Annotated in this window: 56 protein-coding genes and 1 pseudogene; 45 read left to right on the top strand and 12 right to left on the bottom strand. The window is 68.4% G+C overall.

Going from position 1 to position 57,671, the window contains the following annotated elements; all coding sequences use genetic code 11:
• Positions 1–439: 439 nt before the first annotated feature.
• Positions 440–1,012 (bottom strand): GNAT family N-acetyltransferase, encoded by a 573-nt coding sequence (locus I004_RS0103775; protein WP_028434391.1) that lies wholly within the window; start codon positions 1,010–1,012, stop codon positions 440–442.
• Between the two features lie 24 nt (positions 1,013–1,036).
• Positions 1,037–2,422 (bottom strand): NsdA family TPR-like regulatory protein, encoded by a 1,386-nt coding sequence (locus tag I004_RS0103770; RefSeq protein ID WP_486579717.1) that lies wholly within the window; start codon positions 2,420–2,422, stop codon positions 1,037–1,039.
• A gap of 261 nt (positions 2,423–2,683) precedes the next feature.
• Between I004_RS0103770 and I004_RS0103765 the strand changes: the two genes are divergently transcribed.
• The 22 genes from I004_RS0103765 to I004_RS0103665 all read left to right on the top strand — a co-directional run bounded on the left by I004_RS0103765 (position 2,684) and on the right by I004_RS0103665 (position 21,557).
• Entirely contained in the window at positions 2,684–2,977 is a 294-nt protein-coding gene (locus tag I004_RS0103765) for a hypothetical protein (protein ID WP_028434389.1), read from the top strand.
• A gap of 722 nt (positions 2,978–3,699) precedes the next feature.
• The gene (locus I004_RS0103755; protein WP_028434387.1) at positions 3,700–3,894 is read left to right on the top strand and encodes a hypothetical protein; all 195 of its coding nucleotides are present in this window, start codon (positions 3,700–3,702) and stop codon (positions 3,892–3,894) included.
• A gap of 207 nt (positions 3,895–4,101) precedes the next feature.
• Positions 4,102–5,808 carry an ATP-binding protein gene (locus I004_RS32005; RefSeq protein WP_051344651.1) on the top strand — a complete coding sequence of 569 codons (1,707 nt, stop codon included), beginning with the start codon at positions 4,102–4,104 and terminating at the stop codon, positions 5,806–5,808.
• A gap of 45 nt (positions 5,809–5,853) precedes the next feature.
• Positions 5,854–6,327, top strand: coding sequence for a roadblock/LC7 domain-containing protein (locus tag I004_RS0103745; protein ID WP_028434386.1), 474 nt, complete (start codon positions 5,854–5,856; stop codon positions 6,325–6,327).
• 1 nt (position 6,328) lies between these two features.
• Entirely contained in the window at positions 6,329–6,718 is a 390-nt protein-coding gene (locus tag I004_RS0103740) for a DUF742 domain-containing protein (RefSeq protein WP_037974636.1), read from the top strand.
• The gene (locus tag I004_RS0103735) at positions 6,708–7,307 is read left to right on the top strand and encodes an ATP/GTP-binding protein (RefSeq protein WP_028434384.1); all 600 of its coding nucleotides are present in this window, start codon (positions 6,708–6,710) and stop codon (positions 7,305–7,307) included. Before I004_RS0103740 ends, I004_RS0103735 begins: the two co-directional genes overlap by 11 nt.
• Positions 7,307–7,864 (top strand): GAF domain-containing protein, encoded by a 558-nt coding sequence (locus tag I004_RS0103730; RefSeq protein ID WP_028434383.1) that lies wholly within the window; start codon positions 7,307–7,309, stop codon positions 7,862–7,864. The genes I004_RS0103735 and I004_RS0103730 overlap by 1 nt, the downstream gene beginning before the upstream one ends.
• Positions 7,865–7,890: 26 nt before the next feature.
• Positions 7,891–9,102, top strand: coding sequence for an acyl-CoA dehydrogenase family protein (locus tag I004_RS0103725; RefSeq protein WP_028434382.1), 1,212 nt, complete (start codon positions 7,891–7,893; stop codon positions 9,100–9,102).
• A gap of 133 nt (positions 9,103–9,235) precedes the next feature.
• Positions 9,236–9,526 (top strand): histone-like nucleoid-structuring protein Lsr2, encoded by a 291-nt coding sequence (locus I004_RS32000; protein ID WP_037974634.1) that lies wholly within the window; start codon positions 9,236–9,238, stop codon positions 9,524–9,526.
• The gene (locus I004_RS0103715) at positions 9,523–10,356 is read left to right on the top strand and encodes an SAM-dependent methyltransferase (protein WP_028434381.1); all 834 of its coding nucleotides are present in this window, start codon (positions 9,523–9,525) and stop codon (positions 10,354–10,356) included. Before I004_RS32000 ends, I004_RS0103715 begins: the two co-directional genes overlap by 4 nt.
• Positions 10,357–10,618: 262 nt before the next feature.
• Complete coding sequence (locus I004_RS0103710; protein ID WP_028434380.1) at positions 10,619–11,566, top strand: endonuclease/exonuclease/phosphatase family protein; 948 nt, start codon at positions 10,619–10,621, stop codon at positions 11,564–11,566.
• Positions 11,563–11,844 (top strand): helix-turn-helix domain-containing protein, encoded by a 282-nt coding sequence (locus tag I004_RS39360; protein ID WP_158676992.1) that lies wholly within the window; start codon positions 11,563–11,565, stop codon positions 11,842–11,844. The genes I004_RS0103710 and I004_RS39360 overlap by 4 nt, the downstream gene beginning before the upstream one ends.
• Complete coding sequence (locus tag I004_RS0103705) at positions 11,841–12,749, top strand: endonuclease/exonuclease/phosphatase family protein (protein WP_028434379.1); 909 nt, start codon at positions 11,841–11,843, stop codon at positions 12,747–12,749. Before I004_RS39360 ends, I004_RS0103705 begins: the two co-directional genes overlap by 4 nt.
• Positions 12,750–12,997: 248 nt before the next feature.
• Positions 12,998–13,441, top strand: coding sequence for an NUDIX domain-containing protein (locus tag I004_RS0103700; RefSeq protein ID WP_028434378.1), 444 nt, complete (start codon positions 12,998–13,000; stop codon positions 13,439–13,441).
• A gap of 112 nt (positions 13,442–13,553) precedes the next feature.
• Positions 13,554–13,985 (top strand): hypothetical protein, encoded by a 432-nt coding sequence (locus tag I004_RS37385; RefSeq protein ID WP_051344650.1) that lies wholly within the window; start codon positions 13,554–13,556, stop codon positions 13,983–13,985.
• Positions 13,982–14,443 carry an NUDIX domain-containing protein gene (locus I004_RS0103690; protein WP_199779315.1) on the top strand — a complete coding sequence of 154 codons (462 nt, stop codon included), beginning with the start codon at positions 13,982–13,984 and terminating at the stop codon, positions 14,441–14,443. Before I004_RS37385 ends, I004_RS0103690 begins: the two co-directional genes overlap by 4 nt.
• Positions 14,444–14,538: 95 nt before the next feature.
• Positions 14,539–14,931, top strand: a complete 393-nt coding sequence (locus tag I004_RS0103685; RefSeq protein WP_028434376.1) for a hypothetical protein — start codon at positions 14,539–14,541, stop codon at positions 14,929–14,931.
• 2 nt (positions 14,932–14,933) lie between these two features.
• Positions 14,934–16,925 carry an ABC transporter ATP-binding protein gene (locus I004_RS31990; RefSeq protein ID WP_051344683.1) on the top strand — a complete coding sequence of 664 codons (1,992 nt, stop codon included), beginning with the start codon at positions 14,934–14,936 and terminating at the stop codon, positions 16,923–16,925.
• 139 nt (positions 16,926–17,064) lie between these two features.
• On the top strand, positions 17,065–17,736 hold the full coding sequence (locus I004_RS0103675; protein WP_486579716.1) for a 2'-5' RNA ligase family protein: 672 nt from the start codon (positions 17,065–17,067) through the stop codon (positions 17,734–17,736).
• Positions 17,737–18,087: 351 nt separating this feature from the next.
• Positions 18,088–18,402, top strand: coding sequence for a hypothetical protein (locus I004_RS0103670; protein ID WP_028434374.1), 315 nt, complete (start codon positions 18,088–18,090; stop codon positions 18,400–18,402).
• Positions 18,403–19,000: 598 nt separating this feature from the next.
• The gene (locus I004_RS39355) at positions 19,001–19,933 is read left to right on the top strand and encodes a hypothetical protein (protein WP_158676990.1); all 933 of its coding nucleotides are present in this window, start codon (positions 19,001–19,003) and stop codon (positions 19,931–19,933) included.
• Positions 19,934–20,078: 145 nt separating this feature from the next.
• Positions 20,079–21,557, top strand: a complete 1,479-nt coding sequence (locus I004_RS0103665) for a prenyltransferase/squalene oxidase repeat-containing protein (protein WP_486579715.1) — start codon at positions 20,079–20,081, stop codon at positions 21,555–21,557.
• 10 nt (positions 21,558–21,567) lie between these two features.
• On the opposite strand, the gene I004_RS37380 is transcribed toward I004_RS0103665, so the two are convergent.
• The gene (locus I004_RS37380) at positions 21,568–22,089 is read right to left on the bottom strand and encodes an NUDIX domain-containing protein (RefSeq protein WP_158676989.1); all 522 of its coding nucleotides are present in this window, start codon (positions 22,087–22,089) and stop codon (positions 21,568–21,570) included.
• Between the two features lie 215 nt (positions 22,090–22,304).
• Between I004_RS37380 and amcB the strand changes: the two genes are divergently transcribed.
• The 4 genes from amcB (at position 22,305) to I004_RS0103630 (ending at position 25,425) form a co-directional block, all read left to right on the top strand.
• Positions 22,305–23,456, top strand: a complete 1,152-nt coding sequence (gene amcB, locus I004_RS31980; RefSeq protein ID WP_051344682.1) for a cyclophane-forming radical SAM peptide maturase AmcB — start codon at positions 22,305–22,307, stop codon at positions 23,454–23,456.
• Positions 23,453–23,644: a multiple cyclophane-containing RiPP AmcA gene (gene amcA / locus I004_RS31975; RefSeq protein WP_037974633.1), complete on the top strand. Its 192-nt coding sequence runs from the start codon at positions 23,453–23,455 to the stop codon at positions 23,642–23,644. The genes amcB and amcA overlap by 4 nt, the downstream gene beginning before the upstream one ends.
• A gap of 77 nt (positions 23,645–23,721) precedes the next feature.
• Positions 23,722–24,405, top strand: coding sequence for a pentapeptide repeat-containing protein (locus tag I004_RS0103645; RefSeq protein ID WP_028434372.1), 684 nt, complete (start codon positions 23,722–23,724; stop codon positions 24,403–24,405).
• An 807-nt stretch (positions 24,406–25,212) separates the two neighbouring features.
• The gene (locus I004_RS0103630) at positions 25,213–25,425 is read left to right on the top strand and encodes a hypothetical protein (protein WP_028434369.1); all 213 of its coding nucleotides are present in this window, start codon (positions 25,213–25,215) and stop codon (positions 25,423–25,425) included.
• A gap of 288 nt (positions 25,426–25,713) precedes the next feature.
• Here the strand turns inward: I004_RS0103630 and I004_RS31970 are convergent, their stop codons facing one another.
• On the bottom strand, positions 25,714–26,412 hold the full coding sequence (locus I004_RS31970; RefSeq protein ID WP_486579714.1) for an MmyB family transcriptional regulator: 699 nt from the start codon (positions 26,410–26,412) through the stop codon (positions 25,714–25,716).
• A gap of 475 nt (positions 26,413–26,887) precedes the next feature.
• On the opposite strand from I004_RS31970, the gene I004_RS0103620 reads away from it, so the two are divergent.
• From I004_RS0103620 to I004_RS0103565, 12 genes and pseudogenes are all read left to right on the top strand, one after another.
• On the top strand, positions 26,888–28,627 hold the full coding sequence (locus I004_RS0103620) for a hypothetical protein (RefSeq protein WP_158676988.1): 1,740 nt from the start codon (positions 26,888–26,890) through the stop codon (positions 28,625–28,627).
• Between the two features lie 957 nt (positions 28,628–29,584).
• Positions 29,585–29,905 carry a transcriptional regulator gene (locus I004_RS0103615; RefSeq protein ID WP_486579713.1) on the top strand — a complete coding sequence of 107 codons (321 nt, stop codon included), beginning with the start codon at positions 29,585–29,587 and terminating at the stop codon, positions 29,903–29,905.
• Positions 29,905–31,026 (top strand): hypothetical protein, encoded by a 1,122-nt coding sequence (locus tag I004_RS38885; RefSeq protein WP_051344647.1) that lies wholly within the window; start codon positions 29,905–29,907, stop codon positions 31,024–31,026. Before I004_RS0103615 ends, I004_RS38885 begins: the two co-directional genes overlap by 1 nt.
• A complete protein-coding gene (locus tag I004_RS31960; RefSeq protein WP_037974631.1) occupies positions 31,023–31,781 on the top strand; it encodes an ATP-binding protein in 759 nt (252 codons plus the stop codon). The genes I004_RS38885 and I004_RS31960 overlap by 4 nt, the downstream gene beginning before the upstream one ends.
• Before the next feature lie 97 nt (positions 31,782–31,878).
• Entirely contained in the window at positions 31,879–32,541 is a 663-nt protein-coding gene (locus I004_RS0103600) for a WhiB family transcriptional regulator (RefSeq protein ID WP_028434366.1), read from the top strand.
• Between the two features lie 110 nt (positions 32,542–32,651).
• A pseudogene (locus I004_RS31955) lies at positions 32,652–32,967 on the top strand (DUF2637 domain-containing protein); the annotation flags it as partial.
• Between the two features lie 1,207 nt (positions 32,968–34,174).
• Positions 34,175–34,366 carry a hypothetical protein gene (locus I004_RS0103590; RefSeq protein ID WP_028434365.1) on the top strand — a complete coding sequence of 64 codons (192 nt, stop codon included), beginning with the start codon at positions 34,175–34,177 and terminating at the stop codon, positions 34,364–34,366.
• A gap of 67 nt (positions 34,367–34,433) precedes the next feature.
• Complete coding sequence (locus I004_RS0103585; RefSeq protein ID WP_037974629.1) at positions 34,434–34,667, top strand: hypothetical protein; 234 nt, start codon at positions 34,434–34,436, stop codon at positions 34,665–34,667.
• Positions 34,664–35,296, top strand: a complete 633-nt coding sequence (locus I004_RS40095; protein WP_486579712.1) for a hypothetical protein — start codon at positions 34,664–34,666, stop codon at positions 35,294–35,296. The genes I004_RS0103585 and I004_RS40095 overlap by 4 nt, the downstream gene beginning before the upstream one ends.
• Entirely contained in the window at positions 35,293–37,017 is a 1,725-nt protein-coding gene (locus I004_RS0103575; protein WP_028434362.1) for a relaxase/mobilization nuclease domain-containing protein, read from the top strand. The genes I004_RS40095 and I004_RS0103575 overlap by 4 nt, the downstream gene beginning before the upstream one ends.
• Before the next feature lie 121 nt (positions 37,018–37,138).
• A complete protein-coding gene (locus I004_RS40090; protein WP_486579711.1) occupies positions 37,139–37,540 on the top strand; it encodes a hypothetical protein in 402 nt (133 codons plus the stop codon).
• Positions 37,541–37,619: 79 nt separating this feature from the next.
• Complete coding sequence (locus I004_RS0103565) at positions 37,620–38,315, top strand: hypothetical protein (RefSeq protein WP_028434360.1); 696 nt, start codon at positions 37,620–37,622, stop codon at positions 38,313–38,315.
• A gap of 251 nt (positions 38,316–38,566) precedes the next feature.
• Here the strand turns inward: I004_RS0103565 and I004_RS0103560 are convergent, their stop codons facing one another.
• The 4 genes from I004_RS0103560 to I004_RS40085 all read right to left on the bottom strand — a co-directional run bounded on the left by I004_RS0103560 (position 38,567) and on the right by I004_RS40085 (position 42,291).
• On the bottom strand, positions 38,567–39,454 hold the full coding sequence (locus I004_RS0103560) for a hypothetical protein (protein ID WP_028434359.1): 888 nt from the start codon (positions 39,452–39,454) through the stop codon (positions 38,567–38,569).
• Between the two features lie 315 nt (positions 39,455–39,769).
• Positions 39,770–40,054 carry a hypothetical protein gene (locus I004_RS0103555; protein WP_028434358.1) on the bottom strand — a complete coding sequence of 95 codons (285 nt, stop codon included), beginning with the start codon at positions 40,052–40,054 and terminating at the stop codon, positions 39,770–39,772.
• Positions 40,055–40,245: 191 nt separating this feature from the next.
• On the bottom strand, positions 40,246–40,710 hold the full coding sequence (locus tag I004_RS0103550) for a hypothetical protein (RefSeq protein WP_028434357.1): 465 nt from the start codon (positions 40,708–40,710) through the stop codon (positions 40,246–40,248).
• 21 nt (positions 40,711–40,731) lie between these two features.
• Entirely contained in the window at positions 40,732–42,291 is a 1,560-nt protein-coding gene (locus I004_RS40085; protein ID WP_037974628.1) for a restriction endonuclease fold toxin-2 domain-containing protein, read from the bottom strand.
• Positions 42,292–42,676: 385 nt separating this feature from the next.
• On the opposite strand from I004_RS40085, the gene I004_RS0103540 reads away from it, so the two are divergent.
• The 6 genes from I004_RS0103540 to I004_RS31945 all read left to right on the top strand — a co-directional run bounded on the left by I004_RS0103540 (position 42,677) and on the right by I004_RS31945 (position 52,667).
• Positions 42,677–43,486, top strand: coding sequence for a hypothetical protein (locus I004_RS0103540; RefSeq protein WP_028434356.1), 810 nt, complete (start codon positions 42,677–42,679; stop codon positions 43,484–43,486).
• A gap of 262 nt (positions 43,487–43,748) precedes the next feature.
• Complete coding sequence (locus I004_RS0103535; protein ID WP_158676987.1) at positions 43,749–44,435, top strand: hypothetical protein; 687 nt, start codon at positions 43,749–43,751, stop codon at positions 44,433–44,435.
• Between the two features lie 5 nt (positions 44,436–44,440).
• The gene (locus I004_RS0103530; protein WP_078510763.1) at positions 44,441–45,985 is read left to right on the top strand and encodes a Y-family DNA polymerase; all 1,545 of its coding nucleotides are present in this window, start codon (positions 44,441–44,443) and stop codon (positions 45,983–45,985) included.
• Positions 45,978–49,121 (top strand): error-prone DNA polymerase, encoded by a 3,144-nt coding sequence (locus tag I004_RS0103525; protein ID WP_078510762.1) that lies wholly within the window; start codon positions 45,978–45,980, stop codon positions 49,119–49,121. Before I004_RS0103530 ends, I004_RS0103525 begins: the two co-directional genes overlap by 8 nt.
• Positions 49,122–49,267: 146 nt before the next feature.
• A complete protein-coding gene (locus I004_RS0103520) occupies positions 49,268–50,671 on the top strand; it encodes a hypothetical protein (RefSeq protein WP_051344646.1) in 1,404 nt (467 codons plus the stop codon).
• A 301-nt stretch (positions 50,672–50,972) separates the two neighbouring features.
• The gene (locus I004_RS31945) at positions 50,973–52,667 is read left to right on the top strand and encodes a hypothetical protein (RefSeq protein ID WP_158676986.1); all 1,695 of its coding nucleotides are present in this window, start codon (positions 50,973–50,975) and stop codon (positions 52,665–52,667) included.
• A gap of 106 nt (positions 52,668–52,773) precedes the next feature.
• On the opposite strand, the gene I004_RS0103510 is transcribed toward I004_RS31945, so the two are convergent.
• The 4 genes from I004_RS0103510 to I004_RS37370 form a co-directional block, all read right to left on the bottom strand.
• The gene (locus I004_RS0103510; protein ID WP_486579710.1) at positions 52,774–53,409 is read right to left on the bottom strand and encodes an SPDY domain-containing protein; all 636 of its coding nucleotides are present in this window, start codon (positions 53,407–53,409) and stop codon (positions 52,774–52,776) included.
• A 114-nt stretch (positions 53,410–53,523) separates the two neighbouring features.
• Positions 53,524–53,820 carry a hypothetical protein gene (locus I004_RS0103505; RefSeq protein ID WP_486579709.1) on the bottom strand — a complete coding sequence of 99 codons (297 nt, stop codon included), beginning with the start codon at positions 53,818–53,820 and terminating at the stop codon, positions 53,524–53,526.
• Between the two features lie 196 nt (positions 53,821–54,016).
• Entirely contained in the window at positions 54,017–54,376 is a 360-nt protein-coding gene (locus I004_RS0103500) for an SPDY domain-containing protein (RefSeq protein WP_028434349.1), read from the bottom strand.
• Positions 54,377–54,698: 322 nt separating this feature from the next.
• The gene (locus I004_RS37370; protein WP_158676985.1) at positions 54,699–56,468 is read right to left on the bottom strand and encodes an SIR2 family protein; all 1,770 of its coding nucleotides are present in this window, start codon (positions 56,466–56,468) and stop codon (positions 54,699–54,701) included.
• A gap of 216 nt (positions 56,469–56,684) precedes the next feature.
• On the opposite strand from I004_RS37370, the gene I004_RS0103490 reads away from it, so the two are divergent.
• Positions 56,685–57,491, top strand: a complete 807-nt coding sequence (locus I004_RS0103490; protein ID WP_028434348.1) for a hypothetical protein — start codon at positions 56,685–56,687, stop codon at positions 57,489–57,491.
• Positions 57,492–57,671 lie beyond the last annotated feature (180 nt).

Raw genomic sequence — 57,671 nt, 5'->3', positions numbered from 1 at the left:
CGGTGGTAGGTGCTGTCCTCAATTCCCAGCCCCTGCCACGGCCCGGTCCAGCAGATCACTCGAATGCCAGATCGCCTCAAGCGTCTGTGGTGTCCGCACTGCTTGACAGCCCGGCGCTGCGTGGAACCACCCGCTTAGGAATCGCTGCAGTCATGAATCGGGGGAACGGCGACAGTCTTCGAAACCTGCACGCCGCGATGTTCGACGGAGTTGGTGGCGCGCGGCCTGTCGAAGAGCATCACGCATCCATCAATGTTCCTGCTGACAATGCACAGGCGGTAGGTGACTTCTCAGGGCAGACTCAACCGGCTCCGAGAAGTGGCGTCATGCTGGTTGGGGAACGGCAATGACCACGGTCTCCGAGCTCGTGTGGCAGCCCCCCTCCTACCAGCGAGGCCGGACAGGGACGCTCTGTCACACGTATGACCATCGCGCTGGCTCAGTTCTCCTTATTTGCCGACGTCAAGGTGTCATTCCAATCGTCAGCCACGGCGGAGTATGTGATGGAGTCGCGCCAGGCGCCACGTACATGGACGTGGTGGCGGATGCGGCCTTCCTTGGTCATTCCCGCGCTGAGGAGGGTCTTCTCAGAGGCGATGTTCTTCGGGGCTCGTGCGGCCCATACCCGGTGCAGCTTCAACTCGTTGAGGCTGAGGCTGATCAGGGCGCGGGCGGTCTCTGTGCCGTAGCCGACTCCCCATGCCTCGGGGTGGAGAGCGAAGCCCATGGTTGCTGCTTGCTGGGCGTGTGGGTCCCGGGCGATGCGCCCGAAGCCGATCAGTGCTCCGTCGTCGGCTCGGCATGCGGCCAGGTTGTACTCGGTGCGGGGCTGGGCAGTCGCGGAGACCATCGCGCCGGCGATGAGGTGGGCGACTTGGTCGCGGGTGCGTGGTTCGAACGAGAGGTGTTCTGTGGCCTTGGGGCTGCCGTAGATGGCGTGGACGGCGTCTACGTCATCTACGGTCAGCTCTCTCAAGGCCAGACGCGAGCTGGCGTAGGTGACCGGATACATGGTCGGCGACTCTACCGAGGTGGCTCAGCGGGGAAGAGCGCGCACGGGGGTCGAGGCAAACGCTTCGATCTGGGCCCGCAGTTCTTTCGCCGGCGCCGCGCTGCGCAAGGTGCTCTGGCACAGGGCACGGTGAACGCGTTGGGCGCTGATGATGATGCCGTTGTTGTGTTGGTCCGGGGGAAGTTCGAGGACGGGACGAACTGCTTCGGCGGCTCCGTCGAGGTTGCCGGCGGCGATGCGGGCCATGGCCAGATTGGTCTGGGCTCCGGCTTCGTCTCCGAAGGCCCACTGCTCGGGCGGGGCCGACTTGTATGCGGCGACGGCTTCTTCGGCGTGTGCCTCGACGGAGGGGCTGGGTTCGGGCGAGAGGACGTCTGCTTCGGCGGCGTAGTAGAGGTGTCGGGGTCGGGGGAAGGTGAAGATGCCGCCGATCTCGTCGAGCTCGTCGAGCTCGGTGCGGTTCTCAGCTCGTTCTGCGCTGTCGTGGGCTGCTCGTACGGATTCGGTGTCGCCGAGGAGTGCGTGGGCGCGGCCTTCGAGGCTGGCGAGCCATGTGCTGACCGTGCCTGTGCCGCGCTGGGAAGAAGTGGCGCCGTTGGATGCGTAGTTGACGGCGTCCCCTGCGCGGCCGGCCCAGTAGGCGATGAGCGATTGCAGTCCGCGGACCCAGGCCCGCATGGCGTGGTGGTCTGCCTGGTCGGCGCAGATGTATGCGGCTCGGGCCTGGCGCATCGCGGAGTCGGGATCGCCCAGATCGTGGCTTGCCTTGGCGAGCATGCCGGAGGTCAGGGCAGCAACCAGATGCAGTTCGCGCGCCTGACCTGGCTTCATCCGTGCGCTTTCCAGGAGACGGAAGGTCAGGTCCTGGGTTTCGATGAGGTCATTCAGGATCGCAGTGAGGGGGACCGACGGATAGGCCCGTGCGATACGCCGTACTTCTTCACCCAGGTGCGTCATCGTCTCCTGGCCGAGCTGGCCAGTCTCCGCCGCCACTGCGAACCGAAGTGCCCGTTGTGCTGCCATTGCAGCCTGCCTTCCCATCTCGTGCACATCCGCACCGTGATTGGTACGGAGGCTTGTGAACTGCGCGCTGACGGCTGGAACGGCCTGCTCGGGCTCTCGCCCGGACCTCGCGGCCACTGGTCCGGCCTTCGCTTCGGTCACTTGGCCCATGAGTTCTTCCATGGAGTAGCCGAAGATGTGGGTCAGCACGAGCCGTGCGTCGGGAACTGGTGTGACCTGACCCGAACACCAACGCTCGTATGTGGCTGGCGAGAAGGACAGGGCCGCAAGGTGCGGGGCCTCCTGACTACGAGCCAACTCCCGGGCCGCGCTTTCGAAGCGGGCTCGGAAAGTTGCGTAGTTCTGCCAGTTCCTCTGAACAAGCAACTGTCGAAGCAGCGTTGGCATCGCATGTCCGTCCTGTGCGTTCAGCGCGTTGCGTTCGACGGTAGAGCCGACGCGCTGTCAGCGACAGGCCGCACGGGCCTCCCCGACCCAGATGAGGGTCACGTGAGGGTCCGATGGGGCCAGGACCACCTCGGTGCCCGAAAACGTGAGGGCCCGTTGACGGTAGCGATGAGGAGAGGCCGCCACGATCCTCGTAGCTCACATCGCAGACAGTGCCGGACTCATCACGCTGCACAGACGGAACTCCGCAAGGAGCCAGACATGACGCTTCACGAGATCACTTCTCTGTCGACCAATGACCAGACCGGACGTGCGGGCGCCAATCGCACGGCGCACGGTGGCTGCGGACGTGATCGCCGGGACAGCGAATTGACCAGGCTCGCTTCCATCCGTGCAGAGGTGACGGGCGAGAGCATCCAGAGGGCACGTGAAGTTCTGGCTGGTGCCGGCCGCACCCCGGACACGGAGTGTGCATCGCTCGATGAAGCACAAGGCTCGCAAGGCAGCTCCGAAGCGCACGTCGTCTACCTGTTCCCGGTGGGTGATGGGTCGTGATCGGAATCTTGAAAGCCCCGCCGAGGTCCTGGACTGGCCCGGGACCGGGCGGAAGGCCCCGTTCGCTGTGGAGGCGGGCGGGGTGTGAGGGCAGCCGCTTGAGCGCGCCAGGCGGCGCCTGTGTTCCCGCGGGTGTGATCAGCGCTGGTGCGCGGCGGGAGCCGGGTCGGGGTCGCTGCCCGTGCGGCGGCTCCGACCTTCACCAACGACCTCATCTTCTGGCGCCCGGCCGGATGCCGGCCGGGTCCTGCGCGGTGTGCGACGAGGCTCCGGAGGAACGTGCCGGCGCGAAGAACTCGACCTGTTACACGAGGAAAGCCGCTTCCCATGCACACGCCTACGCAGACTCACGAGCCGTCGGTCGCTCCGGCACCCTCCCAGCAAGATGCTTTGGCGGCGTTGGTTGTGGTTTTGCCGCTCGGCGTGGGAGCGCAGGCCCTGGAGCGCATGGCGGCGGACGGGCTGACGGTGGGGCCGGTGATGGCATGCGAGCGGCACCGCACGGTGCGCGTCCCCGTGCCAGCCTGTGCCGCCGATACACCGCTCACCCAGCATCTGGACCTGGCCTGGACGTTGGAGTGCCCGGAAGTGCCGGGGTGTCCCGCCCGGACCTGGTGGTGCCCTCCCCGCGTGGCAACGCAGGTGGGAGTGCTCACCGATCACGGCGGTCTGTGCGATTGCGTCCACCGTGTGAAGCGCCACGGGCAGCCCCGGGTGGTCTGATGGTGATCCAAATTCCGCTGGTTGTGCTGCTGTCGGCTGCGGTGGTGGTCCTGATGCGGACCTCGGGCTTGAGATTCGCTCACGCTCTGGCGTGTGTGCTTCTCGGCTTCTTCCTGGCCGGCTCCCGCGCGGGGCCCGGAACGGGTCAGTTCCTGGAATCGCTGGTGGAAGCGCTGGAGGGGATCCGCCTGTAGAGGCCAGCCGCCGGGGCGGGCAGCCACCTGTGGTTCCTGCGCCCCGTCCCCCGCGGGCGCGCCATGGGTGCGCCCCGGCGGTCCTTCACCGTTGCCACGCCCTGCCCCTGCCCGTTGTAACTCCTCATGTTCTGAAGGTCTTTATGAGTCTTTTTGCTGCTCACTGCGCGGCGCTGCCGGTCCAGACCGACACTGCCGGAGGCAGCGATGTCTGACCGCTCCCGAAGGCACCGCCACAACCAAACTGAAGGCGCGGGCCTGACAGCAGCCCTCGACGGTGCCGCCGAAGGCGACCTGCTGTCTCGTCTTCGTCTGCTTGCTGCGGGCCCGGCCGGGGCGGCGATGGCGCTGGTGGCTCTCGGCTGGCTGCTGCATGCCGGGGCCGGCCTGCCGCCGGTGTGGACGGTGACAGCAGCCGCTGTGGCGTGCGGGCTTGTCCTCTACCTCACCGACCGTCGAGCAGCCATGCTCGCTGGTGAGGCGCAGCGGCTTCGTGATTCCGACCGGCGTGCGGCCGCGGCCGAGTCGCAGCGGATGCGCGAGGACTATGACGCGCGGGTTCACGCCTGGCTCTCGCAATTCGAGTCCCTCCTTGCGACGGGCCGGGACGAGGTCGCCTGGACTCTGAAGCAGGTGGAGGCCGGCGAGCGCCCCACAGTCTCCGGTCCGTCCGGAGCTGGCCAACGGACGGGGAACGCGTTCCCGGACCTCGACCAACTGCTGCAGGGGTTCCGGCGCGAAGCGGTGCAGGCGGTGGTCGAGGCGGCCGGGCACCGGCCGCCGACAGTCGATGCGGAGAACGCCGAGGTGTTCGTCTACATCGCCCGGCGTCTGCATGTCCTGGTCAGCCGGGCGTTGGCAGCGCTGGAGGCGGTAGAGAAGGACACCGAGGACCCCGACCTTCTGCATGCGCTCTTCGGTATTGATCACTTGGTGACGCAGACGCGTCGCTCCGTGGAATCTTTGGCCGTCCTGGGCGGGGCGACACCACGCCGCGTGGCCCAGCCGCTGCCGTTGGCGGTGGTGCTGCGTCAGGCGGTCGCCGAGATCGAGGACTACGCCCGCGTCCGGGTGCCGCAGCCGGGGCAGGACGCCGCTGCGCTGGCGCTGCCCGGATATGCGGGGCCGGAGGTCATCCATCTACTGGCCGAACTGGTGGAGAACGGCACCAAGTTCAGCCCGGCGGACAAGCACGTGCTGGTGCGGGCCGAGACCGTACCTGCGGGGCTGGTCGTTGAGGTCGAGGACCGTGGCCTGCCGATGTCGCCGGAGAAGCTGGCGCAGATGAACAGCTTGCTGGCCGCGCCCGAGGATGTGGATCTGCGCGGACAGCTTCAGCAAGGGCACATCGGGCTGCTGGTGGTTGCCCGGCTTGCCCAGCGGCACGGGATCCGCATTGAGCTGCGCCCGAACATCCTCGGCGGGACACAGGCACTGGTGGTGGTGCCCCACTCCCTTCTCGTTCCTCCTCCTCCCCCGCGCACAGAGCCCGCGATGGCCGACGTCGCGGAGCCGGCACACAAGCCGGTGGCTCGTCCCTTGCCCCCGGAGACCCCCGCCCCCGCGGCAGATCGCTCACCACTTCACACGCCCATATCGGATTCCCACATCGTGGCGCCCTCTCTTACTGCCTTGCCACGCCGCATCAGCCACGCGGCCTCGCCGCAACCGCAGCAGGAATCGGCCTCCGCGTACTCCCGGGCGGAGGAGGCCCCAAGCGCTGACGCCCGACCGGCACTCCCCCGCCGCCCCAAGCACGAAGAAGCACCACCGCCGGGAGCCGCCCCAACTGCCGACCACGAGGCACCAGTCGGCGCCGCGACTGCCGGATTCATCGGGAGTTTCGTAGCCGGTGTCCGCCGCAACGCCGCCGAAGCCGACACCACCAACGACGGCGAGCAGGCGCCGGAGTGACGCCAGCCGCGCTCCTGTTCTTGCTCTTGACCTTGGAGATCGATCATGACGACGACTGACGCGACCTCACAGAACCCCGGTGAGGACCTCAGCTGGCTGCTGGAGCGGTGGCTGGAGAAGGTACCCGGTGCGGACAGCGCGATGCTGGCGTCGCGGGACGGCATGAGACTGGCCCTGGCCGGACTGACGGTGGATCAGGCCGACAACATGGCCGCCATCACCTCCGGTATCTACTCGCTGGGCAAAGGCGTCCGGAAGATCAAGGACCCGAACCGGCCCGGCGGCGTGCGGCAGGTTCTTGTCGAAGGCGACGAATGGCATCTGTTCGTCATGAGTGCCGGAGCGGGCCTGCCCCGGGGAGTGCCCGTGCCGGGGACGACCGACCCCGGCACCGTCAGCACGCTGCTCGGCGTTCTGACCCCGCAAGACGCCGACTTGGGCCTGGTCGGACACGAGATGGCCCAGCTTGCCTCCAGCGTCGCCGAATACCTGACCACCCCCACCCGCCGCGGGCAGTGACATGGGTCTTTGCGACGACGTGTGGAGCCACGAGGAAACGCAGGACGTCCGCCCCTACGCACTGACCGGCGGGCGGACCACGCCTCGGCACTCGCTGCGGCTGCTCTCCCAGCTCGTGGCGAGAGCCGAGGTGAGCCGGGCGGGCCTGGTACCGGAAGCGGAAGCCGCCCTGACGCTGTGCCAGGACCAGGCCCGCTCCGTCGCCGAGGTGGCCGGGCACCTCGGCCAGCCGGTCCTGGTCACCAAGATCATCCTCAGTGACCTGATCGACTCCGGCGCCCTGACCGTGCCCGTCGCCGACACACCTGATGCCCCTCACGCCGACACCCAGCTCCTGGAGGCAGTTCTTGCCGGGCTCCGCTACAAGTTTCCCGACGCCGATGCCGCCTGACCGCCGGGCGCCGCTGGCGCTGAAGATCGTGGTCGCGGGTGGCTTCGGGGTCGGCAAGACCACGCTGGTGGGCGCCGTCAGTGAGATTCCTCCGCTGTCGACCGAGGAGTTCCTGACCACCGCCAGCAGCGCGGCCGACAGCCTGGCCGGCGTGGAGGCGAAGACCACCACGACGGTGTCGATGGACTTCGGCCGCATCTCCCTCGATGCGCCGCAGCCGATGCGGCTGCACCTGTTCGGGACCCCCGGCCAGGACCGGTTCCTGTTCACCTGGGAGGACCTGGCGCACGGCGCGATCGGCGCCGTCATCCTCGCCGACACCCGCCGCCTGGCCGACAGCTTCACCGCGGTGGGCTACTTCCTGCGGCAGGGCCTGCCCTTCGTGGTGGCCGTCAACGAGTTCGACGACGCCTACCACTACACCCCCGACGAAGTCCGTGACGCCCTCGAATTACCGCAGCAGACACCGGTCCTGCTGTGCGACGCCCGCAAGGAACGCTCCGTCGTCGCCGTCCTCTTCGCCCTCGTCCGCCACGCCCTCACCTCCGCCGCGACCCGCCGACCCACCAACGCCCCGGGAGCACCCTGATGACCTTCGATGCCGATGCCGGTCTGCATCTGCCCACTCCTGACGCCGATCTCGCCGAGCGCCGACGTGTCCAGAACGCGCTGGGCCTGGGCAAGCCGGATCCTGAGTTCGATCAGTTCGCGAGGGAGCTGGCCCGCGACGCGGGCGTCCCGTACGCGATGGTCAACCTCTTCACCGCCGACGAACAGCACTTCGTCGGCCTGCACAGCGACGGCGGCGACCTGCCCGCCGTCGGGCGGACCATGCCCCGCGACCACGGCTACTGCCCCGAGGTCGTCGACCGCCGCAAGTCCCTGGTCCTGCCCGACGTCATGGCCCATCCACGCTTCGCCGGCAACACCGTCGTCGACAAGATCGGCATCCGCACCTACGCCGGCGCCCCGCTCATCGACCCGGCCACCGAGATCGTGCTGGGCACCGTGTGCTTCGTCGGGCTTGAGCAGCTGCCACGAGAGACCGGGCAAGCCTCGCTCGCCCTGATCAAGGACCGAGCGGACGCCCTCATGCAGCTGATCTACGAGCGTGCCGGCAACCCAGACGACCCACACCAAGGCTGACCCACAGCAGGAGAGAGGGAAGCGAGATGTCGGCCAGGTTCCTCACCCAAGAGCACGACCAACTACGCCAAGCCGTCCGGGAGTTCGCGGCAGCCGAAGTCGCCCCGCGCGTCGCGGATATGGAAGCGGCAGCCGAGGTCGAGCATGACCTGCCGACGCTGATCGCGAAGCAAGGCTGGATCGGCGCGACCATAGATCCCGCCTACGGCGGGATGGGGGCCGGCCACCTCGCCAAGACCCTGATCATCGAGGAACTCGCCCGTGTCAGTGGGGCGATGGGCGCCATGGTGCAGGCCTCCCAGCTCGGCGTCGCCAAGGTCATCCACTTCGGCAGCGACGGGCAGAAGAGCCAGTGGCTTCCGCGGTTCGCCGACGGGTCCTGCCTGCCGACCATCGCGGTGACCGAGCCCGGGTCCGGCGGCCACGTCCTGGGCATGGAGACCAAGGCGAAGCGCCGCGGCAAGCACTACGTCCTCAACGGCCGCAAAATCTACGTCGGCAACAGCCACATAGGCCACGTCCACGGCGTCGTCGCCCGCACCGGACAGGGCTCGAAAGGCCTCACGGCCTTCCTCGTCGAATCCGACACACCAGGCTTCTCCCTCACACCGCACCCACGGGCCATGGGCCTGCACGGCTTCAGCTTCGGCGAACTCGTCCTCGACCACTGCCTCGTACCGGCCGAGAACATGATCGGAGACGTCGGCGACGGCCTGGCCGTTGCCTACTCCTCCAGCGCCCTGTACGGCCGGCCCAACCTCACGGCCGTGTCCCTCGGCATCCACCAAGCGATCCTGGAGGAGACCGTCAGGTTCGCGAGTGACCGGCAGCGATACGGCAAGCCGCTCGCAGCCCTGACCAACATCCAGCTCAAGCTCGGCCAGATGCACTCCCGGCTGATGACGGCACGCCTGGCCGCATACCACGCGGTGCACCTCCTCGACCACGGCAATCCGTGCGACGCGGAGTTGATGAACGCCAAGCTCATCAACGTCGAATACGCCCTCGACTCCGCCCGCGAAGCCATGGAGATCCACGCCGCCAGCGGCCTGTTCACCGACCGCCCCATCGAGCGGTACCTGCGCGACGCCCACCACATCTACGCCCCCGCCGGCACCTCCGACATCCAGCGCCTACGCCTCGCCGAAATGGCACTGGGCACCGGCCGCGGCCAATGGTCCGAGCGCCTCGCACACCTGACCACCAGCCAACGAGCGGAAGCCGCCCTGGCCACCTGAGTCAACTGGCTGGCCCGAAGCAAGCCCCAAGCGGCCCTGCCGAACAGCGCAAAAGCACCACCGCAAGCACAAGGAGATCAACCCGCATGAGCAAGGGCCTGCCGTCCCGACGACACGGGGCGGGTGACGTGTCATGGCGATGGTCCTGATGCGCGTGGACGACCTCACCGAGGAACGGGCCGCCGAGACCGTCTTCCTCGAACTCGACGGACAGGCCTACGAAATAGACCTGACCGCAGACAACGCCGCCCGACTCCGCGCCCAGCTCCAGCCCTACATCCACGCCGCACGGCGCACCGGCTGGCACCTCCTTCCCCCGCGGTCTCTCGGCCCCTGGCACACCCACCCGCCCACGCCCGCCCTGGCAAGCAACGAACCTGCAGCACCGTGCGGCCCGCCCGCACTGGCCACGGAGACGCCATGACCGACAACCACCGCCGCCCATCAGCAGCCGACATCGACACCAGCCGACCGCACACGGCCCGCATGTACGACTACTACCTCGGCGGCAAAGACAACTTCCCGCCGGACGCAGAGGCAGCCGAACAGGTCCGCGCGCTATTCCCCGAGATCGGCACCGTCGCCCTGGAAAACCGGCGGTTCATGCACCGCGCCACGCGAACCCTGGCCTCCGAAGGCGGAGTTCGGCAGTTCGTCGACATCGGCACAGGCATTCCGACCGAGCCGAACCTGCACCAGGTCGCCCAACGCATGGCGCCCGAAGCCCGCGTCGTCTACGTCGACCACGACCCCCTCGTGCTCGACCACGCCGACGCCCTCATGCACAGCACCCTCGAAGGCCGCACCCGCTTCGTACTGGGCGACCTGCGCCACGACGCCATCCTCGACCACCCCGAACTGCGCGAGGTCATCAACCTCAATGAGCCGGTCGCCCTGTCCCTGGTCGCGCTGCTCCACTTCGTCCCCGACGCCGCCCGCCCGCACCAGATCGTGCGCGACCTGGTGGGCCGCCTGTGTTCCGGGAGCTTCCTCGTCCTCTCCCACGTCACCCACGACCCCGCAATCGTCGGCGAACAGGCGGCTCAGGCCTGGAAGGCGGTGCAGGAGATCTACCGCCGCGGCGGCACACCAGCCCAGGCGCGCACTGAGGCGGACATCCGGACGTTCTTCGACGGCCTGGACCTGATCGACCCGGGCTTGACCCTCACCCACCGATGGCGCCCGGGCCCAGAACACCACGGAATCACCGCCGCCGAGTCCTCCATGCTCGCCGCCGTGGCACACAAGCCCTGAGCCCTGTGGCCTGTGCCGCGCGGACACGCTCTCCGTCCCGCGGCAGCGGCCCCGGCCATACCGCCCGGCTTCTCAACTCAGCCCCCAGCACGAACCCCGCGAGCACGCGCCGGCGCCAGCCGCATAAGCACGAGCGCATCGCGGCTGGTGAGAGCAACGCAGCCAGGGATGCGCCAGCGACGCCGCCAGCCATCACCTCACACGAACAGCGCCCGCCCACTACAAGGACCCGCCCCCCGAGCACGGGCGAGAACGGGGAGACATGACGAACGATCCCGATGACACCTTCCGCGTGATCTCGTGGAACATCGAGCACAACGGCAGCGACCGCACCGGCGACCGGCACCGCTGGTATGCGGCCATGGAGATCCTCACCCGCCTCAAGCCGCACGTCGTGCTGCGTCAAGAACTCAGCGGAGCTGCACAGGCCGGCGGCCTCGCGCTGTGGGCGGAAGCACGACGGCTCGGTGGCGACGGGCCAGCGTTCATCCCGTATTTGGCTCCGGCAACGCCGGAGTCACCGAACCCGACCGGGGTCTACCTCGACCCGAGTCTGTGCGAGCCGACCGAATACTTCGAGCACGTCACCGGCATGTGGCACCCGATCTGCAATCCGGTCATCCGCATCAAGGGCGCCCCACGGAAACTCTCCCTGGCCTCCTTCCACTTGTGCTCCTATGACGGCGACGCACGGGCACGCGAGGCGCGTCGGCTCACCACCCTCGGCAAGCCCGGCATGGCCGCGATCATCGGTGGTGACTGCAACTCCTACGCCCACCGAGGCAGTGACGAGCTGCAACCGCTCCCCGACTGGAGCCAGGTCACCGACCGCTCCCACCTCCAGCACCGCACCATCGACCGCGGCGATCACCGGGGCTCCGACACCCGGCCGGACGAGATCCTCGCCGGCGAACACTACGGCCGCCCACCGGTCTTCAAGGAGTTGGGCCACTACGCCGCCACCGAACTCGGCCAGGACAAGGGCCAGGCGCTCGCGCCGACGGCTTCGCTACGGCGACGCGATCAGGGCCCCGCGCAGCGCATCGACCGCCTGTATGCCACACCCCAGATCGCCGACGCGCTTGTCCGCGTCGAGGTCGAGGCCGGCGGCGAGGTGCGCGAGGCCTCCGACCACGCACTGGTCATGGCCACCTTCAGCCTCCACCGGCTGCGGCGCGCCCTGTCCACCCAAGCCGAAAGCGCCGCATGAGCAAGGAACCAGGCACGACGCCATCACCCACAGCGGGGCGGCAACTTGACCTGCCATGCATTCCTCCGCGCCGGCAGCTGACCGGGCCGGAGCGCGACAGCCTGCGCCAGAGGATCGCGACCGCCTACCTCGATGACATGGCCACCATCGACGAGATCTGCCGCGCCACCAACCGGGCCTACGGAACGGTTCACCAGCTCCTCACCGAAGCCGAAGTGCCGCTGCGACCGGTCGGCCTCAAACACACGACAACGGATAGGAAGAGGAAGTCTGCATGAGTAGCCGCGAGATCACTGTCATCTGCTGGAACTTCGAAGACAACGGCGCCGGCAACGCGGACAAGCGGTGGCGGGCGAACGAGATCCTGGCCCTCCTCCAGCCGAACCTGCTGCTGCGTCAGGAGATGTGGGACGCGGACACCCACGGCAACAGCATCCTGCACGACCAGGCCAACCGCCTTGGCCTGAGCCCCTGGCTCGGCGAACGCTCCTGCACCGCGCTCCTCATCGACCCGCAACTCTTCGCCACCGACCGGGAGTGGCGAGAGGCAGGCCCGGCGTGGAAGCTGCCGCCCACCGGTCTCACACTCCGCTACCGTCCCGCCGGGCCTGCGGCGATGCCGCTGACGGTGGTCTCCTACCACCTGAACTACTGCTCTCCCAGCGGCCGGCTGGCGGAGGCGGAAGAACTGAGCGCCTGGGCGGACAAGAAGTGGACCACCACGGACGGCGCGACGGTGCGGATGCCCGCGCTGATGGGCGGAGACCACAACAGCTACCCCGTCCCCCGAGCAGACCGCGAACTGCCTCTGCCGCAGCTGGAGGCCATCGCCGACCTGCCCCACCGCCTCCACCGCTCCCACATCGGTCCGGACGGCACCCGTGTGATGGATACCCGCCCGGACGAGACACTGCGCACCGCCGGCCTGGAAGACCTCGCCTGGCACTGGGCCACCGCCGAGCACGGAGACCCGGCCGCCGTGACCCGCACGGTCAACGCGAGTCCCACACACGGACCGGACAGCCGCATCGACCGCCTCTACGCCACCGAGCAGCTCCTGCCCGCCCTGACGAAGGTCGACGTGATCGAAGTCGACCCGGAGATCTCCGACCACCACATCCTGCGCGCCGTCCTCGACGGCGACACCCTCGCCGACATCCTCAACACCCATGCCCGGACATGACGCCGACAGCGCCTCCCCCTTCTCGCGGCTCGACACCGCTGCGGGATCGCGCAATCCCCGTTCCAGGTGAAGGGCCACGACCGGGTGAAATCGCACACCGGCCGTCCTACCCGATCCCGCTAGGGCGGGCCCCGCAGTCCCCGACTCGAATCTGTGATCGAGAAATCGCCCCGCGATGCCCACTACCTGACCCGTGCGGGGGTCGTTGTCCGAGCATCCGTTCCCACCCCCAACCCCGAGGAGGCCCGATGGCTGCGCAACCGAGCGTGCTCGGCGCGCACTTGCTGTTCGAACACGAAGGGGCGGTGCTACTGGGCAAACGCGCTCCCGACGCAGTCTTCTCCCCCGACACCTGGCACCTGCCGGCCGGACACGTCGAGGCGGAGAGCGCCCGTGCCTGCGCGGTACGCGAAGCGGCAGAAGAACTCGCCCTGGAACTGCGCGAAGAGGACCTGCACCTGGTCCACGTGGTGGATCTGCTGGAACCCCGCGACGGCCGGCCGCGCGCCCAGCTGTTCTTCCGCGTCACCTCGTGGAAAGGCGAGCCGGTCAACAACGAGCCCGACAAGTGCACGGCCCTGGAGTGGTTTCCCCGCGCTCAACTGCCGCAGCAGCTTGTCGACTACACCCGCCAGGCCCTGGGCCACATCCACGCCGGCAGCCCCTACTCGCAGCAGGGGTGGACGGCATGAACGGCATGACCACCACGGAGGGCATCGCCTCCTCACCGGCGCCGCCGCCTGTTCCGCCCCGGGGGCAGCAGGCCCTGCAGAGTCCCGGCGGAGTCTGGTCGGAGGGCACGGGATGAGCGTCCGGAAGCCGAAGCTCATGTATCCGTTGCGGGCGCTCCTGCTGCTCGGGGGCGCTGGCGGATGCTACGCGGCGGCGACGCTGCTGGTCCTGGGGAATTCGCTGGCGGGAATCCCCGTACTCCTCATCTCCTGCGCGTTGTTGGTGGCGGGCGAGGTCTACAACCACCGCAGGCTGCGTCGTGACTGGTTCCACCGGAGGTTCCGCACGTACGAGCGCTTCCGCGCCGAGGTGGACCTCGCGGAGCTGCGGCGTGTGCGGGAGGAGAAAGGCGAAGCGTCGGTGGTGCGACATCTGAAGACCCTGTACCCGATGCTGCCGGTCCCTGAGTTGGTACGGCTGCTGAAGGAGGAGCCGGTCAGGAAACGACCCGCGAGCGTGCGGACCGCGGACGGCGAATGCTCGACCGGAAGGACACCCGAATGATGGCCGAGCGGCATACGCGCGTGGTCGACGTCTTCGTTCTCCTGCGCCGTGGAGACGGGCGGATCCTGCTGCTGCGGCGTGCCCCGGGGCTGTATGCGGGCGGGCTCCTGTGTCCTCCGTCGGGTCATCTGGAAGCCGGCGAGACCGTGATGGAGGGTGCGCTGCGGGAGGCCGCCGAAGAGGTAGGCGTGCACATCTCGCCTGCGGATGCGCGGTTTTGCCACCTCATCGATCACCGCAGTCCGGACGGCGGGCAACGGCTCGGCGTGGCCTTCGCCGTCGGCCGGTGGAGCGGCGAGATCCACAACCGCGAACCGGACAAGCACACCGAGCTGATTTGGGCAGACCCCGCCGACCCGCCTGAAGACTGCGTCCCCTACACCGCTGCCCTGCTGGCGGCCGTGACCGAAGACCAACTCTTCTCCGTGCACGGCTACACCCACCATGTCGTGAACTGACCACAGTCCGACCAACCCACTGGGGGAACATCGTGAACTCACATACACAAGGGGAGACTTCGGCCCCGGCCCACTTCCTCGTCAATGAACCGGCCGTGCTCAGCAGGCTTCACGACACCACCGGCACCGCCTACAGCAACATCGTGCCGCGCGCCCGCCTTCGGTTCACCGCTCCCGTCACCCGTATCGGCCCGGCCGCCCCCGGCCGCACCCTCACCCGGTCCCTGGGCACCCCTCAACAGGTCGCTGCATTACTGGACTTCGGCGAAGCAGGCCACATCCAGGCTGCGCAGTGCTGCCGGACCGGCACGGGCGGCGCCGCACGGCCGTCTCCGCCGTCACGCAGCCGGCGGACAACGGGCCGGGCTGTTAGACCGGCCCGCTCCGTCGGCCATGTCGCCGCCGAGGTCGCGAACAAGCGGTGGGGCATCTCCGCCGCGGAGCCAGGACCGGTCATGGAGATCCCGGTCGGAGGGATGGCCTGGTGAAGCTGCGCACGCGACAGTCCAAGAGGGACACCGGCGGGCAGGAGGTGCCGGTCTCGGCATCCGAGGAGCTGCTCTTCGGCGGGCCCCTGCAGTACGAGCGCGGCTTCGCCAATCACGAGGACGCCCTCCTGGACTTGAACTTTCCCGGCATGGTGCGCCGGCTGCCGCAGATGCTCGGCTCCGCCGTCCGCCTCGCGTGGCGCGCCGACCGCCGGGCCGCTCGGATCGTCGCGGCGGCCGAACTCGGCCAAGGCATCACCCACGCCGTGAATCTGCTGGCCATCAACCACGTCCTGACCGCCCTGCTGGCCTCCGCGCCCGTCACCGACAAGCTGCGCACAGCGCTTCCCGCCCTGATCGTCGTCGCCATCACGGCGGCGCTCACCGCGCTGCTGAGCGCCGCATCGACCTACGGCACCGGAAAGCTGGAACCGACCGTGGAACGGGTGGCCACCGAGGCCTTCCTCCGGCGGGCAGCGCGGGTGGAGCTGTCGGCGATCGAGGACGACGACTTCCACAAGCTGCTGGATTCGGCCCAGTTCGGCGCCGCCTCAGCCCGCCGCATGATCAAATACTCCACTGCGGTGATCAACGCGATGCTGGCGCTCATCGCCGCCGCCGGCGTGCTGACTGTGCTCCACCCGCTGCTCCTGCCCTTACTCGTGACGATGACCCTGCCCCAGGCGTGGGCCGCGCTGTCCCTCGCACGCCGCCGCTACAGCTCCTTCCACCGCTTCGTCCAACACCAGCGCGCCAGCCAGCAGTTCAGGAACCTGCTGACCAGCCCGGCTGCAGCCGGTGAGATCCGCATGCACGGCGTGGGCGACTTCCTCCTCGGCCACTTCCGCACCATGTCGCAGACCTACGAGGTCGAGCAGGCCCGGCTGGCACGACTGGCCGCCCGCACCGGGCTGATCGCCTCCGCCTGGACCGCCCTGGCCACCGCCGGCACCTACCTCACCCTGGGCGGACTGCTGTGGAGCGGAGCAATGGCACTGTCCGTCGCCGGCACCGCCGTCGTCGCGCTGCGCACCGGATCCTCCAACCTCGACTCACTGGTGATGCAGGTCAACTACCTCCACGAAGAAGCCCTCTTCGTCGCCGACCTGGACCGCCTCCACCACGAGGCCGGCCGCCGCGAAATCCCCACCGGCGGCAAGCCCCTGCCCGCCGCACCGGAACGCATCAGCCTCGAGCAGGTCTCGTTCACCTACCCCGGCAGTGACAGCCCCGCTCTGACCGACGTGACGCTGCACATCCCCACCGGCAGCATCGTCGCGCTGGTCGGGGAGAACGGCAGCGGCAAATCCACCCTGGTCAAGCTACTGGCCGGCCTCTACACCCCCACCTCCGGACGCATCCTGTGGGACGACACCGACGTCGCAGGAGCGGACCGGCACGAGCTCTTCTCCCGCATCGCCGCCGTATCCCAGGACTTCTACCGCTGGCCCTTCACCGCCCAGACCAACGTCGCCATCGGCCGCCCCGACGCCGAGGTGACCGACCACCGCCTGCAATCCGCCGCCACGCATTCCGGGGCCGATGAAGTGATCGCCGAACTGCCCCGAGGGTGGAAGACGCTGCTGGTACGCGGATTCAAGGGCGGACACGAGATCTCCGGCGGCATGTGGCAGAAACTCGGCATCGCACGCGCCCGCTACCGCCAGGCCCCCATCCTCATCGTCGACGAACCCACCGCCGCCCTCGACGCCCGCGCCGAACTGAAGGTCTTCGAGCAGATCCTCCGCTGGGCCGCCGACGGTCAGACGATCATCCTCATCACCCACCGCCTCGCCTCCGTACGCCACGCCGACCTCGTCCACGTCCTCGACCACGGCCGCCTCGCCGAATCCGGCACCCCCGACCAACTCCTCGCCCACGGCGGCATCTACCGGCAGCTCTACGACCTCCAAGCCGACCAGTTCCACACTCCGATCCCCCACCCAGGCCGGCCCGCCAAGACCCCCCGCGACCACCAGGACACCGCTCCGTGAACGAGCAGCTTCATCAGGCGCACTGACCATCCGACAGCCCTCCGCCCCTGCCGGCAGGGCTTGCGCCGAATCCGCATCGATTTCACTGAGCCACGCATGTGGTTCAGGCACCGACCACCACCGACAAGGAGAGCGCCGCGTGCGGAAGTTTTTGAACCCGAGCCGGCTGTGGAGCACGCCAGGCGGGCCGGAGGAGGACAGGATCAAACCGCACGTCCTATGGCTGCCGCAGGGCCAGCAGCACATCCTCGAATACTTCGATCGACTGCGCAGCATCGTCGCGGTGTACCCGGACGTCCTCACGCCGATCGCGGATGAAGACCTGCACATGACGATCCAGTCCATCCACCCGCGCAACAGTGCGGGCGATCGGATCGGCGAGGAGCAGCTCGCCGCCGCGGCCGTGGCCATCCAGCACGAGCTGAAGGACATCGCCCCGTTCGATATCCAGATAGGGCCGCCACGTGCGTCAGGGTCAGCCGCGGTCCTCGACGTCCTGCCAGAAGAGGCGACCGCGGAACTCAACAGGCGGGTTCGGGCCGGCGCTCTCGCAGCCGGAATGGAACTCCCAGCCTTCGAGCGGCACTTCTGGGGCCACATTTCCGCAGGGTATGGACTTCAGGACACCGACACCCCCGAACTGGCTGCCCGCTCCGACGCGTTCGCCTCCACCCTCGGCAAGGGCATGCGGCCCGGCAGCCGCGTCACAGCCACCCTCTCCACGGTCTGGCTGGTGTGGGAGCGCCAGGACGTACAGCGCAACACCTACACCTTCGAGCGCATCCACGAACTGCGACTCGGCGGAAGGTAGCCCAACGGGCCGGTCATCTACGGCATTGGCTCCGGCGGATTGCAGTCGACTGCGCAGGCTGGCCCGCCGCGACCCAGGCATACGCGCTGGCCCGGCACGTCATGGCGCTTGCACTGCCACGCAGTCCGCAGCTGTGGAAGCAGCTCCACCCGGCGGCAGGAGGCAGCACGGTCGACGCACACATGACCGCCGTGCTGATCGCACTGGCGATCCACGAGACCGGACGGCGCCACCAACGCCCCCTCCCTGCGGCGGCTGACGATCCGCGACCTCCTCAACCTGGCACTCGCGCCCGGCGCCGCCCCGGCCCTGCGCGATGCCCGGACGCTGACGCCCTACAACTCCGGTCGCATGATGTACGCCCTGAGGCGCCGGGACACCGCCCGGTTCAAGGCAGCCGACGCCGACCGGTATGACGAGTGGTGCCGCCTAGCCACCCATGCCCTGGACTGCACGCAGGAGACGGTGACGAACGACCCCGCGACGACGCTCCCCGGGCACGAGGTGCGGCTCTCACACGTCTCGGCGCTATGCCCGGGCGCCTGGCGGCCGGTCGAGTCCCTGCAGTGGCATCACACGATCGACAACGCATTCAACACACCCCCTCAGCGGATGAGACTCGCCGCTACCCGCTGGTGGGACCGGTGGATCCGCCGTATCAGGTGACTCCAGACCGTGGGCAAGGTGGACTTCGCACAGCTTCGCGGCAACCGCGGGCCCTGGGCCTTCTCGTCGCGGCTGCCCACCGGCCCCGCCACGACCGGCACCCGTGGTTTCGAGCAGCACGCTCAGGTCCCTGCCTTGACCCGGGCCACCGTGCCGGGCCGGGGACCAGACGACAATGCCGGGCTTCGGGTCACGGTGCCGCGAGCCGTCCACGGTGTCTGTTGTCGGTGACGCGTGGCATCGTGATGTGACTTGCAATTGATGGCAGTTGCGGGAGAAGACCCTCCTGGTCGGTGACCACAGCAGAATGGCCCACCTCGCTGGCCATATTGCCATGGGGAATTCTGGTTTGCTTTTCGTCTGGTATTGAAGGGGGAAAATGTCTGTGCCTGTCTGGGCTCGTGGAGTGTGGGACTGGCTGTGTTTCCGCATACCGGAGGCGAAGAGACGCGCCAAAGTCCTTGAGGTGCGGCGGGAGCTGCGGGCCTTGCCGTTACCGGCTGATCGTCGCGGGCGAGTGACAGTCGAGGCAACGAGGTCGGCTCATCGCGCAATCTTCGACGCTCCGCGCTTCCATGTTCTTCTTCTATACACGCCGGTGGGCCTCCTCATCTACGTGCCAATAACCCTGCTGACCGTCGTCGGTAATACACGTCTCCCTACGTTGTTCGCGACCCTTGTTTGGACACTGGCACTGATCAGGACCTGGCCGGCCCTCGCACATAAAATCCTGGCGGCGCGACTCGCGTTCGCCATGCTCGCCGGAATAGCGGCATTGCTCTGGATATCACTGTTTCGGGCCCCGACCCCTTCTCCCTTCGGTTTCAGCTGGGAGATACGAGTCGGAGCAGGGCTGTTCTGCCTCGGGGCCTTGGTTGTACTGCTCGCAGTCTTCCTGTGGGATCGGCGCCGGAGAAGAGGCGCGCGATGCCACCCCTACGATGACGCCGTCGTCACCCTGGTGCACACAGCGCACGCGATACACACACAACAGAACGAATTCCGCTCGGCGACCGTCACTCGACGCTGGTGCGACAAACTCGAAGGACTGGCAGTCGACACCTACAGGGCCTTGGCTCTGCGCGATCGCGCCGATATCGGAGATGTTGAGGTGCGACGCGGCCTACGTGAAGAAGCTGCTCGTGTCGCGAACTTGATCCGCGCACACAAGCGTGCCCTTATTACCGCCAGCAGCCACGAAGATGTGTCCCGTGTGGTTGCCTCTCTGATCGACGGTCTCGATGCCCTGGCTCGATTGGACCGTGCCGCCCTTCTCGTCAATGCTCCTGCCTTGCCCTCAGGGTCGGCCCGAATGCGCGCCGTAGTTGGTCGGTTGATTCCTGGCCTCGGATTGATCGGCCTAGGCATCGCCTTGCCGCTGCTGGTCCCCTGGGCCAGGACGCACCCTGAGGCTGCGGCCTACATCCGGTGGCCGTGCATCGCGATGGGGGTGACTCTTGTTGCTTCGTCGAGCCCCGAATTGTCGGGCCGAGTTGGCGACGTCATTGCACGATCCATATCCGCCAGGTAGCGGCTTGGCCACCACGCGGCGCAGCAGCCGAGGCCAGTCGCAAGGCGCCGTGCGAGGGGCAGTGACGCGCCCGTGCGCCATAGGGCCGGCTTGTGAACACGCGTCCAGAGCAGTCGAGTTGGGTACGGTCCGGCAGGGGCGATCCGTGGGCCGACGGCGGGGGCGAAACATGAAGAAGGCACGTGCGGGACTGGCAGCGTTCGAGGCCAGAGCGAGTAGGGCCGCCCGAACTCTGCTCCACAACCAGGGGTACGACGGAGGATGGGGCCTCACCCTGACCTCGGTTTCCTCGATCGTCAACACCAGCGAGGTCCTGCCGATTCTGCGGGCCGCCAGCATCGCCGGGAAGCCGGTACGACAGGCGCTCGACTTCTTGACCGGCGCCATTCCGGAGCACTGCCAGCCCCGTCACAAGGGCGGACGTGGTGAGCACACCCGTTTCATCGCCTTCGGCCTGGCCGGGCTGCTGTCGCACCCGCGCTTCTTCCACCACACCGCAGTGGCAGAAGCCGCGGCCTGGTGCGTCGGCTGGCTCGAGGACAACAAGGTCGACCACGGCTGGCCCGAGGTGCTGGGGCTCGATGACGCATCACTGCACCAGACGGCTCTGGCGGTTAACGGCCTGGCCCAGCTCAGGGACTGTCTCCACGACTTCGGCCCCGGGCTCGTCCTTCCTGGCGGGGTGGAGACCAGCACCTTGCTGAAGCGAGTCGAGCCGCTGATCCAACACGGTGTGCACGGCCTGCTCTACCACCGGCGCCCCAGCGGGGCCTGGGGTTGGCGCACATACGTCGACACCGATCCGAGCCCGAGCAAGACCGCGCTGTGCCTGCTGACGTTATCGGCCGTCAGCTCGGGAAACGGTCCGGACGGCGGGCCCGCATACCCGGACGATCCGCGGGAGGCCGGAGGAGTGCATGGCCTGGTGCAGATGAAGCGGCTTTCCGAGGCGGTCGCCGAGGCCGGCCAGTGGCTGGTGCACAACCACCACCGCTGGGAGACCTTCGTCGAGGACGACAAGGACGTGCAGGGCACCGCGTGGGAACACATGGCATACGCGCTATGCACCCAGGCTGCCATCCGGGCCGGCGCCAGCCCACGCGATCCCAGGCTGACAAGGGCCTGGGGGCTGATGAACGGCCTGTGGGAACCGGAAGCGGGACTGTGGAACGAGCCGGGGGCCTCGGGCAGCCGCGCCACCATCCGCGCTGCCTACTACACGGTCTCGGCCTATGAGGAGGCCATGCGGCGCCTGACCCGGCTGAGCCTTGAGGGCAATACCTCAGAGGACACGGGCGAGGCATCAGCCGAGATGGTCATCGAGCACGTGTCGCTCGGCCCGGGCCGGATGGTTCTCGCTGCCGTGCGGAACAGCGAAGGGAAGGCGTCGTGTGAGTTGTCGGAGCGCCTGTTCGACCTGGTGAAGGTCGTGTATGACGCGGCCGAGGGAGCGCTGTCGACCGATCAGATCGCGGGGGCTCTCTACGTCGCGCCGTCTTCGGTGCCTAAATACGTCCAGCGGCTGAATAAGGCAGTCTCTGCCGCCTTCGGTGGGGCTCCTGCCAGGCTACTGCTGGCCAGCACGGTGGGCGGGGCCAGCGGCTATCGCCTCGCAGGGCGGTAGAGCTGCCGGCCTACTGCGTGGCGCGCTCTGCCGCCGCCGGGAAGTTCAGCAGGGCGAACCGGGCCAGGGAGCGGACCTGGTCGAAGGTCTTGAGGCCGTCGAGGTCGCTCAGAGCGAACCAGGCGGCGCCGTGCACCTCTTCCAGCTGGGCTTCCACGGCCTGCTCGCGGGTGCCCGGCTGCCGTTGGACGTAGAAGAACTGGACCAGCGCCGGGGTGGCGAACCCTTCGCGCTCGACATCGACATAGAACGGCACAGGCTCGGGAGTGGCGTTGGAGTCGGCGGGGTGGATCTCCGGCTGGCTGGAGAGCGCCTCGACCACGAGGCCGGTCTCTTCCTTGAACTCGCGCACCGCGGTGCCGGCGAAGGACTCGCCGGGCTCGATGTGGCCGCCGGGGGGCACCCACTTGTCGAAGCGGTTGTGGTGAACGAGCAGCACTTTGCCGTGTTCAACGAGGTAGCCCGAGCAGATGTAGACCAGACCGACGTCGTGGGAGGTCTGGCCGTCGTGGATCAGAATCGAGCGGGACACGCCCGCCACGATAGCCCACCGCACTCCGCTCGAACTCCCGCACAAGCATCGCGACTTGGGTGGACTGTCATCGCCTGTCGGATGACATGTCATCAGCGATGACAACGAGATGTCATCGCTGATGCGTCATGGCCGGACACATCGTGGTTGCATCCCGTCCCGCGCGGCTTCCCCGCCGGAACGGCGATGCCCTGTCCGCCGAGGAGAGGACCTCGATGCGCTCTCGTCCGCCCGAGTGGGATGCCCGGTATCAGCGGCACTTCGCCGCTCCACAGACCGTCGTGCTCCAGCCCACGACGTGGTGCAACCTCGACTGCCGGTACTGCTACCTGCCCTTCCGCAAGCTCAACCACCAGATGTCCCCGGGGGTGGCCGCGGCTCTCGCGCAGGCAGTGGCCCAGTTCGAAGACATCGGCCACCCGATCGGCATCGTCTGGCACGGTGGCGAGCCGCTCGCAGTGGGCCGGCAGAGGTTCACCGACCTGCTCGCACCGTTCGAAGAACTCCGCCGCGCGGGCCGGATCCACCACTACGTGCAAACCAACGCGACCCTCATCACCGAGACTTGGTGCGACCTGCTGGTCACACACGACGTCAGCGTCGGGGTGAGCATCGACGGTCCTGCCGCCGCGAGCGCCGAACGCGTGGACCTTCGGGGCAAGCCCGCCTTCGACCGGATCCTGCGAGGAATCGCGCGGCTGCGCGAGCACGGAATTCCGTTTTCCGTGATCTCGGTGGTCGGCACCACGGGCATCACCATGCCGGAGGACCTGCTGGAGTTCCTGGCTTCCCTGGGATGTCACTCTGCGGGCTTCAACATCGAGGAGATCGAGGGCGTCAACACCGGCCGTACGCCGCCCACCCCAGAGCAGGCCGAGGAGTTCTGGCGCCGTGCCCTCACCTGGACTCGCGAACACGGCGAATCCCCAACGGTCCGGGAAGTCGAACGGCTCGCCGAGTACCTCCACCTGATCCGCACCGGGCAGAAGTCCGCGTGGGACCAGCGCCGTCTCGACCCGATCCCCACCATCTCCTGGAAGGGCGACGTGGTCCTGCTCTCCCCTGAACTCGCCGACACCACAGCACCCGACTACGGCGACTTCCTCGCCGGCAACATCCTCGACCAGCCCCTGACCGAGATCGTCCGCGACGCCCACCGGCTCCGCTACGTACGCGACTTCCTCACCGGCCTGGACCGCTGCCAGAGCGAATGCGAGTTCTTCGACTTCTGCCGCGGCGCCCAGGCCGCCAACCGCTACTTCGAGAACGGCAGCCTCACGAGCACCGAGACCAACTTCTGCCGGGTCTCCCGGCAGGCCCTGGTAACAGCCCTGTCCACTCTCGCAACGAAGGAGACAGCTGCATGACGGCCCTGGACACACTCACCACGTCCCAAGCCCCAATCGTGGTGGACTTGATATCCATGCGCCACGCCCCGGCTCCGGTGACCGTTGAAACGATGTGGGACAACCGGCCCACCTGGGACAACTGGCCGAAGACGCCTTCCCCCTTCGACAACCGGCCGACCTGGGATAACTGGAACAAGAAGAAGTAGCGCGCCCCGGCTGGCACGCCCGAGCGCAGGTGTGCCAGCAGCGGGCGGACGCCCGATACAGCACTGAGAGGCGACTGATGGACACCCGCACGATCCGCCGCACGAGCATCACGCTCCCCGCCCTGGACGAGCCGGGCTTGTACCTCTCCAACGTCACTTCGCTGGAGGGCGGACGCGGCCGGATGGCAGAGTTCCACTACGCTGACGCCGAACTGCGCGACCTCGACCTGGCCGACACCCACCTGATCGACGGGCGGATCACCGGCCTCAAAGCCCAGCGCACTCGCCTGGACAAGCTACGAGTCGACTCCGTTGAGTTCTCCGGGTGCGACCTGGCTGCCCTCCAGTGGACCGACAGCAAGTTCTCACGCGCCGTCTTCCGCGACTGCAAGCTGATGGGCGCCACGCTCGAAGACGTCACGCTCGACAACGTCCTCTTCGAGAACTGCAAACTCGACTACAGCACCTTCATTCGCGTACGGACCACAGGTCCCGTGATCTTCTCCAAGTGCTCGCTGCGCGAGACCACCTTCACCGCGGCCGACCTGGGCGCCGCCCTGATCAACGACTGCGACCTCCGGCTGACCGAATTCGACGGCGGCAAGTACCGCCGCCTGGACCTGCGCGGCAACGACCTCTCCCAACTCCGCGGCCTCGCCTCGCTCAAGGAGATCATCATCGACAAGGCCCAGACGCTCCAGCTTGCCGATGCCCTCGCCGCCGAGCTCAGCGTCACCTACGGGGAAGACCTCCACGAGTAGACGTCCCGCGATCGGCGGGAGGCGCGCCTGCGCCGACGAGATGCTGTCCCACGGGGCGGCGATTCTCGCCAATTGCGGGGCTCTCCCAAGTCCGTCCGCCCGACGGCCTTCACGCAGGTAGTCCTTCTACCCTGCAACCGGATCGAGTTCGGCAAGGCTTACACGCAGCTCCTCCAGGCGCCACGCGCGAGGAATACCCCGTGCCGGTGGGCAGGGCCTGCCTGGCTCATTGGCGGATGAGTCGCCTGACCAGGAGCGTGCACCCAACACCGGCACACAAGCCAAGGAGAACCGCGGCCAGCGCCGTGACCGTGACGTCGAGGAGGCGGACAGCTACGAAACACACAGCCAGGGAGACACACACGCCGAACAGCGCACCGAACCCGATCCTGTGGGCCCGTTGCCATCGCTGCTCCGTCACGCCGTCCACCCTCGCATACTTCCGGTCGGCTGGGCTGCCAGGTCCAATCGCCCAGGCGGTGAGGTGCCGGCTCATCGCCCTCCGCCGGCGTCCGCACGTCTGCCTCGTGCTCTCCGGCGTGTGCGAGGGTGTCGAGTACCCCCGTCCCGTTACTCGACGGAGTCAGCAATAGCGAGGCTCTGCCGCTGCCGGAGCTTCAAGCGATCTGCGACCTGTGCCTGCAGCCGATCCAGGACGGCCAGGGAGCGGTGTGGGTCGATGAGGATGCGGCAGACGCCGCGGTCCGCGAATCGGGCTCCGCTCAGAGCGGCCCCTTTCCAGCACTGGATCCGACGGCGCTGCCGAAGGACGTCGTGTGACAGACGACGCACACCGACTGCCGGGAGATGCCCAGCTGGGCGTACGCCATCGCTGTGGAACGGATCCGCTCCTGGCAGGCATTCCTGCACTGGACAGTGCACCTGATGGACAAGAGGTGGCTGGCCGGAACGGACTGGCAGCTCATCGCCCTGCGCTCGCTGGAACCGCGGCAAGCCGCCGTCAGCGGCTTGCGTCCACTGCGGCCTCAGGGCCTGGACTGGAACCGAATCGGCGGCTGAAGCCCACGCGCCGCGGCAGTAGCCCGACGACCCCGCGACGAAGGCCGAAGGCGGCCTGGCCAGGCATGTACATCACTGGTGAGCCGATCGATGATCGTGCCGTCCGCGCCGAACGTCCTCGCGACGGCTCCGCGTTTAACGCCGCGGGGTGTACGAGCTGATGCTGGTCCGCGGTCCCAGGCTGGCGGCTTCGATACTCAGCCGGCCGGAGGGCGCTTCCCGGCGGGTGGCCATGAGATGCGGCTGCCGGATGCCGCTGTCCCCAGACGAGCAGGGGTCCTCTTGTGGCTAGGGGTGAGGGGGCATCGGTGGTTCAGAAGCTGCGCGGAAGTCGACCAAGGTGATGCGGGCTCCGGGGCTGTCGATGGGCTCGGCGGAGGCCAGGCGTGCCCATCCGTGCCCGAGGGTCGCGTGGAGGAGCGGCAGTTCGTCGTCCGGCTGGATGAACGCCTGTGCGTCTCCTCGGTAGATGGGGCCGGCAACGGTGTCGGCGCGGACGTCCGCTTCGAGCTGTCGTAGCACTGGGTTGTGGGGGTGGGTCGCTCGGGCGGCGATCAGCTGTGTGATGAGCGCAGGGCACCAGCGGTCTTCCCAGTCCAGCAGTACCTTCTCGCGGGCTTCGTGGTCCAGCAGCATCCATCGCATCACGTTCGGCGGGACCTGCTTGCCGGGGAACATGCGCGTGAAGGCGTCGTTGGACTCCAGTACCTCCCAGGCAGCGTTGCTGAGGTAGGCCATCGTCTCCAGCTCGTGCACTGCGTGCAGCCAGAGCTGCGGGGCGGACAGCTCGGCGGGGTGCAGGGGCCAGGGCGGGCCGTGACCGGCTGCGGCAAGCCACATCTCGCGCCACTGATGCTCATTCAATTGCAGGATTTCCGCGACGCGTTGAAGGAATTCCGGGGTTGGTTTCGTTCCTCGGCCGCATTCCAGCTTGTTGTACGTCTGAGTGCTGCATCCAAGGGCCCGGGCTACCTGACTCTGTGTCAATCCAGATGCTTTCTTGCCGCGAGGGTCCCGGGATTTCTTCAGCCCGAGTTCGGCTGGGTCGATCCGTTCCCTCGCTGCGGTAAGCAGACGCTGCAGACGGCGGCGGCGAGCGTCAGACGGACTGGTCAACGGCTTGCACCTCTCCCAGACATGAACCGCATCAGGCGGATCCGGATGCAGTCACGGTCTTTCACGGAAAGGAGCTATTGAACCAAAACCTGGACTATAGAAAAACCCCCGGTGTGGCTGCACGATGGACAGTCGCGCCAGTCGACCACCGGGGGAGCAATTCATGCTGACAGTACGGGACCTGATTTCCGGAGGCGCGGCCATTTTGAAGCCGCTGGCGAGCGAACCGGCTTCGCTCTCGTCTGTTGTCAGCGATGTCGTGTTGATACCTCTCGATGAGGATGAGGGGACGCAGCAACAGCGTTCAGTTCACGGGGCGTTGGTGCTGCTGACCGGAGAACCCCTCGTGTCTGCCCTTGATGCTCGGCAGCGGGTGGATCGGCTGCTCGCACATCTGGCCGGCGCCGGGGCCGTCGGCATCGTGGCGGTCGGTGAGGCGTGCCAGCTGGCGCTGCTGACCGCGCGGGAGCGCCTGCCGCTCTTCGTGTCTCACCGCGCTTGTTCGGGTCTGGAGCTGCAGGGTGAGCTGTTGCGGGCGCAGTTGCGGGCCGAGCGGTCGAGTCATGAGCGCACCGAGTCGCTCCTGAAACTCGCCTCTCGTCTCGACCGGCAGGGGGAGGGGCCGGAGGAGGTGCTGCGTCTGGTGCGGGATGAGACGGGCGCTAGCGTGCGGATCATCGATGTTGATGCGGACGAGGAGAGCGCGGGTGGGCAACCGATTCCCGGCCGCCTGCTCAAGCGCGTCGCGAGCGGCAAAGCTGATGTGGCGTCAGATGACTCCGGTGGGCATCTGTTGCTGCATGCGCTGGGCGGCGGAATTCCGCGGCCTGTGATGGCCGCCGTCAGTGCTACCGCCTGGAGGCCCGATCAGCGGGCGTTCGTGGCCACCGCTGCCCTGCATGTCAGCCTGCTGCGACAGCCGCTGGCCCAACGAGCCCAGCAGCAGCGCCTGGCGGAGTCGGCAAGCGCGATCCGTGAAGCCGCTCTGCTGGCTCTTCTGCGAGGCACTCTCGCACAGGCCCGGCTCGCTCTGAAGGGGCTGGGGCTCACCCTGCTCGACCATCCCTGGATGCAGTTCGGAGTGCTGCGCTGCCCCAGCGGTGATGACCGCGTGCAGCTGCGCGAGGAGTGCGCCCGTCTCCTGGGCAGCAGCGCTCTGGTGGCGCCGTGCCCGGCGGAGCCGGACGATCTGGTCATCCTGCGGGGACTGCACAGCGATGAGGAGGACACAGGAACCGCGCAGCTCCTCCTTCCGCTGGTGACCGCGCGCGCCGGCAGGGTGCTGGGACTGAGCCAGCCTCAGCCCTGGGAGCGCACCGCGCACGTCTACAATTCCGCGGTCAACGCCCTGTCACAGACGACAGCGCAGGGCCCCGTTGCCACTGATGGCGGTGCTCCCTGCATCTCTCAGCAGCTCCCGGTCTGGGCATCCCGCTGGGCGACAGCTGCCCTGCAGTCCAAACTGGGGCCCCTGGAAGCAGACGATCGGGAGTCGCTTCTGGAGATCTCCTACCGGGCGCTGACGATCGGCACGAAGCAGACCGCGAGGCTGCTGGACCCCCAGGAGCGGGAGAGCGATCCGCTGCATCGCAACACCGTTTCCGGCCGGCTCACGCGCCTTGCCAGCCTGCTCGGGCTGGGCTCCTCGCGGCGGGACCGGGCGCTGCTGCACTTTCTCCTCGACGTGGCCTCCCACGCGCCGCAGTCCGGGACAAGCAACGAGGGCCCCCAGAACCCGACGTTGGCCGATGTCCTGGCCACGGCCGAGGCCCGGGACGCCGCGCACCAGGTCATCGCGCCGTTGGAGACGCAGCAGAACGCGTACCTGCTTCAGACCCTCATCGCCCGGGCCACCAGCGACAGTGTCGATGAGGCCGCCTCCGCTCTGGGCATCACCCGCCGGGCGCTGTTGAAGAGGCTGAGGATCATCGGCACGACCATCGGCCGGCAGATGTCCGGCCCGCCGTGGGGCTGGCTCCATGAAGTGATCGTCGCGCTGGTCATCGCTGGCCACGTCAGCCAGGACCTGCTGATCGACCCCGGGCTGACTGCCGCACCGGCCAGCCGGCACAACCCCGCTGCCTGAGAACAGGCCCGCCCCGCCGAGTTCCACGGTGGCCAAGGGGACCACCACGACGCCGTACTCAAGCGCGCCCGCGGGGTCCCCGCGGGCGGTACTCCCCCAGAGCCGCCTGTTGCGACACGGGGCCTTGCCCTGACGAATTGCGTCAAGACTGCCCCCGTCCCGTGCTCGGACCGCGCCGGAGCGTCGGAGACCCATGGACATCGCCGCAGCGGAGTTGGGCAGGTCCGGTCGTTGTGCACGTGGGAACCACGGCAGGTCACATGGGAACCGAAATCAGCGGTGATTGTGCACGTGGGAACCGGTGATTGTGCACGTGGGAACCGAATCAGGGGCGAAAGTGCACGTGGGAACCGGTGATTGTGCACGTGGGAACTCGCCAACTCGCCTGCACTGTGCATAGCCTCATTGGCATGCCCAACTCCCCGCAGCGCAACGGCGCCCGCACAGCGGCGCCGCTGCATCGCCGCTTACCCGCGAGCACTGCACGGAGCCGGCAGCGCCAGCCCTCGGCGCAGTAGGCCCGAAGTCCGCGTAACGCGCTGCAGGCCACGAACCACCCAGCGCCGGAGCCTGCGTTGCGCCGGACGGGACGCAGGAAGGATGCCTGTCCCAGGAGTTGGGACCGCTGCGACCAGGAGTCAGCTCCACGAGAGCTATCTATGGATCGTTCGGCGGTGGTGTGCGTATGTTGCTGGTCGCCCGCCAGGCACTCGAAGTTCGGCGGTCGAAGACGAGGAGACGTGGATGCCCCTACGGGACGGTCACCGCCACAGCCGACCGACAGCCCGGGCTTTAGCCCGCTGAACGCCGACGGCGCCTGAGAGCAGCAACTCTCAGGCGCCGGACGGCAATGACACCCCGCGCCCCAGCAAGGGCGTGGAGATCACCTACCAACACCGCCCCGGTCCCTTTCCCTGGGACCAACCGGAGCGGCGCTACTTCAAAGGAGAGTGTCGCATGTCGCTTGCCCTGCGCAAAAGGCCCGAAGTCGCGGCCTGCGCGGCAGCCCCTGCCTCTCGCGCCGAGGCCATGGCCCGGCAACTCGCCCAGATGCTTCCGCACGTCGCACGGGTCCGGGTGCGCCTTCAGGATCCGCGCACACCCTGGCCGCACCTGGAACTCACGGCCACCGACGAGCACGGCGAGAAGGTGCGGGTGACCCGCACCCAGGCGCTGAGCGCCGCCCGCTGGGTCATCCGCACCCACCCCGGCGCCGGGTGGCAGCAGCCGCACACCTTCGATCTGCGCACCGCGCTCCTGGACGGAGGTGACGCCTGATGGCGCGCATCCGCACCGTGAAGCCGGAGATGTTCGAGAGCGAGGACCTCGCCTCGGTCGACGTCACCGCCGAGCGCACCTTCGTCGGCTCCCTCACCCTCGCCGACGACAAGGGACGCGTCCGCGACCATCCCGCGATCCTCGCCGGACGGCTGTGGGCGCTGCGCCCCCAGCACACACCCGCCCACGTCGCCCGCGACCTGGAGCAGCTCGCGGAGGCGGGGCTGATCTGCCGCTACACCGGCTGCAACGGCCACGCCTACTTCCACATCATCACCTGGGAGCGGCACCAGAAGATCGACCGGCCCAGCTCCTCGCGCCTGCCGCGGTGCCCGCACCACCAGGCCCAGCAGGAATGCGGGGGTTGCCAGGGCGAACACTGCCCGCAGCACGCCTCCTTCCCCCCCCCCACCTCCGCACCGGCTGCGGCTGCGGGCACCACTCCGGCTCCCGCTCTGCCTCCGGCTCCGGCTCCGGCTCCGGCTCCGGCCTGCGAACCGGATTCGGTGAATCCTCGTCGAGGGCTCGATCGGGCGGATTCGTCCGAATTGGTGCCCGCGGGTTGGCGAGCCGCAGAGGCCAAGACGGACTCCTGGGAGCCTCCGGCCCCTCCCAGGACCAACTCCTCCCCACCGGAGGGTGAATGCGCAGGTCAACCGGAATTCGGGGAGGGCTCGACGAGTCCTCGGGGAGGGCTCGACGAGGGCTCGGCGCCTGAACCTAGGATCTTGGATCCTGGATCATTCCTTACGGGGCGCGAGGCGCCCGCGCCGCCGACCGTCCCTGGATCGGTCTCGGCGAAGGATCTGGTCGGCGAGTACGTCGCCGCCTGCCTCCACCGTCCGCCGAAGGACACCCTCGGGCATCTGGGGCGCAAGGTCCGCATCCTCCTGGAGGAGGGCTTCGAACCGGGGCCGATCCGCACGGCGTTGGAGCGGCTGCGGACCAAGGGCCTGCATCCGAGTGTCCTGCCCAGCGTGGTCAACGAGGTCCTCAACGCCGAACCGATGGCTGCCTTCGGCGCCTCCGGCGGGGGCCCATGGGCCAGCAACGGGTCCGGGTACACGCCGTACTTCAACCCGACGACGCCTGAACCGACGACGTTCGGAGGCGGCCGATGACACCCGTGCTCGAGAGCCCTCGACCCGCGGTCTCCGATCGGCTCCGCACCCGCCTGGAGGCCGCGCTGGCCGCGCGGGGGATCGACCCGGCCCAGCCACGGGTGGCGGAGACGCATGAGCCGCACCCCGCGCTGGAGGCGGCGCAGCGCCGCATCCCGCACGCCTACCGTGACGCGGTCGCCGACCATCCCGGTGTCGCCGCCTGGGTTGAGGAGATCGTCGACGGCTCGGCGGCGCCGAACTCCGAGGGGCTGAACCCCAATTGGGGCGGCCGGGGACGCCGGGAGATCACCCACGGTCCCTCGCTTTTGCTGTGGGGCGGCACGGGCACCGGCAAGACCCACCAGGCCTACGGTGCGATTCGTGCCCTGACCGCCGCCGGATGCGGGGTGCGCTGGAATGCCACCACCGCCGCCGACCTCTACGGCGAACTGCGGCCCGGGCAGGGCGCGGACCCGGAGCTGGTGCTGCGCCGCATCACGCGGGTGCCGCTGCTGCTGCTGGACGACCTTGGTGCAGCCAAGTGCAGCGAGTGGACCGAGGAGATCACCTTCCGCCTTCTCAACTGGCGCTGCCAGAACCGGCTTCCCACGCTGATCACCAGCAACCTTCCCCCGGTCCGCACCACCGGCACCGACCCGAAGCAGCCCGTCCTGCGCGACCGCATCGGGGACCGGATCCTCTCCCGCCTCTCCGGCATGTGCCAGCCCCTCGAATTCGACGGCCCCGACCGCCGCTTCGCCGCCACCGGCTGACCGCCGCTCGACTTTCTCGCGGCGTGCGCTGACGCCGCGCACCACGCCCCTCACGCCGGCACCGCCCTGCCCGGCCAGAGGAACGGAGACCAACGCCTTGCACTACATCACCACCAACGACGCCCCACCGACCGGCCTGCGCGGTATCGCCGACCACAGCTGGCACGACCGTGCCCTGTGCTCCGGCATGGACCCCGCCGAAGCCGAAGAGCTCTTCTTCCCCCGCCCCCGCGACCTGTGCGCCATCAAGGAAGCGAAGCAGATATGCAACCGCTGCCCCGTGCGCCAGGCCTGCTTCAACGCGGCCCTGGACACCGAGAGCAAGGAGGGCATCTGGGCCGGGCTGACCGAAGACGAACGCACACCGTGGCACGAGAAGGTCGCCCACCGGATCGACTACGCCCGCATCCGCGCCGTCCTCCACGGCCGCGACGTCCATCTCAGCAAGGACGAACGCGCCACCGTCGCCCGCCACGCCTACACCTGCGGCTGGAGGCCCGAACGCCTCGCGGCTCTGCTGCGCGTGGACTACAGCTGGGCCCGCGACCTGCTCCGGACCGCGCGGCACGAAGTCGCCGACCGCGACCGCTACTTCACCGAGCACCCCGACACTAAGAAAAGCACCGACACCACCAACGGCGACCCGGCCAAGAAGAAAACGACGCAGACGGAGACAGACGAAGACGAAGAAACGCGCCCGCCACTGCACCACCAGCAACACACCCAAAAGCTCCTCGACGAACTCGAGGAGGCCGCGTGAACAACCCCGACACGGCGCTCGCCGTCGCCCCCATCGGGCCCTGGGACAGGCTGGCCATCGTGCTCCTGGGCGCAGCCGGCTGCGCCCTGAGCTACGACGCGCTGCAGCAGATGGCCGTCGCCATCCACATCCGCGGCCTGCTGACCTACCTCTTCCCACTGGTCATCGACGGCTTCATCGCCTACGGCGTCCGCGCCCTGCTCGTGCTCTCCACCGCACCCCTGCGCGCCAGGCTGTATGTGTGGACGCTGTTCGGCACCGCCACCGCCGCCAGCATCTGGGCCAACGCCCTGCACGCGGTCCGCCTCAACCAGCAGACCAACGCCGGCGGTCTGCGCCTGGGCGACACGGTCGTCGCGGTCCTGTCCACCCTCGCGCCGCTCGCCCTTGCTGGAGCGGTCCACCTCTACATCCTCATCACCCGCCACCACCCCGCGGACCGGACCCGAACCAGCCGCGCCGCCCGCCGCCGGACCACTCAGCACACCGACCAGACCCGGCAGACGGAGTTGGCGCAGACCGAGTCCACGGCGGACCGTGCCCGGACTGGTCCGCACGAGGCCCACACCGCCGGTCCCGTCCAGCGGACCGAACCCGACCTCACCCACAGTCCGCCGGACCGCAGCGGACCGTCCCCCGCACAAGACGGTCCGGGGACCAGCACCTCCCCGGACCGGACCGCGGATGCCGGACCGGACCACCGGACCGAACCCGACCTCACCAACGGTCCGGCGGACCGTGACGGAACCTCCGCGGACCAACAGCCACCCGCACAGGACCGTCCGCGGACCAACACCTCCCCGGACCGGACCGCCAATGCCGGACTGGACCACCGGACCGGACCGCCGCAATGGCCAACCAAAGCGAACGGGGACCAACCTGCCGGGAGTTCCGGTCACCAGCAGCGTCCTGCTGCGGACCGTTCGCGAACCAGCATCACCGCAGGCCACACGGCAGACCATCCGCATACCCCAGACCGGACCGCCGCACCACACGAATCCGGACCGTCCCCGGACCGGACCACCTCCGGACCGTTCGCGGACCGGACCGCGGATGCCGGACCGTCTCCAGACCGGACCGCCGCACCACACGAATCCGGACCGTCCCCGGACCGGACCACCTCCGGACCGTTCGCGGACCGGACCGCGGATGCCGGACCGTCTCCGGACCGGACCGCCGCACCACACCAGACCGGACCGTCCCCGGACCGGACCACCTCCGGACCGTCTGCGGACCGGACCGAACCCGACCTCACCAACGGTCCGGCGGACCGTGACGGAACCTCCGCGGACCAACAGCCACCCGCACAAGACGGCCCGCGGACCAACACCTCCCCGGACCGGACCGTCACACCGTACGAGACCGGACCGTCTCCGGACCGGGATGAGGAAGAGGCGGACGAAGACGCGGACCAAGCCCAGCAGTCGGGCGGTGAACCGGTCTCCCTGGAAGACCTGATTCCGGTCGCACGGCAGGCGGCTCTGACCGAGGGACGCATGACCCGCAAAGCGCTGCGCCCTCACCTGCGCAGTAACGGCATCCCGCTGAGCAACGAGCGGTTCACCGCACTCCAGCAACGCCTCTACCGGGACCCGGCCCTGGCACACCTGCCCCAGCCGCGGAGGAGGACCAAGTGAGGACCTGCAAGCAATTCGCGCGCATCAAAGCCGGTTTCGAGCAGGACATCACCTTCCTGCTCAACCACGCCGAGCGGCACCAGGGCGAGACCTCGGCCAAGGTCAGCCACACCAGCGCCCTCGGCGCCCGCCAGCGCATGGCCCAAGCCCTCAACCGGCACCTGACCCACTGCCGCGAATGCGGCTGACAACAACAAAGCCCCAGGCCACGGGACCTAGCGACCCACCAGCCCTTCCCCGCAACGGAGTTCACCCATGACCCAAACCAATGCGCATCGGCACGTGGCGACCGAGGCCGAAGCCGGCGCCTGGGCGGACGTCCTGGTCCGCTACGGACTCCTCCACGCGGCCCTTCGTGCTCCGAACGGCCAGTGGCTTATCCAGCACCAGCCCGAAGCCCCGGTCTGTGTGCTGGACGGACCGAGCGCCGTGATCGAACTCGCCGCCCAACTCCAGCACCGCGCACGACAGGAGACCCGCAGCCTATGACGAACCCGAGCAACACCCCGGACCGCGACGAGCAGGAGTCGAAGACCAACTCGATCTCGACGCGAGCAAGTTGGGCCGGAAGCGTAGCTTCCGGCGAACCCGCCCCGGGGGTGGCGGGAGCGGGCCTGCGCCAGGGGGCACAGGTCCGGCAGGCTGCGGCCGAGGGCGGTCCGCAGCCTGAGGGAGGGGATGTGCTCGCGTGCTGCGACAGCAGCCGCACACGCGCCGACACGCGCGCTCGTCAGCGCCCGCGCCAGCCCCGACAGACGAAGCGTCTACATCAGCCCAACACGCGTTTCAATGACGACGAGTTCGCGCTCGTCACGTCCGCCGCCGCTGAGTGTGAGTTGTCCGTTGCCGGGTTCCTCGCCCGCTCCGCCCTGGCCGCGGCCCGTGACCTTCAGCGCACCGCCGCCGAGATCGCCGACGAACGCGACGTCATCACTGCACTGTTCGAGAGCAGGCGGCGCCTGGGCTGGGCAGGCAGCAACCTCAACCAGGCCATGAAAGCCGTCAACTCCGGCTCCGAGGCACCCCAGCTCCCTCAGGCCATCGACGCCGTCAAGGCCGCTGCCGACCGCGTCCACGAGGCCGCCAGCGCCCTGCTCCGGCAGCAGAACTCGCCGTGATCCCGAAAGTGCACAAGGCCGGAGGGCGCACCCTCGGGCTGCTGTCCTACCTCTACGGTCCCGGCAAGTATGAGGAGCACACCGATCCGCATCTGGTGGCCTCCTTCGATGGCATGTCGCCCGACCCCGGCCGGGATCCGGACGCCACCCTCAAGGACCTGCAGTCCCTTCTCGACCAGCCCGTCCAGGCTCTGCCCGCACACCGCAGACCTGGCAAGCACGTGTGGCACTGCTCCGTGCGCGCCGCCCCCGGCGACCGCCTCCTGAGCGACGAGGAGTGGGCGGACATCGCCCGCCGGGTTGTGTCGGCCGCCGGCATCGACCCGGGTGAGGGGGCGAGCGGCTGCCGCTGGGCCGCCGTACGCCACGCGGACGACCACATCCACCTCGTCGCCACGACGGTGAAAGAGGACGGAGGCCGTCCCGATGACTACCGCTCCGGCAAGCGTGCCCACGCCGCATGCCGCCTGCTGGAGAAGGAACTGGGTCTCACCCTCGTCAACGCCGGCGACGGCACAGCCGCCCAGCGGCCCACCAGCGCCGAGAAACACAAAGCCCAGCGTCGCCAGCGGGAAATCACGCCGCGTGAGGAGCTGCGTGAAGCGGTCCGCCGTGCGGTGGCCGGCGCGAGTGACGAGGAGGAGTTCTTCGCCCGGCTCGCCTCGGCCGGTCTCCTCATCCGCCGACGGACCGCCCCCTCAGGTGACCTCCTCGGCTACACCGTCGCGCTGCCCGGGGACTCCAACAAGGCGGGCAAGCCCGTCTTCTACTCCGGCTCCAAGCTCGCACCCGACCTGTCCCTGCCCCGCATCCGCGAACGCTTCACCAGCAACCACAACGCCGGCTCCGCCGGTGAGGAGACCGGGGGGCGGGCCGCGGGCCCTCGGGTGAGCCGAGCGGCAGCGGCCCGACGTGGCGCGACGCAGGCCGCCTGGTCGGCGGTGCTGGTCATCGACCAGGGCGACGACGGGGCCATAGCCGCGCAGATCGCGGCCGGCGGTGAAGTCCTCGACGCCCTCGCCAAGACTTCCGCCGCCCACACCAGACGCGAACTGCGTGAAGCGGCATGGGCGTTCGAGCGTGCCTCCCGCTCCCACATCCGGGCCGTACGCGGCCACGACCGTGCCCTGCGCCAGGCCGCACGCGACCTCGTCCACAGCGGCCCGGCCCTCGGCCGTGGCGAGGACGGCGCCACCACCGCGATGGTCATCGACATGCTCTTCTTCCTCACCATCGCCGCCGCGAACTGGCACAGCCGACACCACCACGCCCAACAAGCAGCCGCGGCCCACCAGGCCGCGGCACATCTGCGCGCCGCCTACCAACAGGCCGCCGGGCACCCCATGGGCACGCTCCACCGCCGGGGCCGCCAACTCCCGCAAGGGCAAGAGCGAAAGCAGGCCGCAGTTGTGCGGGAAGCGGTGCCGGAACTGGCCGAGCGGGTGCTGGCCGAGCCCGGCTGGCACGCACTCGCGGCCACCCTCGCTGACGCCGAAGCCGCCGGCCACGACCCCGCCACCTTCCTGAGCAAGGCAGCAGCACGGCGGGAGTTGGACACGGCAGAGTCGGTCAGCGACGTCCTGGTCTGGCGACTGCGCCGGGCAGCCGACCTGCCCGCCGACACCACCGCCATGCCCCCAGCAGGCAGTGCCGGGCCGTCGCGCACGCGTGCGTCCACGCAGGTCACAGCGCAGCAGGAAGGACGGCGCCGGGGCCGGTGAGGTTCAGGAAACTTTGTCTAGAAACTGTCGCGGTGTCGCGAGATGATCTGGGTGGCCTGCAGGACGAACGAGAGGGGACCGCATGTTCCGACGCGTACGCGTGCGCCGGGAGAGGGAACGAATGTTGGATGAGCAGATGCAAAGGGCGCTCCTGATGCACGAGCGCTACGCCGGTTCGATCTCCTCCCCCAGGAGCGAGCCGGCACCCACCCAAGCGCCTTCCGTAGAGGAGGAGTTCCTCCCCGAGGAGCTGCGGGCGCCCATCCGCGAGGAGCTGACCGGGCTGATGATGCGCCACGATGAGCCGCTCGTCATCCACGGCGAGGTCCGCGAGTGCCCGCAGTGCGGTGCCTACCGGAACTGGGTGGTGTTCATCATGGGTGAGCACGTCTGGCTGCGCTGCCCGGGCGGGCATGATACGCATGAACCGAGGCTGGATGCCGCCTGGTACAACCGCAACAGCGGCCCACTCACCGGCGTCCACGCCAGCGTCGAGGACGGCCTCAAGGCCCTCGGCCTCTGACCCCCATCCCTTCAACCCCCACGGCCGGACTTCCGGCCGGTCTGTCAGCACTTACCGCGACGACCCTGGGGGTTCCACCATGCCCAAACGCGCCACCACCAACGCCGTGCTCAGCGCCGCCGTCATCTCCCTGCTCACCGTGACGGGCTGCTCCCACAGCAGCCCCAACACCCCGGAAGACAAGGCGACGTCCGCTTCGGACTCCGCGCAGGAGGCAGAGCCGGCCGCGCCGCTCTCCTCCGGCCAGCTCGAGAAGCAGTTGCTGGACACCAGCGACCTGGGCGAGGGATACACGCTCAAGCCCGAACGTCCCGCCGGCCACGACGACATGACCGTGGTCGGATGCCCGGCGCTTGAGAAGCTGGGCGGTGACGCCGCAGCCAGCGGCACCCTGGACTTCCAGCACCGCGCGAAGGCCGCCTTCTCCTACGCAGGTGGGGCGGACTCGGAAGTGACCGAGGAGCTCTACAGCGACACCGAGACCAAACTCTCGCAAGGCACCAGGCGGATCTTCGAGGCGATGGGCTCCTGCCCGACCTACCAGGTCACCGACGGCAGCACACCCATCGAGGTCACCACGCAGAAGACACCCGTGACCAAGAAGGGCGAGGAGCGGTGGGGCCAGCTCCTCACCCTCACCGTGGCCGGGCGCAGCAGCATCATCAAGCAAGCGGCCGTACGGAACGGCAGCATCCTCGTGGTCGTCTCCGGCTCCCCTGGCCTGGTCGACACCCACCTGAACAAGGCACTCCACAAGGCAGGCGCCCGCAGCTGAGTCCCCCGCCATGGTGCGGTCGGGAATGCGTTGTGGCTGCGTCCTGCCGGAAGCAGCCACAACGCGACGCCGATTGCGCCGCATTCAGCGCATCGGCCCTTGGCACAGCGGGCGAAGGCCGAACGCATCCACCTCTGCTTGGACAAACGCGCCTCTGTTGCAGAGTTGAACGCCGCGTCGTCACGTTCTCGCAGCGCTGGAGCTGCCATCAGCGGTTTGACGGTGGTCGCACCGGTTTCGTGGGAGGACCGTCACGAGCCGGGGAAGATGCTCAGGAACTCGCGGACACGGCCCCAGCCGGCAGCCAGAACGGCGGCGATAGCGGCACCGCCCACGAGGAACCAGCCGACAAGCTCCTCACGTACTCCTAGCTCAGGCAAGAGCGGGTCCAAGACAAACGCGGCAATCATGGCAGCGGCCAGGCCACGCACGATAGCCACCGACTCGCGGAACGCCTGACGTCGCAGCGACACCGCCGTGAGGCCGCGGAGCTTCTTCGCGGGGAGAAGGTCAAGGACTCTGGCGGCGGCGTGCCGCTCCCCGATTTTCGCAAGCGTCGCCGCCAGTGAATCCAAAGCCGCGTCATCGGGCCTTTGATGGAGCCTTTCCTGTGCTCGGTGCAATGCGGCGATGACCAGGGCTGCGTGCTGGCGGGCGACAGTACGATTCGGATCGCTCCGTTTCATGCCGCCCCGCCACCGGTGGGAGCGCCAGATGCTCCACTCGACGGCCCGGCACAGGCTGCCCACGCGTCGTACCTGATCCAGCCGTTCGATCTCCGGTACGGCCTTCGCCTCCGCGCACCGCACGATCGCTGCCCCCGTGCGCTGCGTCAGCCAATACTTGCGAATGGCTCCCCCGCGCAAGGTGCGCAACATGACCCAGAGAGCGGTCCCGAACAGGCCGAGCTGCGCCAACCCGGCGAAGAGCGGGTTCCGTCCCGCCGCAGTCTCGTCAGGAGCCTTGCCCCACTGCTGGTGGACATAGGCTGCCGCCCGTTCCAAGCTGTCGAGGCCGTAGTGGCGTGCCAAGCCCAAGGCCACCAATGACAGAACCGGCACGGCAATGACCATGATCACCATACTTGCCAGGGGCGCGACGATCCCCCGGGTCATCAAGTGCCCCGAGGTGAAGCTCACTTCGCGCTGCGCATGCTGGGTGCACGGGAAGTCCTCACGACGGATACCGAGCCTTTCGAAGGCCTGCCACAGATTCCGTGTCTCCTTTTGGAACCTGCGTTCATCAGCGCCTGTTCGCCAAGTGCGGAAACGGCCTCTGCCTCTGCTGATCACACGGCGCGTCCCGATGCGGATTCCCGCCCACGGACGATGCCAGGCCGCCAGCACGGGTGTCGGGGATGCCGCGTTGTGTACTCACGTTGTCGTCATGGCCGCGATGATGCAGCACACCTCGGACAACCGGCCCCGGAGCAAATCGCGCACGCCGGGGCGGGGCTACCTCGAAGCGGGTTCGGTGCGTGCCGCACTCTTCAGAGCCTGGGAAGCGATGTAGTAGTCGTGCTTTTCGGGGAGCCCGCTGGCGAAGAGAGCTTCGCGGACGGCGAGAGTTGCCTCGCTCGCCTCCTTGCGGAAGCGGACGGCCTCGGCACGTTGCTCGTCGGTGAGGTCCAGACCCCGCACACCGGGAGCGTGTGCGGCCAGCGCATCAAACGCATCGTTGGCCGCCCGCTGCAACGCGATCAGATCGGCGTGTCTTTCAGGGTCGATCACGTTGGCCATGCGGCAAGGCTACGCCGCCGAGGCGGTGACGCGTCTCGGCGGCAGGGGCTCGCCGGGAGATGCGTCGGATGAACGGTGTGCGAGTTGACCGGCGCGAGGCGACCGAACATCCTCGTGTGCGCCGCGGCGTCGCCTTCCACCGCCCCCGCCATGGCCGCGAGCAGTCCGCAGGTGCCGAGCACGCAATGTAGTTATTCCAGTTGCTGTTCTTCGTGGTCGAGGATCTGGCGGAGCCGTTCGGTGAGGAGGCCCTGAAGCTCCTGTACCTCGACCCGGGGAAGCTCGATGGACGGGAACTCCCACTCCACACCTTCGGTCATGTTGACGTACATGGCGGCCTGCGACGGAAGTGCCGTCGACTGAAGCCAGTGTGCGAACTCCGCAGCTTCGGCACAGGTGCAGTCCTCGACGGCGACTCCGTTGGGCTCCACGCCTGCCATTCCCTCGGCCTTGTTGTCGGCGGAGGTGGTGAAGACGAACGACAGGGTGTCGCCAGGTGAGACCGGGCTGCTCCATTGCTCGGTGGCCGCATCAGCCTCTCGGCCGCGCAGGGCCTCTGTGAACGCCTCGAACGTCAAGGACCAATCCTGTGGCCGGTCTGCCCGGGGGCTGAACATGAACATGGTCGGGAAGTTGTCGACGTCCTCGGTGGTCACTGCGTTGCTCCCTCAAGAGATCTACGGGGCGTGGCGGCCGTAGCCGTTGACTCCGTGGGCCACGAGCAGGGCATTCCAGTAGGGAACCGCTTCGGGGTCATTCGTGGCTACCTCCACTCCACGGAGCCGCCCTGCGTTGGCCGGGTATTCGATGGCGGACTTGTACTTGAACAGCTCCTTCTCATCCTTCTTGTGCAGCACCTTCTCCTGGAAGTTGTCCGGGTTCTCCAGGTCGTCGAGGTTGCGGTAGGTGCAGCCGGGCTTCTTGACGTACTTGGCCTCCACCGCCATGCCGTCGGTGTGCCTCAGACCGTCCACCATGAGGGTGCCCAGGGCCGACTTCCGCGGATCGATGGGAACCTCCTTCTCCGGGTAGCCGGCGGTACGCCGCTGGTAGTCCCGTTCGGCTTTCGTGCCGCCAGAGAAGCCGCCGTCCCGGAGGCCGCCGGCCCACCGGTCGAAGCTGTGCCGCTGCGCGAGGTTCAGGGCAGGGAACCGGGGGTCGGGTGGCGAGGGCGGCGGCATCGCCGGCGTGTACAGCTTGGGGTCCGGATTCGTGTACCCGGCGGGGATCACGATGGGCACCCGACCCAGCGGGAGCGGCAGCAGCGGCGGAAGGGACGGGCCGTCCGGAACCCACCACTTGCCGCCCTGCTTCGGGGCGGGGACGGGCACACGCTTCTGGGATGAGTCCAAGGAATGTCCCAGACCGGCCAGGCTGAGGATCTTGCCGTCGCCCGCTATCGCGTCGTGGAGTCCGCCGTCTTCGCCGTTGCCGCCGAAAACGGTGCTGTCGAAGACCGATTCCCCGCCGCCGTCGAAGGCGTCGGAGACGGTGTCCTTCCAGGACCGCTTGCTTGCTGTCTCGATGTGGTCGGCGTAGTTCTCGCATGCGCCGGCGATCTGATGGCATGCCGTGGGCAGATTCGCCAGGAGCGTGTCCTGGTCTGAGACATGGCTGGGCGGGTTTCCGTGGCCGACGAACTTCTTGAAGAAGTTGGCGATGGCGTCAGCGGTATCCCCTTCACCGTGCCTGGTGGCACGTCGCCAGCAGTCCTGGGCGTCGAAGAAGATCTGCAGGGTGATTCTGTGCGCCTTGCGCCAGGTGGCCGCGACGTCGCGGAGCTTCTCCGGGGAGCCGCGGAAGCGGTCGCCCACGAGGTATTGGGACACGGCGCTGGTCTCACCGATGATGTCAGGCAGATCGTTGCCGCGTCCGCGTGGGGCGGGAGCACAGTCCGGTGAGCTTCCTCCGGGCGAAGGCGCGGCTCCCGATTCGCCGATGCTTCCCAGCATGTCGGCGGCGACCTTGCTCTCGGTGGCCATGTACTCGTTGGCGTTCTGTAAGAGCGCGGTGCTGCCGGCCCCCACGATGTGGGTGGCCTCGCCCATCTGATTGACCGTTGTCCGGGCCGCTGCCCGATACATGTTGGCGAAGGACCGGCCGGCATCGTCATCCCCCGCCATGCCGGCCTGATCCCCGAGCTCATGGGCAAGTGCGTTGACCGCTTCGACCAACCACTCGTTCAAACTGTGCATCCCCCACGATGAGTTGATCAGATCCACCGCATGCACCCGCATACCTTCGTCCCCTCCCTAGGCGCGAGGCAACATTGTCTCGCGCAACGATCAAGACAGAGCACCGGGGCAAACAACTGCCAGGCGCCAAGGGTTCCGATACCGGCGAGCGCCGCTCCGGACCGTGCAATTGCCGTCGCGGATGCCGCAGTTCGGCTCGCGACGGGAACATCCCGCGCCCTGCGATGCCGCACCAAACCCGCCGACATGCGAGGCGATCAAGGACGCGCCACCGCACAAGGTCTGCTAGGAGCAGGCCATGGCCTGAGGTTCAGCACCACCGGCTCACAGGCCAGTCTCCGCTTCGGCTGGCTCCTCGTGCCCGGGGCCCGACGGGCCCATGTTGCCTGTGGTGTATGGGTGTTGGGCGTAGGGCACAATTGCGCGCATGCGGGGGCTGGGCGTGTGGGTGGGTGGGTCGACTGCGCTGGCGTGCGCGGTGATGGCGGTGGTGCTGTACCTGTCCGACTTGGAGACCCTGTCGCTGCTGGCCGGCGCAGGCTCCTTCCTCACCGCGGTGCCCTCCCTCGTGCTTGCTGTCGCGCTCGCCCGTACACCCGAACCGCCGGCCCCGGCACAGAGGCAGCAAGCCGATCCCGTAGGCACCGATGGGCCTGCAGTCTTCGAGCTGAGCACCTTCGCCATCCGGCTCAGCAACCGGGTATCCGCCGCGCTTCAAGGAGTAGCGCTGGGCGCAGGGATCAATTTCATCATTTTGGCCGCATGGACTCTCACGGGTGACTTGGAGCTGCGGCTGACCGAGATCGAAGAGGGACTGCCTGACTCAGCAATCGGGCCATCTCTCTTCCTGATCTTCTTTCCCGTTATGTTCTTTTTCACCGGGAACGCTTTCATCGCTGTAGAGCGGAATGCGCTCGTTGTCGACAGCGACAGCCTTGCCGTTGTCGACCAGCGGCGCGTCCGCATGAAGGACGGGTCTTTCTCCTTGACCTGGGAAGCGCTGGAGAGCGTCCGCTTGGCCACTGACCCGGGCGGCGGCGCACACCTGCTGCTCGTCACCTTCAACGACCCAGGCAACGGCACGGACTTCGCCAAGAAGCATGCACTCACCGAGTCCGAGGGCGGCTACGTCGTCTGCCGTCTGCTGTTGGGGACGGCCATCGCGGAACGCACCGCCCTCCTCCCGCTCCTTCGGAGGGCCTTGGCCCGCTACGGCGGGCCGAAGTTCCAGGACTGAGTGGCCACCGACCGACTGTGGCCGGAGCACGCGGCAGAAACCTCCCCACCCGACCGCCGGCACACCTCTGAGGCACGGTGGGCCCGGCTGGCCGAGCCGCTCGTCACACTCCTCCCCGTGCCCGGTCGAGGGCTGGTGGCCCGACTCCTCAGGGCAGGCGCCGAGTTGAGGCTGCCACCAGCGCGTTCGTTCACGATCGTGGCCGACGTGAAGAGGTGCACCGCCTTGCATTAAATAGGTCTCATGTTCGATTCTTTGTTCTGTGAGAGCACCACAGGTCAGCAACAGGTCGTCGATGCGGCAGGAGGCTTCCGGGTTCCGGGGCGCTGCCGCATTCGGCTCATTGCTGCCCCGTGGCTGTCTGCGAGCTGGCACCACCGTCAGTGCGGGCGGGGACATGCCGCTGCTGCTGGCGCTGGCCGCCGAAGCCGCCGCCGAGGCAGGAGCGTGGGCCGTGGTCGGCTTGCCTCAGCTGGGCGTGCTGGCGGCGCAGTCCATGGGCCTGGATGTGGGCGTGGGCATGTTCGTTGACCGCCCTGGCCGGCGCTGGCCGGAGGTGGTGGCCACGCTCGCCGAGGCTGTTCCGGTGCTGCTGCTCGGCGAATGCGGTCCTGCCACCGGCCGCACGGCACAACGTCTCGGTGCCGTGCTGCGTCGTACCGGCACGGTCCTGCTGACTGCCGGGGAGTGGGAAGGCTCCGGAGTACGCCTGAGGGTGACGCAGGCGCGTTGGGAGGGCGTGGGAGTTGGGCATGGGCTGCTGCGTGCCCGACGGGTAGAGGTGACGGCGTCCGGCCGCGGGTCGGCCGGCGGCGCCCCCCGGACCGCTCAGTTGTGGCTGCCGGGCCCGGACGGGCGCGCGTCGCTCCTCACCGACGCCGATGCCTCCTCCCCGGCACTCGGTGAGGCCACGTCGTCACAGCGCGGTCCGCTGCATGTGGTGCGGTGAGAGCGGTGGACGACCGTGTCGCGTGCGCGTGGCTGCCGGATTGGCCGGTCGTGGCCGATGGCACCAATCCCGGCGGTGTGCGGCCGACGGCGGTGGTTGCCGGGGGGAAGGTGGTGGCCTGCTCCGCGGCTGCCCGTGCGTTGGGGGTACGCCGCGGGATGCGGTTGCGGCAGGCCACGAGCCACGTGCCTGAGTTGGTGGTGGTCGCCCGTGATGTGGAGGGCGAGACCAGGTTCTTCGAGCCGGTGCTGCAGCGCCTGGAAGCGGAGGTGGCGCCGCGGTGGGAGGTGATCCGGCCTGGGCTGGTGGTGCTTCCGGCAGGCGGTCCATCCCGGTACTTCGGCGGTGAAGGGGCCTTGGCCGAGCGTGTCGTGGCGACTGTCACCGCTGCGGGCCATATCGCGCGGGTGGGGGCGGCGGGCACTGTCTTCGCCGCCGCGCTCGCCGCACGCCGCGGTGTCTTGGTGCCTGCGGGCAAGACGCGCGAGTTTCTGGCTCCGTATCCAGTCGGTGTCCTGGGCCGTGCGCACCTGGCGGGGCTGCTGGTCCGGCTGGGTGTGGAGACCGTGGGGGGCCTCGCTGGGATGCCGAGCGAGCGCGTGCTTGCACGGTTCGGCGCCGACGGAGCAGCAGCGCAACGCACGGCACGCGGTCTGGAGGCGAGAGGGCTGAGTACCCGGGCGCCGAGCGAGGACCTCACTGCATCGTGTGTGTTCGAGCCTGCCGAAGCGCGGGTGGAGCCGGTGGCGTTCGCCGCGAAGCAGCTCGCCCTGGGTGTGCACGAGCGGCTGGCCGCCGCCGGTGCGGTGTGCGCGCGGATCGAGGTTGCGGGCGAACTCGTCGGCGGCAGAAGGCTGTCGCGGCTGTGGAGGCACGAGGGCAGGTTGTCGGAGCTGGCTGTCGCTGAACGCGTCCGCTGGCAACTGAATGCCTGGCACGAGACCGGAGCTCTTGCCCCGCAAGACGACGGGAGCGATGGTGCCGCGGGATTCTTGCGGCTGGCGTTGCGCCCGGAGGCGTTGAGCGCGGCGACCGGACGGCAGGAGCCGTTGTTCGGCGGGAGGTCGGCGAGCGCCGAGATGGAGGTCGCGGCCGGGCGGCTGCAGGCGATGCTCGGGCACGGCGCGGTGACGCGTGTGGAGCTTGGCGGTGGTCGTGGTCCGGCCGAGCGCGCCATGCGCGTCGCCTTCGGCGACCTGCCGACCGGAGGCGGCCTCCCGAGCGGTCCGTGGCCAGGCCGTCTGCCCGCTCCGCACCCGGCCTGGGTGCCTGCCCAGCCGCAGAGCGCCCGACTGCAAGATGCGGCTGGCGAGTTGGTGGGCGTCTCCGCCCGCCTGGAACTGTCCGCTCCACCGGCCCGGCTCACCGTCCACGGGAGCCCGGCTGCTGAGGTGGCGGGTTGGGCCGGGCCGTGGCCGGCCCTGGAGCAGTGGTGGGACGCCGGTAAGTCCCGCCGCCTGGTGCGCATGCAAGTGGTCACCGTGGCCGGTCCGGCCTGGCTGCTGGTCCTGGAGCAGGGGCAGTGGTGGGCGGAGGCCTGTTATGGCTGAACACGGGACGGGTCGGCTGTTGCGCCTGCCCATCCAGGAGCGAAGACCCGCCGGGTGGGCGGAGCTGCACGTCCATTCCTCCTTCTCCTTCCTTCAAGGCGCATCCGACGCGGACGCATTGGCCGCGCAGGCAGCCGAGTTGGGCATCGAGGTCCTGGCGATCACCGACCGGGACGGCCTCTACGCCGCACGCCGGATGGCCGCCGCCGCCCGCGAACACAAGCTCGATACGGTCTACGGCGTCGAGCTGAGCCTGCCCTCCCCGTACGGGCCGGTAGTGGTCCTCGCCCGCGACCTGGCCGGCTTCCAGCAGCTCGCCGCGGCCCTCTCCGCCGCGCAGCTGGCCGGATCCAAGAGCGCCCCGGCCTACGACCTGCAGCAGCTGGCTACGGCCGCCCGAAGCGGCCAGTGGGCCGTGCTGGCCGGCTGCCCCTCCCCGGCCGAGACTCCCGAAAGGACCGCTGCTGAGGTGGGTGATGTGAGCGCGGCCGTACGGCGGTTGGAGCAGCTGTCTGATCTGGTCGGCCGAGATGCCCTGCACGTGGAGCTGGTCGACCACGCCCTGCCCACCGACTCCACGCGCAACGACGCCCTGTACGCCGCCGCCGGCCGGCTCGGCCTGCCCGTCGTCGCCTCCAACGCCGTGCACTACGCCACCCCCGCCCAGGCCCGCCTGGCCCAGGCCCTGGCCGCGCTGCGCCGCCGCGAAGACCTCGACCATGCAGCAGGACACGTTCCACCTGCCCCCACGGCGCATCTGCGCTCCCCCGGCGAGATGGCCCACCGACTGGCCCGCTACCCCGAGGTACTGGAGAACACCCTGCAGCTGGGCCGCAGTTGCGTGGTCGACCTCACCGACCTGAGACCGCAACTGCCCGGCTTCCCCGTCCCTGCCGGGCACACCGAGACCAGCTTCCTGCGCCACCTGGCGACCCGGGCCGCCGTACACACCTACGGCCCCCGCGAGACCTCGGCAGCGCAGGTGGCGTGGCGACAGCTGGACCGCGAACTCGACGTCGTCGAACAGCTGGAGATGGCCGGCTACTTCCTCATCGTCCACGACATCGTGCAGTACGCCACCGGCACCGGCATCTGGTGCCAGGGCCGCGGCTCGGCCGCCAACTCCGTCATCTGCTACGTGCTCGGCATCACCGCCGTCGACCCGATCAAACACAAGCTGCTCTTCGAACGATTCCTGTCCGTGGAGCGCGCCGAAGCCCCGGACATAGACATCGACTTCGAGAACGCCCGCCGCGAGGAAGTCATCCAGTACGTCTACCGCCGCTGGGGCCGCACCCACGCAGCGCAGGTCGCCAACGTCATCACCTACCGTCCCCGCCTCGCCGTACGCGACGCCGCCCGCGCGCTGGGCTATGCGACCGGCCACATCGACGAGATGACCCGGCACATCCAGCACCACGAACCCCCGGGCGACGACGCCGGCATCCCGGCCGACGTGGTCGAGATCGCGGCCCAACTGGACGGTCTGCCCCGGCACATGGGCGTGCACGTCGGCGGCATGGTCCTCACCCGCCAGCCCATCGGGGAGATCATGCCCGTCGAGTGGGCCACCGCCGAGGGACGCAGCGTCCTCCAGGGCGACAAGGACGACGTCGAGGAAGCCGGCCTGGTCAAGATCGACCTGCTCGGCCTGGGCATGCTCTCCGCCCTGCACACCGCCTGCGACCTCATCGCCCAACACCACGGCCGCACCTTGGACCTGACGTCGATTCCGCCCGACGACCCGGGCGTGTACGCCATGATCTCCAAGGCGGACACCGTGGGCCTCTTCCAGGTCGAATCCCGCGCCCAGATGTCCACCCTCCCCCGCCTGCGGCCCGAGACATTCCAAGACCTGGTCGTGGCGGTCTCACTGATCCGGCCCGGGCCGATCCAGGGCGGCTCCGTCCACCCGTACCTGCGCCGTCGCGCCGGGCACGAGAAGGTCACCTACCCCCACCCCCTCGCCCAGCCCGCCCTCGAGCGCACCCTCGGCGTGCCGCTCTACCAGGAGCAGATGATGCGGCTGGCCATGGACTGCGCCGGCTTCGGCCCCGGCGAGGCCGACCAGCTGCGCAAGGCCCTGGCCGCCAAGCACGCCCCCGAACGCGTCGCGAATCTACGCCGGCGGCTGATGGACGGCATGGCCGGCCGCGGTATCCCCTCTGAGCCGGCAGAGGAGCTTTACACGATGATCCAGGCCTTCTCCGGCTACGGCTTCCCCGAGAGCCACTCCCAGTCCCTGGCGCACATCGTCTACGCCTCGGCCTGGATCAAGCTGCACTACCCGGCCGCCTACATCGCCGGCATCCTGGCCAACCAACCCATGGGCTTCTACAGCCCGTTGACACTGATCGGCGACGCCCGCCGCCGCGGCATCACCGTCCGCGGCATCGACGTCACCCGCTCCGGCCCCCACGCCGGCCTCGAACCCGACGAAGCCTCCACCGGCGGCCGGGCCATCCGGCTCGGCCTGACCGGGATCCGCGGCCTGTCGCCCGAGACCGCGCACGAAATCGCGGACGGCCGCCCGTATACCGGACTGGAGGACTTCGCCCGCCGCACCCGCCTGCCGGCCAGGCTGCTGGAGAACCTCGCCACCGCCGGCGCCTTCACCTGCTTCGGCGTCAGCCGCCGTGAGGCCCTGTGGGCCGCCGGCGCACTCGCCACCGCCGACGAAACCCTGCTGCCCGGCACCACCGCAGCCCCCGAGCCACCCGCGCTGCCTGCCATGACGGTGATCGAGGAGACCTTCGCCGACCTGTGGGCGACCGGCGCCAGCCCCGACAGCCACCCCGTCCAGCACCTCCGGCCCCATCTGGACGCTGGCGGAGTGCTCCCCGCCGCCGCCGTACGCAACGAGCCTGACGAGACCATGGTCGTCGTCGGCGGTCTCGTCACCCACCGCCAGCGCCCGCCCACCGCCAAGGGCACCTGCTTCCTCAACATCGAAGACGAGACCGGAATGGTCAACGTCATCGTCCCCCCACCGGTCTGGGACGCCCACATGAAAATGGCCGTCGATCACGCCGCACTCCTCATCCACGGCCGCATCGAACGCGCCCGGGGCGCCCTCAACCTCATCGCCCGCCGCCTCGAACCCCTCACCGTCACCACACCCACACACCGCCGATAGCCCCGCGCCTGCCGTACGCAGACGCACGGCCCTGTTGCGCAACACTGCCCAATGAGTGCTACCACATGATGCACTTTCATCGATGCACAGCGAGATGCTGCTACTGTTGTAAAAGGAAGCAGCACTCGGGAAGAGAGGGCAACATCGTGGTCTACGACATTCGCCCGTATGCCAACGGCATACGGACCGACCACCCGGTCCCCGGCCTGCCGTTCGTCGACGACTCCCATATCCCGCTGGATGAGGGCCCGGAGGCGATCGAGGCGGTGGGCCGCAACAAGGCCCAGGGCATGTGGGGGCGATGCGACGAGGACTTCGCGGGCGGCGGCTGGCTGGCTTTCACCACCGACCCCATCAATCACCAGTTGGGTTGGTCGGTCCGCTACCACCCCGACCATGGCCGGACCGTGCTCCTCATGAGCGACGGGGTCACGGCGTCCATGCATCACGAGTGGCAGGACAACAAGCTGTTGTTCCGCGCTGGTGGCTACTGGTGGGACGGCGCTACGTGGTACCGGCCAGGGCAGATCTGGGATCCGGTAAGCCAGGATTACGAGCGCCGCAAGGCGCGGGCTGCCGTCACCGTCACCGCTACTGACATGCTCGACGGCCGCGCCGACCCCGCTCGCGGGCAGGTGCAGAAGGTCTCCACCTTCGACCACGACGCGCCAGCCCCGGACAACTGGCTTGACCACCTCGCGCGGTGGGCCGAGGAGCACCAGAAGCAGGACAACGCACTGCCGCTCGACCAGTGCGTCGTCAATCTCGCCAGCCCAGAGCTCTCCGGAGACCAGCTGCTCGGCATCCCCGAGGTGGCAGCCCTGGGCGACATCACCGCCTCCACACTGCGGGCATACATCTCGCGCCGCTCGGTCGAGGTTCCGGTGCCGTTGCCGCAGGCCACGGTTGGCGGTCGCGCACAGTGGTCACGGCCAGTGGCAGAGGACTGGGTGGAAGCACGTCGGCGCTCCACCGACGGTGTACGGGCTGCCATGACCGTTGGCGATCCCGACTCCCTGGCTCCAGGGGCCGCCGATGTTCGCGACCGTTTCGCTGCCGACTTTCTCGGCACGCTCTGGGAGCGTCCCGACGTGCGCAAGCGGTGGGTTCTGCGGCACCGCAACGAGGAGTCGGCCCGCGAGCTCGCAGACGCCCTGGCGTGGAACGTCGCGATCAACTTGGACCGCATCCTGCCTACCGACATTCTCGGTGCGACGATCCGGCATGCCGTTCTCGACGATTTCGCCTACATGATCGACCGACTGGAGAAGAATCAACGCAAGCGAACCGGCGACCCGGAGGACCGCTGGTTGCTTCTCAACCTGACGATCCCGGTGGCGAAGATGCTGGACTGGTTCGTCCGGCACCACCCCGACTCCGCCCAGTGGACGATAGGCGAGATCATGCGAGAGGCGCACAGGCGCTGGGGCACTCCTGCCCAGGCGACCGGCCGGGCACTTCGCTCTGCACTAGCCATGGACGGCCAGCTCGACGAGGAGACGTTGAACGGGTATTTCGAGCTCGTCATTCCCAGGGAGCAGCCCTCCTGAGTGAGCCCTGAGTCTGGAGTGGGCCGGAGCCAGTGCGAGTGGCTCCGGCCCACTTTCAAGACCGTAGCGTCCCCGGAGGGCAGACCACGATCGGGGCGTCTGAGCCGGCGGCAAGAATATGGGGTCCCACGCAGCGCGGCCATCGAAGAGGGGCTCTGTCCCTCACAGCGATACGCAGGCAGCGGAGACATTTCGGCATCCGCAAGCGCAGCGGACCTGATGCGGCGTACGGTCAACTCGGCGTCGGTGATGAGCCAGTGACACCGAGTCAGGATCAGCACGTCAAGAGGGGGCGGCGGCCGTGGTTCATGCCCGTACGTATCCGCTGTGGCAGGAGCTTGCCGCGAGCGCGGAGTTGCCGGAAGCAGCACTGCCCGCCGTGGTGGAGGCGCTGAGCGCCAGGACACACGCTCGTTCTGCGAAGCACTACGGCGACCACCGCGAGGAATGGCGGGAGAAGGCGCTGAAGGAGGCGCTGCCCTCGCTACTCGAGCGGGTTGTGAATCCGGAAGTGCGGGCCGGGCTAGTGGCTCAGGCATCCGGTGAGCAGGTTGCCGAACTGGCTGCTGCGGGAGTCGTGACTGCCGCCGATTTGCCGGCCGTACTGGCCGCACATCGAGTGCAGCCGCAGCTCGTTGTCGGGATCGCCCACCATCCGCATCAGGCTGCCGCTGCAAGCAGGCTGTTGGAGCACCTCCACGAGACGGATCTCGACTCTCTCCTCACGCTGTGGAAACCCCACTTCTACCAGTACCCGAGGTACCGGTCCCGACCGGTTCCCGAGGTGCCGGAGGCGTTCTTCGATGCGGTGCTGGAGCGTGCTCTCGCTCCTCTCGCTGAAGCCTTGGACCGTCCGAGCGAGCACTCCGGATGGGTTCCTCGTTCACAGCACGGAGACTGGTCGCTTGAGTTCTCTGCCAGCTGCTGGCGCGTCGTGGAACGGTGTCCGGAGCGGTGGATGGAATTGACGACGCATCCACGCCTGGGAGCGACCGTTCAGCATCTCCTGCTGGAGCATGCGGAACCGGGAGCGCTGGAGGAGGAGCTGCTGCGGGCGTGTCTGCCCGCCCTGTGCTGCCCGGAGTTGGCCGAGCTGCCCAAGCCGAGCCTCACCTGCCGCGAGCGCCTTCGTACGATTGCCGGCCGCGTCCGCCGCCACCCCCGACTGCTTGAGCTTGCAGCCGAAACGGTCGCCGTAGCCGTCGATGCGTGCGTGCGCCGTGGTCGGCTTCTCGGGTCTGCGCGCATTGCCAAACAGCGTGACGCCCTTTCGCTGGCCGAGGACCTGGCCGCTGCGTCCGGGAACGCGCAGCATCTGGCCAAAGCATGCGCGCTGCTGTCGACGTTGCCCGCGCCCGCCGTCGTGGACGCACCGCGAGAGGGCCGGCTCGCCAGGATCATGCCCGAGGCGTTGCCCCCGCATACGCTGCTGCAAGGGAGGCTGGAGCACCAGCGGGCCATGGCGTTGACCAAACTCGCTATCAACATCCACGCGCCCCGTACGGCAGTCACCGAAGCCCTCTCGGTGCTGACACCGGTCGAGCTGGCCTGGATCGAGCACGACGAGGAGAGCGCCGCCTGGCTTCGCGAAGCCGCGGGAGCCCTTGCACCGCCCGAAGAAGAGGACGACGGCGTGCTGCGCATCCTCACCGACGACGAACTCGACGGCCATCCCGATCCCGCCGCTGTGCTCCAGTTCTGGCTCGACGCCCCTGCCGCGGACGGAGTATGGACACAGCACCAGATCGAACACGCAGTACTCAACTCACGTCATCACACGCTGGAGCATCTGCGGCAGCTCCCCGTCGACGCGGTACTCACGCACGCCAATTCCCAGATCGCCCTGCCGATCCTGCTGGACCGCTGCGGCAACCACCCCGAACGATGGGCTGCGATGCTGCCTGCCCTGTCCTTCGACTACAGCGCCACCCCCACGTTCGGGGAATTCCTCGACGCACTCGGCCAGATGCAGCCTGCCGCCTCGACCGCCTCGTAGCGCTCAACATGCCAGTACCAGCTGCATTCAACGGCTTCGGAAGCCATGGGGATGCCGCTTCGCGGGGTTGTCCTCTGCGGTGAGGGTGCCACCGGTGCCGCCCCGGTCAGGTCGCCGCGACGAGGATGAGTCGTCCGGCGCTCTGCTCGGGCAGTACGCGGCGCAGGACCGGGACCGGATCGCTCACGGCGGCAGCGAAAGCGGCCACGAGGTCGTGGGGTGTGGAGTGGCTGAACGTTGCGCACCACACATACGGCCGTTGTGCGGCCGGTTCGGCCCATGCCTGCCAGCCAGCGAGGTCTTCGCGCGGGTCCTGGTCCTCGATCAGCGCGGGCAGCGTGCACCAGGCGAAGCAGGACGTCAGCCCCGGGTCCCAGGCCGAGGCGAGGTCCTCCTCCGGTCTCCACCCTGCCTGCGTCAGCGCAGCCACCACACACTCCGGGCCGTCGAGGCCGAACGCCGGATCATCATGTGCGTCGAGGGAGAGGGCGAAGGCGGTCAGGGCCTCGTGCGGGGTCCCGGTGGTGAAGTACGCCGTCCACGCCAGCAGAGCCTGGTCCGGGTCCGAACGGGCGGAGACTTCCCAGGCGACTGGCAGCCCGCCGAGTTGGAGGGGTTCATCGGCGAGGACCCACTCTGCGCCGCGCAGCCCGTCCGGGCTGACATGGACCAGAGTGCCCCGGGAGGTGGTCCAGCACGACCAGCCCAAACCCGTCAGCGCATTGCCGACCTGCTCGGCCAACGCCCCATCGTCGCCGGCCAGATGACGCGGCGCAGTCCAGTACACCTGCCCGCCCGGCTCAGGTACGGGCGGGAGGAAGAAGTCGTGCGGGTGCAGAGACGCCTCCGGGACGGATCACTGGTCGGGCTCGGCCAGGCGGACCGCACCACGGCGACGGGGGCGCCGGGGAGCCTCGATGGGCCGGTGCCAGGTCAGCTGCCGGGCCACCTCGGGCGGCAGGTATCCCTGGGGCTCTCCGTCGGCGAGGAAGACCATGGGCCGTCCCTGCTCGTCCGTTCCCGGGACCACGGCGCGGATGGGGTGGGACATGGGAAAGAGCGGGTTGACCGCCAGGCGCGGTACGGCGTCCCGGTCGAAGCCGGACAACAGGCCGATGAGTTCGCCGACCGTCATGTCGTCGCTGGTGTTCACCTGGGTCTCCTTCTCGGTGGAAGAGATCTCTGCGGCACCCCGAGGGCACCGCAGAGCTGCGCACGCTGGCGCAGCTGGTCACAAGGCAAGTGCAGAAGCAGGACGGGGCACCGGGGCGTCGCGTGTTCGGCGCGAGCCGTACGGACGAACCCGCCGGACCGTCGAAGACAGCAACTGCCGCGTGCTTGCGGGTGGTTCAGCAGCGGGCCGGGCGGGAGCCGGCCAGGACGGAGGCCACGGCGGCAGCGACGACCTCTGCCGGAGTGTGGGTGTCGAAAGTGACGCTGTAGCCGGAGACGTCGGCGGTTCCGGTGACGGCGAGTTTCCAGCCCTCGCCGTTTGTGCCGGGGCGGCCGTCGGGGAACCAGCCGAGGTAGAAGCGGCCGTCACGAGAAGCGATGTGGACATCCGCCCGGTCATCGACAACGACATGGAAGTCCTCATCGCTGAACAGGTCCGTCACCAGCGACGGCCAGCCAGGACCCAGCCGCCATGTGCGCAGCCGCAACGAATCCCCAGCGGTGGACAGTCCGGGCTGATCGGAGTCAATGACCACGGGCGACTCCTTCCTTGACCTGCGGTTTTTCGGGAAGGCGTCAACCTTGACATGCCCCTGCGGGCTTCCTCCACTCCGTTCGCTTCCGTGGCGTCTGCCGTAAGCGAACTGACCGAAGCGCGTGACAGGGCTCACCTCTTGCGCCCTGTCCGTACAGCAACAGGCTCGCCAGCCACCGGGAACGACACCGGCGCAGACGACGAATGCCTTGTCCGTCGCGGCCAACCTGGTCCCGGCGTCAGACCGTGACCGTCAAGACCTGTCGCGGGCGCGGAATCCCCATCTCCGCCGGAGCGGAAGTCCCATTACGGTCTGCGTGCGGCTACCAGCGGGGGTAGTGGCTTCGGGCCTCTGCGACCGCCTTGTGCGCCTTCTGTGCCTGCTGCGGGTCGCTGTTGAAGGCACCGGCTTGGAGCAGTGGCCACGATGGGAGGATCTCGCGACCGATTTCGGCTGCGAGGCCGACGTCGGCGCCCTCTCCCCAGATGTGATCAAGGAAGAACTCCCCGCACCAGGGGCGAGCCCGCAGCTCGCCCTCGACATCCATGGCGATCATGGACGCCAGGAACTGAAAACGGTGAGTAGCGCTCTCGTATGCTGCGTTGTTCGGTTCCGCGAGTTGGAATGGCTCACGCAGCTGTTCACGGATCCAGCGGGTCTCGGGGTAGAGGTACCTCCGGCCTGATTCCGGTGAGTAGATCTCGTTCGTTGCGGTGCCGTCGATGACGCGCTGCGGGTTCAGGTACACAGCGGGTTCTCGGGGCTTTGTGGAGTCGAGCGGCGACGTCCACGTCGAAGTGGTGAGCAGCTGGGCCAGGAAGTGCTCGTGTTTGCTGAGCACGGCTGCGACGCCCATGGTCCAGACGGCGAGGAGTGCCGGGTAGTGCCGAAGTTGCTCGAGCAGCCTGTTGTGGGTTCCTCCCGGAAGATTGTCGCGCATGCCGGACAGGCGTTTCGTGACGCGCTGCCACAGGGGGTTGTGGGTTCCGTCGTCGTGGAAGACACCGTTGGCGAGCAGGTGCAGGAGTGTGTCGCTGTCAGCGCGGTAGTCGCGCAGGATGCTCTCGTACACCTCGGTCGAATAGCCGGTCACACGCCGCTGCTGGGGGGTTGATGCTTCGATGACCCGGGTGACGGCTTGGTCGACCAGGTCGTGGACATCGATTCGGTGTCTCGGATCCGGCAGGAACCGCTTAAGCTGAGCGACCGAGGTATCGCGGGTGATGGGAGCGACCGTCATCCGGTCCAGGGCTGTGACGCGCCGCTCAAGGTCGGTGAAGAGCTCGTCGGCAGTCACACCGTCGATGACGCCGGCGGAGTGCTGTGCGGTCAGCCGCTTGGCCGGCTCGCTCATCCTTCCGAACTGCCCCCAGAACATTGGGTAGCGTCGGGATCTGGTCCCTTCGACCAGCTTCACCAAGGCCTTGTCCCACTCGGCGGACCAGCCGCACACGATGAGACCGTATTCGTCCATCATGCGTTCCATCAGCTGTTGTTGCGCTGCGGGGTACGTCTCCAGTTCGTCGACAGTGTTGCGTTGCTCGAGGTCCGCGTAGTCGCCGTGAAGCTTGATGATGGTGATCTTGCTGTGTGCGAGGGGCTTCATGGAGTCGATCTGGTGGTCGCGAATCACTTGAGGGGAGATCCCCACCTCTTCCAGGGCACGTTCCATGAGGCGGTCGAAGTTGGTCGTCAGGATGACCCTGATGCAGCCGCGTTGAACGAGTCGAGCGATGGCCCGGTGCGCGTCGGTGGGCCCCTTCTCGTCGAGGTCACCATCCTCGGGCTCGAAGTAGCCGGCGAGGATCGCTTGTCGGGCAGCTCCGCTCGGCGCCGCCTCAGCGAGGAGGTCGGAGTAGCCCAGCGGCTTGCCGAACCGCCCCTCCCACCAAGCCTGCGGATCCGCAGCAGCTTCCGCGGCGTCAGATGCGCCTGGCTCGGAGGCGGCGGCAACGTTGGAGACGAGGTCAGTCACAATCTCCCAGCCGGTCTTTACTCCTGAAGCCATGGAGAGTCCGGCCCCCAGCAAGACGGCGTACACACCCGGGCACGTGTGCACGTTCAACGCCAGGACCATCTGGGTATCCAGCACCGATCCCCCACCGGGAACTGCGACTCCCTCGCCAGGTGAAGCTGCGTCAGTTCCCATCGCACACGCCCTTTCGCCCAGTCCCGCGGTCATCGAGTGAGTTTGAGCGGGTTCATCCGTGAGACCGGTGGCAGACCCGGACGGTTGCACGTGCCGGGGCTATTGCGTGCCGAAGGCCTGGAGTGTGTTGCAGTTTGCCGGTGCGGGGAGGCAGCAGGAATGAGTGCGTTCTCAAGCAGGTTCGACAACCGATTCGCGTGGGGGCAGGGCGCGTGCCAGGGAGCGTTCGGCTCCGACGTGCTCAGCGGTCTCGTTGAGGGGATCGACGCATTCCGCACTGAGCTGGAGCATGACCGTCGGGCACGTTCGCTGGGCTCGGCGATGCTGGGTGCCTTCATGTGGCTCGACGATGCGGAGCTGGTGGAACGCATAGCCGATTTTCCCGCGGCGTGCGTCGTGGTCACCAAGCAGAGTCGCAGGAAGCGTCAGCAAGCGAAGGTCGACGAGCTGAAGTCCGTAGTGGAGCGCGGAGCCGGCTTTCCCCTTGAGGCTCTGCCAGGCCTGGGACCCTTGGTTTTCCGGGACGAGGGCGAGATCCCTCTGGTGGGCCCTGATGCGTCACTCAACAACGCGCAACTCCCCGCGCTCCGCACGCTCGGCTATCGCAAAGAGGGCAACCATCTTGTGCCGATCCTCCACACGAAGATGGTCCTGCTCGGAGAACTGTGGTGGCACGACGAAGGCCCTCTGGGGGAGGTCGCCGACGTCATCGGGTTCACCCCGCGCCGGCTTTGGATGGGCAGCGCAAACGGCACAGCAAGCTCGCGTAGAAATCTGGAGTTCGGGTTGTGGCTTGAGGACCGCGCACTCCTCGACGGTGCGTTGCGCTTCCTGGTTGAGGTACTCGCGCAATCAGAGGACTGGGATCCGGACAGCAGCGATTCACGCCCCGACCTCGTCGAACCGGACTATGACGACGAGGCAATGGCTGAGGCGATGAGCGAGGCAGAGTTACGCGAGGAATAAGGGTGACCACGCGCGGACAGAAGTCGTGGCACTCAGCTCTGGTCGGCGCTGAGGCGTTCAAGAGCGTACGATGCCGTACCGCCCGAGCAGCTCTTCCGCCGTTGCTGCCCCGCCGGTCACCCGCTGAAGGGCGGAGCCGACCTGCAGCCGCTGCGTGCCGAGCCCGTTGTCAGGGGTGAC

The organism is Streptomyces sp. TAA486 (genome assembly GCF_000426165.1).
Note: the sequence above shows the minus strand (reverse complement) of the source record. Positions and strands in the feature narration are given on the sequence as shown.

What these genes read in the sequence shown, in the direction of transcription:
- I004_RS0103700 (WP_028434378.1), top strand. Translation starts at nt 12,998, where the DNA reads ATGGCTGCGCAACCGAGCGTGCTCGGCGCGCACTTGCTGTTCGAACAC.
- I004_RS0103735 (WP_028434384.1), top strand. Translation starts at nt 6,708, where the DNA reads ATGCCGCCTGACCGCCGGGCGCCGCTGGCGCTGAAGATCGTGGTCGCG.
- I004_RS0103615 (WP_486579713.1), top strand. Translation starts at nt 29,585, where the DNA reads ATGTCGCTTGCCCTGCGCAAAAGGCCCGAAGTCGCGGCCTGCGCGGCA.
- I004_RS0103525 (WP_078510762.1), top strand. Translation starts at nt 45,978, where the DNA reads ATGGCTGAACACGGGACGGGTCGGCTGTTGCGCCTGCCCATCCAGGAG.
- I004_RS0103585 (WP_037974629.1), top strand. Translation starts at nt 34,434, where the DNA reads ATGACCCAAACCAATGCGCATCGGCACGTGGCGACCGAGGCCGAAGCC.
- I004_RS39360 (WP_158676992.1), top strand. Translation starts at nt 11,563, where the DNA reads ATGAGCAAGGAACCAGGCACGACGCCATCACCCACAGCGGGGCGGCAA.
- I004_RS40085 (WP_037974628.1), bottom strand. Translation starts at nt 42,291, where the DNA reads ATGCGGGTGCATGCGGTGGATCTGATCAACTCATCGTGGGGGATGCAC.
- I004_RS0103565 (WP_028434360.1), top strand. Translation starts at nt 37,620, where the DNA reads ATGCCCAAACGCGCCACCACCAACGCCGTGCTCAGCGCCGCCGTCATC.
- I004_RS0103770 (WP_486579717.1), bottom strand. Translation starts at nt 2,422, where the DNA reads ATGCCAACGCTGCTTCGACAGTTGCTTGTTCAGAGGAACTGGCAGAAC.
- I004_RS0103745 (WP_028434386.1), top strand. Translation starts at nt 5,854, where the DNA reads ATGACGACGACTGACGCGACCTCACAGAACCCCGGTGAGGACCTCAGC.
- I004_RS0103705 (WP_028434379.1), top strand. Translation starts at nt 11,841, where the DNA reads ATGAGTAGCCGCGAGATCACTGTCATCTGCTGGAACTTCGAAGACAAC.
- I004_RS0103670 (WP_028434374.1), top strand. Translation starts at nt 18,088, where the DNA reads ATGATGTACGCCCTGAGGCGCCGGGACACCGCCCGGTTCAAGGCAGCC.
- I004_RS0103555 (WP_028434358.1), bottom strand. Translation starts at nt 40,054, where the DNA reads ATGGCCAACGTGATCGACCCTGAAAGACACGCCGATCTGATCGCGTTG.
- I004_RS0103775 (WP_028434391.1), bottom strand. Translation starts at nt 1,012, where the DNA reads ATGTATCCGGTCACCTACGCCAGCTCGCGTCTGGCCTTGAGAGAGCTG.
- I004_RS0103540 (WP_028434356.1), top strand. Translation starts at nt 42,677, where the DNA reads ATGCGGGGGCTGGGCGTGTGGGTGGGTGGGTCGACTGCGCTGGCGTGC.
- I004_RS0103645 (WP_028434372.1), top strand. Translation starts at nt 23,722, where the DNA reads ATGGACACCCGCACGATCCGCCGCACGAGCATCACGCTCCCCGCCCTG.
- I004_RS0103730 (WP_028434383.1), top strand. Translation starts at nt 7,307, where the DNA reads ATGACCTTCGATGCCGATGCCGGTCTGCATCTGCCCACTCCTGACGCC.
- amcA (WP_037974633.1), top strand. Translation starts at nt 23,453, where the DNA reads ATGACGGCCCTGGACACACTCACCACGTCCCAAGCCCCAATCGTGGTG.
- I004_RS32005 (WP_051344651.1), top strand. Translation starts at nt 4,102, where the DNA reads ATGTCTGACCGCTCCCGAAGGCACCGCCACAACCAAACTGAAGGCGCG.
- I004_RS0103755 (WP_028434387.1), top strand. Translation starts at nt 3,700, where the DNA reads ATGGTGATCCAAATTCCGCTGGTTGTGCTGCTGTCGGCTGCGGTGGTG.
- I004_RS0103715 (WP_028434381.1), top strand. Translation starts at nt 9,523, where the DNA reads ATGACCGACAACCACCGCCGCCCATCAGCAGCCGACATCGACACCAGC.
- I004_RS0103630 (WP_028434369.1), top strand. Translation starts at nt 25,213, where the DNA reads ATGCCCAGCTGGGCGTACGCCATCGCTGTGGAACGGATCCGCTCCTGG.
- I004_RS38885 (WP_051344647.1), top strand. Translation starts at nt 29,905, where the DNA reads ATGGCGCGCATCCGCACCGTGAAGCCGGAGATGTTCGAGAGCGAGGAC.
- amcB (WP_051344682.1), top strand. Translation starts at nt 22,305, where the DNA reads ATGCGCTCTCGTCCGCCCGAGTGGGATGCCCGGTATCAGCGGCACTTC.
- I004_RS40090 (WP_486579711.1), top strand. Translation starts at nt 37,139, where the DNA reads ATGTTGGATGAGCAGATGCAAAGGGCGCTCCTGATGCACGAGCGCTAC.
- I004_RS40095 (WP_486579712.1), top strand. Translation starts at nt 34,664, where the DNA reads ATGACGAACCCGAGCAACACCCCGGACCGCGACGAGCAGGAGTCGAAG.
- I004_RS0103710 (WP_028434380.1), top strand. Translation starts at nt 10,619, where the DNA reads ATGACGAACGATCCCGATGACACCTTCCGCGTGATCTCGTGGAACATC.
- I004_RS37385 (WP_051344650.1), top strand. Translation starts at nt 13,554, where the DNA reads ATGAGCGTCCGGAAGCCGAAGCTCATGTATCCGTTGCGGGCGCTCCTG.
- I004_RS0103725 (WP_028434382.1), top strand. Translation starts at nt 7,891, where the DNA reads ATGTCGGCCAGGTTCCTCACCCAAGAGCACGACCAACTACGCCAAGCC.
- I004_RS0103765 (WP_028434389.1), top strand. Translation starts at nt 2,684, where the DNA reads ATGACGCTTCACGAGATCACTTCTCTGTCGACCAATGACCAGACCGGA.
- I004_RS0103490 (WP_028434348.1), top strand. Translation starts at nt 56,685, where the DNA reads ATGAGTGCGTTCTCAAGCAGGTTCGACAACCGATTCGCGTGGGGGCAG.
- I004_RS31960 (WP_037974631.1), top strand. Translation starts at nt 31,023, where the DNA reads ATGACACCCGTGCTCGAGAGCCCTCGACCCGCGGTCTCCGATCGGCTC.
- I004_RS32000 (WP_037974634.1), top strand. Translation starts at nt 9,236, where the DNA reads ATGGCGATGGTCCTGATGCGCGTGGACGACCTCACCGAGGAACGGGCC.
- I004_RS0103740 (WP_037974636.1), top strand. Translation starts at nt 6,329, where the DNA reads ATGGGTCTTTGCGACGACGTGTGGAGCCACGAGGAAACGCAGGACGTC.
- I004_RS0103690 (WP_199779315.1), top strand. Translation starts at nt 13,982, where the DNA reads ATGATGGCCGAGCGGCATACGCGCGTGGTCGACGTCTTCGTTCTCCTG.